General features: G+C 51.6%; 46 protein-coding genes and 1 pseudogene (2 of these 47 cut by a window edge). 38 read left to right on the forward strand and 9 right to left on the reverse strand.

Annotated features, from left to right (window positions below):
- On the forward strand, positions 1–1,525 hold the 3' portion of the coding sequence (yicI, locus tag ACR9FF_RS09120) for an alpha-xylosidase (RefSeq protein WP_435170501.1). It extends 791 nt beyond the left edge of the window; 1,525 of the gene's 2,316 nt are visible here — the last part of the coding sequence; its start codon lies off the left edge, out of view; it ends in the stop codon at positions 1,523–1,525.
- A 141-nt stretch (positions 1,526–1,666) separates the two neighbouring features.
- Here the strand turns inward: yicI and ACR9FF_RS09125 are convergent, their stop codons facing one another.
- Positions 1,667–4,378: a glycoside hydrolase family 3 C-terminal domain-containing protein gene (locus ACR9FF_RS09125; protein WP_435172074.1), complete on the reverse strand. Its 2,712-nt coding sequence runs from the start codon at positions 4,376–4,378 to the stop codon at positions 1,667–1,669.
- A 280-nt stretch (positions 4,379–4,658) separates the two neighbouring features.
- Here ACR9FF_RS09125 and ACR9FF_RS09130 point away from each other — a divergent pair, with 280 nt between their 5' ends.
- The 13 genes from ACR9FF_RS09130 to ACR9FF_RS09190 all read left to right on the forward strand — a co-directional run bounded on the left by ACR9FF_RS09130 (position 4,659) and on the right by ACR9FF_RS09190 (position 23,089).
- Complete coding sequence (locus tag ACR9FF_RS09130) at positions 4,659–6,446, forward strand: sensor histidine kinase (RefSeq protein WP_435170503.1); 1,788 nt, start codon at positions 4,659–4,661, stop codon at positions 6,444–6,446.
- Entirely contained in the window at positions 6,439–7,962 is a 1,524-nt protein-coding gene (locus ACR9FF_RS09135) for a response regulator transcription factor (RefSeq protein ID WP_435170506.1), read from the forward strand. Before ACR9FF_RS09130 ends, ACR9FF_RS09135 begins: the two co-directional genes overlap by 8 nt.
- A gap of 159 nt (positions 7,963–8,121) precedes the next feature.
- The gene (locus tag ACR9FF_RS09140) at positions 8,122–9,078 is read left to right on the forward strand and encodes an ABC transporter permease (RefSeq protein ID WP_201004529.1); all 957 of its coding nucleotides are present in this window, start codon (positions 8,122–8,124) and stop codon (positions 9,076–9,078) included.
- Between the two features lie 15 nt (positions 9,079–9,093).
- Complete coding sequence (locus ACR9FF_RS09145) at positions 9,094–10,002, forward strand: carbohydrate ABC transporter permease (protein WP_201004531.1); 909 nt, start codon at positions 9,094–9,096, stop codon at positions 10,000–10,002.
- 79 nt (positions 10,003–10,081) lie between these two features.
- The gene (locus tag ACR9FF_RS09150) at positions 10,082–11,809 is read left to right on the forward strand and encodes an ABC transporter substrate-binding protein (RefSeq protein ID WP_435170509.1); all 1,728 of its coding nucleotides are present in this window, start codon (positions 10,082–10,084) and stop codon (positions 11,807–11,809) included.
- A gap of 70 nt (positions 11,810–11,879) precedes the next feature.
- Positions 11,880–14,231, forward strand: coding sequence for a glycoside hydrolase family 95 protein (locus ACR9FF_RS09155; protein WP_435170511.1), 2,352 nt, complete (start codon positions 11,880–11,882; stop codon positions 14,229–14,231).
- Positions 14,232–14,325: 94 nt separating this feature from the next.
- Complete coding sequence (locus tag ACR9FF_RS09160) at positions 14,326–14,877, forward strand: hypothetical protein (protein WP_127498235.1); 552 nt, start codon at positions 14,326–14,328, stop codon at positions 14,875–14,877.
- A 122-nt stretch (positions 14,878–14,999) separates the two neighbouring features.
- Positions 15,000–16,811 (forward strand): cache domain-containing sensor histidine kinase, encoded by a 1,812-nt coding sequence (locus tag ACR9FF_RS09165; protein WP_435170513.1) that lies wholly within the window; start codon positions 15,000–15,002, stop codon positions 16,809–16,811.
- A complete protein-coding gene (locus ACR9FF_RS09170) occupies positions 16,789–17,556 on the forward strand; it encodes a response regulator transcription factor (RefSeq protein WP_435170515.1) in 768 nt (255 codons plus the stop codon). The genes ACR9FF_RS09165 and ACR9FF_RS09170 overlap by 23 nt, the downstream gene beginning before the upstream one ends.
- A gap of 94 nt (positions 17,557–17,650) precedes the next feature.
- Complete coding sequence (locus ACR9FF_RS09175; RefSeq protein WP_435170517.1) at positions 17,651–18,982, forward strand: ABC transporter substrate-binding protein; 1,332 nt, start codon at positions 17,651–17,653, stop codon at positions 18,980–18,982.
- A gap of 109 nt (positions 18,983–19,091) precedes the next feature.
- On the forward strand, positions 19,092–19,976 hold the full coding sequence (locus ACR9FF_RS09180) for a carbohydrate ABC transporter permease (RefSeq protein WP_435170519.1): 885 nt from the start codon (positions 19,092–19,094) through the stop codon (positions 19,974–19,976).
- Positions 19,977–19,992: 16 nt separating this feature from the next.
- A complete protein-coding gene (locus tag ACR9FF_RS09185) occupies positions 19,993–20,820 on the forward strand; it encodes a carbohydrate ABC transporter permease (RefSeq protein WP_015843545.1) in 828 nt (275 codons plus the stop codon).
- A 1-nt stretch (position 20,821) separates the two neighbouring features.
- A complete protein-coding gene (locus tag ACR9FF_RS09190; protein WP_435170522.1) occupies positions 20,822–23,089 on the forward strand; it encodes an FAD-dependent oxidoreductase in 2,268 nt (755 codons plus the stop codon).
- A 411-nt stretch (positions 23,090–23,500) separates the two neighbouring features.
- Here ACR9FF_RS09190 and ACR9FF_RS09195 read toward each other — a convergent pair whose 3' ends face one another.
- Positions 23,501–23,851, reverse strand: a complete 351-nt coding sequence (locus tag ACR9FF_RS09195) for a VOC family protein (protein ID WP_435170524.1) — start codon at positions 23,849–23,851, stop codon at positions 23,501–23,503.
- 263 nt (positions 23,852–24,114) lie between these two features.
- Here ACR9FF_RS09195 and iolD point away from each other — a divergent pair, with 263 nt between their 5' ends.
- From iolD to ACR9FF_RS09235, 8 genes are all read left to right on the forward strand, one after another.
- A complete protein-coding gene (gene iolD, locus ACR9FF_RS09200; protein WP_435170526.1) occupies positions 24,115–25,980 on the forward strand; it encodes a 3D-(3,5/4)-trihydroxycyclohexane-1,2-dione acylhydrolase (decyclizing) in 1,866 nt (621 codons plus the stop codon).
- Positions 25,981–26,002: 22 nt separating this feature from the next.
- Positions 26,003–26,920 (forward strand): myo-inosose-2 dehydratase, encoded by a 918-nt coding sequence (gene iolE, locus ACR9FF_RS09205; protein WP_435170528.1) that lies wholly within the window; start codon positions 26,003–26,005, stop codon positions 26,918–26,920.
- Positions 26,917–27,918 (forward strand): 5-dehydro-2-deoxygluconokinase, encoded by a 1,002-nt coding sequence (gene iolC, locus ACR9FF_RS09210; RefSeq protein ID WP_435170530.1) that lies wholly within the window; start codon positions 26,917–26,919, stop codon positions 27,916–27,918. The genes iolE and iolC overlap by 4 nt, the downstream gene beginning before the upstream one ends.
- Before the next feature lie 28 nt (positions 27,919–27,946).
- Complete coding sequence (locus ACR9FF_RS09215) at positions 27,947–29,392, forward strand: CoA-acylating methylmalonate-semialdehyde dehydrogenase (RefSeq protein WP_435170532.1); 1,446 nt, start codon at positions 27,947–27,949, stop codon at positions 29,390–29,392.
- 24 nt (positions 29,393–29,416) lie between these two features.
- On the forward strand, positions 29,417–30,457 hold the full coding sequence (gene iolG, locus ACR9FF_RS09220; RefSeq protein ID WP_127493621.1) for an inositol 2-dehydrogenase: 1,041 nt from the start codon (positions 29,417–29,419) through the stop codon (positions 30,455–30,457).
- A gap of 15 nt (positions 30,458–30,472) precedes the next feature.
- On the forward strand, positions 30,473–31,288 hold the full coding sequence (gene iolB / locus ACR9FF_RS09225) for a 5-deoxy-glucuronate isomerase (RefSeq protein WP_317979212.1): 816 nt from the start codon (positions 30,473–30,475) through the stop codon (positions 31,286–31,288).
- A 111-nt stretch (positions 31,289–31,399) separates the two neighbouring features.
- The gene (locus tag ACR9FF_RS09230) at positions 31,400–32,407 is read left to right on the forward strand and encodes a LacI family DNA-binding transcriptional regulator (RefSeq protein WP_435170534.1); all 1,008 of its coding nucleotides are present in this window, start codon (positions 31,400–31,402) and stop codon (positions 32,405–32,407) included.
- 148 nt (positions 32,408–32,555) lie between these two features.
- Entirely contained in the window at positions 32,556–32,684 is a 129-nt protein-coding gene (locus tag ACR9FF_RS09235) for a hypothetical protein (protein ID WP_268960325.1), read from the forward strand.
- Positions 32,685–32,854: 170 nt separating this feature from the next.
- Here the strand turns inward: ACR9FF_RS09235 and ACR9FF_RS09240 are convergent, their stop codons facing one another.
- Complete coding sequence (locus ACR9FF_RS09240) at positions 32,855–34,288, reverse strand: PLP-dependent aminotransferase family protein (RefSeq protein ID WP_435170536.1); 1,434 nt, start codon at positions 34,286–34,288, stop codon at positions 32,855–32,857.
- A 142-nt stretch (positions 34,289–34,430) separates the two neighbouring features.
- Between ACR9FF_RS09240 and ACR9FF_RS09245 the strand changes: the two genes are divergently transcribed.
- From ACR9FF_RS09245 to ACR9FF_RS09290, 10 genes are all read left to right on the forward strand, one after another.
- A complete protein-coding gene (locus tag ACR9FF_RS09245; protein WP_015843559.1) occupies positions 34,431–34,832 on the forward strand; it encodes an Rrf2 family transcriptional regulator in 402 nt (133 codons plus the stop codon).
- 192 nt (positions 34,833–35,024) lie between these two features.
- Positions 35,025–35,675, forward strand: a complete 651-nt coding sequence (locus tag ACR9FF_RS09250; protein ID WP_435170538.1) for an MBL fold metallo-hydrolase — start codon at positions 35,025–35,027, stop codon at positions 35,673–35,675.
- A 27-nt stretch (positions 35,676–35,702) separates the two neighbouring features.
- A complete protein-coding gene (locus tag ACR9FF_RS09255; RefSeq protein ID WP_435170540.1) occupies positions 35,703–36,815 on the forward strand; it encodes an AbrB family transcriptional regulator in 1,113 nt (370 codons plus the stop codon).
- Between the two features lie 31 nt (positions 36,816–36,846).
- Positions 36,847–37,698, forward strand: coding sequence for an NAD-dependent epimerase/dehydratase family protein (locus tag ACR9FF_RS09260; RefSeq protein WP_435170542.1), 852 nt, complete (start codon positions 36,847–36,849; stop codon positions 37,696–37,698).
- A gap of 145 nt (positions 37,699–37,843) precedes the next feature.
- Positions 37,844–42,190, forward strand: a complete 4,347-nt coding sequence (locus ACR9FF_RS09265) for an S-layer homology domain-containing protein (RefSeq protein WP_435170544.1) — start codon at positions 37,844–37,846, stop codon at positions 42,188–42,190.
- A 107-nt stretch (positions 42,191–42,297) separates the two neighbouring features.
- Entirely contained in the window at positions 42,298–42,753 is a 456-nt protein-coding gene (locus ACR9FF_RS09270) for an SRPBCC domain-containing protein (protein ID WP_435172076.1), read from the forward strand.
- A 70-nt stretch (positions 42,754–42,823) separates the two neighbouring features.
- Positions 42,824–43,342, forward strand: coding sequence for a hypothetical protein (locus tag ACR9FF_RS09275; RefSeq protein ID WP_435170546.1), 519 nt, complete (start codon positions 42,824–42,826; stop codon positions 43,340–43,342).
- Positions 43,343–43,529: 187 nt separating this feature from the next.
- Positions 43,530–43,916, forward strand: a complete 387-nt coding sequence (locus ACR9FF_RS09280; protein WP_127493641.1) for a GIY-YIG nuclease family protein — start codon at positions 43,530–43,532, stop codon at positions 43,914–43,916.
- A 212-nt stretch (positions 43,917–44,128) separates the two neighbouring features.
- A complete protein-coding gene (locus tag ACR9FF_RS09285; RefSeq protein WP_435170548.1) occupies positions 44,129–44,734 on the forward strand; it encodes a pentapeptide repeat-containing protein in 606 nt (201 codons plus the stop codon).
- An 85-nt stretch (positions 44,735–44,819) separates the two neighbouring features.
- Positions 44,820–45,677, forward strand: a complete 858-nt coding sequence (locus ACR9FF_RS09290) for a TolB family protein (RefSeq protein ID WP_435170550.1) — start codon at positions 44,820–44,822, stop codon at positions 45,675–45,677.
- A gap of 81 nt (positions 45,678–45,758) precedes the next feature.
- Here ACR9FF_RS09290 and ACR9FF_RS09295 read toward each other — a convergent pair whose 3' ends face one another.
- On the reverse strand, positions 45,759–46,646 hold the full coding sequence (locus ACR9FF_RS09295; RefSeq protein WP_435170552.1) for a LysR family transcriptional regulator: 888 nt from the start codon (positions 46,644–46,646) through the stop codon (positions 45,759–45,761).
- Between the two features lie 168 nt (positions 46,647–46,814).
- Here ACR9FF_RS09295 and ACR9FF_RS09300 point away from each other — a divergent pair, with 168 nt between their 5' ends.
- Genes ACR9FF_RS09300 through ACR9FF_RS09310 form a run of 3 tightly spaced genes read left to right on the forward strand, consistent with a single transcriptional unit; the run spans position 46,815 to position 50,730 of the window.
- Positions 46,815–47,954 (forward strand): ABC transporter substrate-binding protein, encoded by a 1,140-nt coding sequence (locus tag ACR9FF_RS09300; RefSeq protein ID WP_435170554.1) that lies wholly within the window; start codon positions 46,815–46,817, stop codon positions 47,952–47,954.
- Complete coding sequence (locus ACR9FF_RS09305) at positions 47,954–49,648, forward strand: ABC transporter permease (RefSeq protein WP_435170556.1); 1,695 nt, start codon at positions 47,954–47,956, stop codon at positions 49,646–49,648. Before ACR9FF_RS09300 ends, ACR9FF_RS09305 begins: the two co-directional genes overlap by 1 nt.
- Positions 49,645–50,730, forward strand: a complete 1,086-nt coding sequence (locus ACR9FF_RS09310) for an ABC transporter ATP-binding protein (RefSeq protein WP_435170558.1) — start codon at positions 49,645–49,647, stop codon at positions 50,728–50,730. The genes ACR9FF_RS09305 and ACR9FF_RS09310 overlap by 4 nt, the downstream gene beginning before the upstream one ends.
- A 69-nt stretch (positions 50,731–50,799) precedes the next feature.
- On the opposite strand, the gene ACR9FF_RS09315 is transcribed toward ACR9FF_RS09310, so the two are convergent.
- The 4 genes and pseudogenes from ACR9FF_RS09315 to ACR9FF_RS09330 form a co-directional block, all read right to left on the reverse strand.
- Positions 50,800–51,510, reverse strand: coding sequence for a cupin domain-containing protein (locus tag ACR9FF_RS09315; protein ID WP_244935549.1), 711 nt, complete (start codon positions 51,508–51,510; stop codon positions 50,800–50,802).
- 68 nt (positions 51,511–51,578) lie between these two features.
- Positions 51,579–52,817 (reverse strand): oxalate decarboxylase family bicupin, encoded by a 1,239-nt coding sequence (locus tag ACR9FF_RS09320; RefSeq protein ID WP_435170560.1) that lies wholly within the window; start codon positions 52,815–52,817, stop codon positions 51,579–51,581.
- A 112-nt stretch (positions 52,818–52,929) separates the two neighbouring features.
- Positions 52,930–53,814 (reverse strand): pirin family protein, encoded by an 885-nt coding sequence (locus ACR9FF_RS09325; RefSeq protein WP_435170562.1) that lies wholly within the window; start codon positions 53,812–53,814, stop codon positions 52,930–52,932.
- 307 nt (positions 53,815–54,121) lie between these two features.
- Positions 54,122–54,489 (reverse strand): annotated as a pseudogene (locus tag ACR9FF_RS09330) (winged helix-turn-helix transcriptional regulator).
- 129 nt (positions 54,490–54,618) lie between these two features.
- Here ACR9FF_RS09330 and ACR9FF_RS09335 point away from each other — a divergent pair.
- Positions 54,619–55,665, forward strand: coding sequence for an NADH:flavin oxidoreductase (locus ACR9FF_RS09335; protein WP_435170564.1), 1,047 nt, complete (start codon positions 54,619–54,621; stop codon positions 55,663–55,665).
- Positions 55,666–55,803: 138 nt separating this feature from the next.
- On the forward strand, positions 55,804–55,926 hold the full coding sequence (locus ACR9FF_RS09340; protein WP_435170566.1) for a hypothetical protein: 123 nt from the start codon (positions 55,804–55,806) through the stop codon (positions 55,924–55,926).
- Between the two features lie 121 nt (positions 55,927–56,047).
- Here the strand turns inward: ACR9FF_RS09340 and ACR9FF_RS09345 are convergent, their stop codons facing one another.
- A complete protein-coding gene (locus ACR9FF_RS09345; RefSeq protein ID WP_127493670.1) occupies positions 56,048–56,506 on the reverse strand; it encodes a cupin domain-containing protein in 459 nt (152 codons plus the stop codon).
- A gap of 264 nt (positions 56,507–56,770) precedes the next feature.
- Here ACR9FF_RS09345 and ACR9FF_RS09350 point away from each other — a divergent pair, with 264 nt between their 5' ends.
- Positions 56,771–57,671 carry the 5' portion of an FAD-dependent oxidoreductase gene (locus ACR9FF_RS09350; RefSeq protein WP_435170568.1) on the forward strand. 476 nt of this gene lie beyond the right edge of the window, so 901 of the gene's 1,377 nt are visible here — the first part of the coding sequence; the start codon lies at positions 56,771–56,773; its stop codon lies off the right edge, out of view.

The following is a 57,671-nucleotide window of genomic DNA, read 5'->3' on the forward strand; positions in this document are numbered from 1 at the left end:
ATGGTCGTTTGGCCTATGGCTGACAACGTCGTTTACTACGGACTATGATGAAGCAACGGTTAACAGCTTTATTGAAGGAATGGCTGAGCGCAATATTCCGCTTCATGTCTTCCATTTCGACTGCTTCTGGATGAAAGAATACGAATGGTGCAACTTCGAGTGGGATGCGGACATGTTCCCGGATCCGGAAGGCATGCTTCGCCGTCTGAAAGAACGCGGTCTTCGCATTTGCGTATGGATCAACTCCTACATCGGCCAGAAGTCGCCTCTCTTCCAGGAAGGCATGGAGAATGGCTATCTCGTTCGCAAACCGGACGGCAGCGTATGGCAATGGGATAAATGGCAAGCGGGCATGGGCCTTGTCGACTTCACGAACCCGGATGCGGTGAAATGGTACAAAGGTCATTTGAAACGTCTGATGGATATGGGCGTCGACTGCTTCAAAACGGACTTCGGCGAGCGTATCCCTACGGATGTCGTTTACTTCGACGGTTCCGATCCGCAAAAAATGCACAATTACTATACGCAGCTGTACAACAAAGCGGTATTCGAAGTGCTGGAAGAAAACCGCGGCAAAAACGAAGCGATGCTGTTCGCGCGTTCGGCTACGGCTGGCGGCCAGCAGTACCCGGTGCATTGGGGCGGCGACTGCTCGGCGAACTATGATTCCATGGCGGAATCGCTCCGCGGCGGCCTGTCGCTTGGCCTGTCCGGCTTTGGCTTCTGGAGCCACGATATCAGCGGCTTCGAACGGACGGCTCCACCGGATATCTACAAGCGTTGGGTAGCTTTCGGCATGCTCAGCTCGCATAGCCGTCTTCACGGCAACGAGTCGTACCGCGTGCCTTGGCTCTTTGACGAAGAATCCGTTGACGTGCTTCGTTACTTCACGGAGCTTAAGAGCAGCTTGATGCCTTATCTGTTCAACCATGCGGTTGAAGCAACGGACAAAGGCGTACCGATGATGCGCGCGATGGTTCTCGAGTTCCCTGAGGATCCAACGACTCATTATCTGGATCGCCAGTACATGTTGGGCGAAAGCCTGCTTGTCGCTCCAATCTTTAATACCGAGGGTACAGCGAAATATTACGTACCGGCGGGCAAATGGACCAGCTTGATCGACGGCACGACGGTTGAAGGCGGCAAATGGGTGGAAGAACAGCACGGCTACAGCTCGATTCCATTGCTTGTTCGTCCTAACACGCTTCTTGCCATCGGCAGCAATAACCAAAAGCCGGACTACGATTATGCGGATAACGTAACGCTGCACCTGTTCGAGCTGGAAGACGGCGCAACGGCGAAAGCGGTTATCCATGATCTGAACGGCCAGCCGCAAGCAACAGCTACGGCTACACGTACAGGCAGCACAATCGAAATCAGCTACGATGGCACAGGCAAGCCATGGCAGGCCGTATTGCGCGGTATTGCGCAGGCAGCGGCTGTTGAAGGCGCTGAATCGCAGCAAACATCCGAAGGCTTGAAGCTTGTTCCAGCCTCCGGTCAGAAGATCATTGTAAAACTGTAAGTTTGTAAAATGATAGGCGACCGGCCGCTTGCTCCCAAAGAGCAAGCGGCTGTTTGCCCATTCGTACGTAACAAAGATACGCACGGCAATAGAAAAAGCCCGGAAAGGGAGTTTTACTCCCATCTCCGGGCTAACAAACAGCTATTTGCCGAAGCGGAACCAGCTCAGCTTCGTTTCGCCTTCGCCTTGAACAACCAGATACACTTGATGCTTGCCGGCTGCTCGCTCAATCGATCCGCTGACAGTCTGCCAAGCGGAGCTTGCTTGCAGCGTCAGGCTGCCAACGAGCGGACCGTCCGGAGCATCCAGGCGGATTTCCAGGGCTGCGCCTTTCGCAGACAAGGCTCTTGCTTCGAAGAAGCAGATTTCTTCGCCGATCAGGACGTCATCGTAACGGAGCCAAGCAGCGGACGATGTTGTTGCTGCGCTGTCGCCGCCTTCGGTACTGTCGCTGATGATGATATTGGAATAATCGTCATAATTCACGGCACCGGTAACTTGGGACAAATCGCGTGGCGGAATCGTCTCGCCGGCAACGGTCAAGGCTCCTTCCAGGCGGATATCGCCGGAGGATGCTCCAACGAGGAACGCATAGCTGCCTTGCTCGACGCACATTTTGCTTCTGGTCACATCCCAGAAAGCGAGGGCGGAACGATCCAGCGCGAAGCTTACTTCCCTGGATTCGCCGGCAGAAAGCGCAATGCGTTCGAACGATTGGAGCTGTCTGAGCGGACGCTTCACGCGGGATTCCAAGGCTCTTGTGTACAGCTGAACTACTTCTTCCCCGTCTGCTTCGCTAGTATTCGTAATGCGGAAGCTAACGGTTATCGAATTTTCGGACTGCTCAAGCGCGAGAGCATCGTACTGGAATCGGCTGTAGGATAGACCGTGTCCGAATGGATATAATGGCTTTCCGGCAAAATACTGGTAAGTGCGTTCGCTTTTGATAATATCGTAATCCATAAATTCGCCAAGCTGGTCAGCCGACTCATACCAGGTCATGTTGACGCGTCCAGCCGGATTGTAATCGCCGAAGAGGACGTCTGCCAGCGCATGGCCAAGCTCTTGGCCGGCATGCGACAGATAGACGATCGCAGGAATATTCTCCTGTACCCAAGGCATGGCGAACGGATAGCTGCCGACAACAACAACTACGGTATTCGGATTAACGGCGTAGACTTCGCGAATGAGCTTTTCTTGATAAGCGGCAAGCGTCAGGTCAGGGCGGTCAATCGTCTCTTTTCCGTTAATGAGCGGATGGTTACCGACAACAACAACCGCAACTTCGTTGTTGCGCGCGGCAGCAATCGCTTCCTGCAGACCGTCGGTTTCTTTTTCCATGGCAAATGGCTCGGCCATAATCGCATCGCCATCTTGGACTTCCAAGGCTCCGGTCTCGGCATTAACGGTTACGGGACGATTGTTCCAGGTCGTGAAGGTCACGACGTTCTCGTCATGCTGCGGGCGAACGTGGAATACTTCCTTGGTGAACCATTCCCAAATATGCTCGGACGATGCGGTGATTTTCTCGTCGTCGGTCGTCAGGTAGAGCTTGTTGTTCTCCGCGATGAGCGTATGGCTGTCCCAGCCCCAGTCGGTTGTTTCGAACAGCTCGGCAGAATCGGCACCTTGGGAGCTTGCGGACAGCGAGTTTTTCTCGTCGCTTCCAAGCGTGACGTACTTGCCGTTCTTCAGCGATTTAAGCTTCACGCGGCTGCTGCCCGTTGCAAGGGTTACCGCTTGATGAGTACCGTTCATTTTCTTCCGGATGCCTTCGAACGGCGAAATGGAGTAAGGCATAAGACCGCTATACCAGTCGCGGTACACGATGCCGGCCAGTGGGCCGATAACGGCGGCTTTGCTCAGCTTATCCGCGGATAGCGGCAGGATACCGTCGTTTTTGAGCAGCACGATGCTCTTGCGTACGGCATCAAGGGCAAGCTCGGCATGCTCCGGCTTCATGATGACGGATTCGTCGATTGCCGCATACGGGTTGCGCTCCGCCGGATCAAATTCGCCAAGGCGGAAGCGGACTCGGAACGTATTGCGCAGCGCGATGTCGAGATCATTTTCGGTCAGCATTCCTTCGGCCAGCGCATCGCGGATCGCCTGCTTCGAAATCGGATGATCGTCGGTGATGCTGTCTACGCCGGCTTTGATCGTGAGAGCTACCGCTTCCTTGTACGTGTCGACGTAATGATGGTCGTTGACGGTGCCAAGCACGTCGCCGGCGTCGCTTACGACAAAACCGTTCATGCCCCAATCCCGCTTAACGATGTTGTTCACATCCGGATTGATGTTGGCGGGAACGCCGTTTACCGAATTGTACGCCGTCATCATCGACAGCGCTCCGCCTTCCTTGAACGGAATTTCGAACGCTTTCAGGTAGTATTCGTGTTTGTTGCGCGGGTCCAGGCTGACGGAGCATTCTCCGCGGTCCGCTTCATTGTTGTTGCCGATAAAATGCTTGAGCGATGCGACCGCTTTCACGTAAAACGGATGGTCGCCCTGAATGCCTTGCGTCAGCGCGGCGGACAGCTTGCCAGTTAGATGCGGGTCTTCGCCGTAAGCTTCTTCGGTGCGGCCCCAGCGCGGATCGCGCTCCATATCGACGGTTGGCGCCCATAACGTCAAGCCGTTATGCGTAGGATTCTGGGCATAGAAGCCACGTGCTTCGTCGCCGATGACGCTTCCGATCTTGCGGAGCAGGTCTTTGTCCCAGGTACAAGCGAGTCCAATCGGCTGAGGGAAAGTGGTTGCTTCGCCCAGCCAGGCCATGCCATGCGCCGCTTCGGTGCCGTGCTTGTAGGCTTTAACGCCAAGATGGCCAATCTCGTCCTGGTACTGGCACATCAGATTGATTTTTTCTTCCAGGGTGAATCGGTTAACCAAATCATTAACGCGCTGCTCGAGCGGCAGGTCGGGGTTTTGAAATGGATATTTTGCTTCCGGATGTTGGGTCACGACAAAGTCAGCTCCTTTAATTGTAAGGGGTTTCAAAAAATTCTAACATGACTGCGCAACCGTTCATACCCGACAAATTGGAGATAAAATCCCTGTACAATTAGCGGTTGAACCCCTAGAATGTAAACGCAATCAAATATTTTCGTAATGGTGACGGGGGGCTTGCAAGATGTTTCAGATGTTCTCGCACCTGCTCAACAACGTAAAGCTGAGAACAAAGCTCATCTTATCCTGTATCGTAGTCGCATTCATCCCAATTCTGATCGTTGGCGTGTTTCTGACAAACGAGCTGCGCAATATGGCGCTGGATAACGCGATGGAGCAGACGCATACAAACGTGCAGCGGGTCAAAGCAAGGACGACCGAGCTGATGAATGTCGCTTACGACAGCGCTTACCGTCTGGAGAACAGCCGGCTGGAGGCGGTGACGAACCGGAAATACGAATCGACCTACGAGGTCGTTAAAGCATACCGGGAATATACCGATTTCAATGAGATTAGGCAGCAGCATGACGAAGTAGCGAATATCCGGTTTTACATGGAGAATCCAACGATGCTCAACAACTGGGATTTCATCCAGCCGGACAATTCGATTAAGGAAACCTTCTGGTATACGAAAGCATTAAAACCCGGCAGCGGCGTGAATTGGTATTATCTCGAGGACGAGCGGGACAAGCGTAGTTATTTGAGTCTCGTGCGCGGAATAAGCTTTTCGAGCAACCATTCAAGCGGCGTCCTGGTCATTACGCTTAATATGCAGGCGCTGAACAGCATCCTGAATCAGGAATCGTTCGAGACGATGATTGTTGACGACAATAACCGGATTGTTGCCGCAAACCGGATGGGCCGGGCGGGGAAAACGCTGCAGGAAATCGACTACGAGCAAAGCATCGTGGAAGAGAAGAGCGGAATGTACTCCGCGAATATAGACGGTCAAGCCTCGCGTGTCCTGATAGAGCCTTTGATACCCGAAGCCAGCGGAAATACGCTTCGCATTATTTCGGTATTTTCGGTAGACACGATTGTAGCGGATGCCAACCGGATTAACTCGCTTGCCTTAACGGTTATTTCAATCAGCTTGATTATTGCCATTTTCCTGATTATAGGCGTATCCACGATTATAACGAAGCGGATGCTCCGCTTGAGCAAGCATATTACGAAGGTTGCGACCGGCAAGCTTGACATCGTGATGGAGATTGACGGCAGGGATGAGATTGGACAGCTGTCCAGGCAGTTCAATTCCATGGTGTCGAGCATTAATAGCCTCGTCGAGGAAGTCCAGGAATCCAACAAGATGAAAAGCCTGCTTGAAACCAAGCAGAACGAAATCAAACTGAAGATGATGGCCAGCCAGATTAATCCGCATTTCCTGTTTAACGCGCTGGAATCGATCCGGATGAAAGCCCATTTGAAAGGGGAAAAGGAGATCTCGCAGGTTGTCCGCCTGCTTGGCAAGCTAATGAGGCGCAGCATCGAGGTCAGCCAGCGGCTTACCCCTCTTGCCGATGAAATCGATATTGTCCGCTGTTATTTGGATATTCAGAAATTCAGGTATGAGGACCGTTTATCCTACGAGCTTCATGTGGATCCGATTGTGGAAAGAGTGTCGATTCCTCCGCTTATTATTCAGCCGCTTGTCGAGAATGCCGTGATTCACGGCTTCGAGAACAAGATGGAGGGCGGCATGGTAACGGTTCGCGCAGTAAGGGAAGGGGATTACGTCCGGGTTGAAGTCATCGATAACGGAGCGGGGATGTCCCGCGAGAAAATAGATAAGCTTACCCAGCATTTGAACGAAACAGAGGATGCAGAAAACAACCGGATTGGTCTGCGCAATGTCCATTTACGCCTGCAGCTGACGTACGGACCGGAGCACGGGCTTCAATACGAGAGTGAACCGGGTATAGGGACGAAGGTTTCCTTCACCTTGCCTTTTGGGGAGGATTTATATGTATAAAGTATTGCTTGTAGACGATGAACCGATGATTCGGGAAGGTCTCCGGACTTTGCTGGAATGGGAGAGTCTCGGTTATGAAGTGGTTGACACCGCAGCCAACGGCAAGGATGCCCTGCAGAAATGCGAACAGCATGAGCTGGATCTCATTATCGTGGACATTCGCATGCCGGAGATGAACGGGCTTGAGCTGATCCGAACGATCCGCGAAAACGGCGGCACGATGCATGTATTGATTCTAAGCGGCTACGCGGATTTCGAATATGCCAAGCAGGCAATAGTCCAGCGGATTGACGGGTATTTGCTGAAGCCCGTTGACGAGGACGAGCTGATGGACTACTTGCAATCCCTGAGGAAAGAGCTGGATCTCGAGTATGAGACGCGCCGGAAAAGCTTGGACGAACGCCAAGGCAATGCGGAGGATGACTTGAAGCGTCTACTTGTTGAAGGAACGGCGAGCCCAAGCCTGTCTCAGCTGTCCGCTTCGCCGGATTGGAAGGAGTTCGAATTGCTGCTCGTCAAGACGCATGAACGGAATGAGGAGGAAACGGCCGGATATGCCCAGATTAAACACAGGTTATCCGAGCGGCTGGAGCAGTCGGGTGCGGGTCTTGCTATCGCCATGGAGCCGTATTTGCTGATCCTGCTGAACAAAGGCCTGGACAATGAACGCTTCCGCCGGGAAACGCATGCGATAATCGCCGATGCCTGCGAAGGATTGGCTTCGGATTTTACCGTCGTGTCGGGAGGCAAGGCAGCGTGTTGCGCGGATCTTCCGGCTGTCTATAAGAAGGCGCTTGAACGGATGAAAAACAGGTTCTTCCTGGAGAGCGGACAGATCATGGCGGAGGATCCGCATTTGCCGACAGGCAGTGGGGATTGCAAGCCGGATTTGACCGGAACGGCGGAGAAGCTTTACCTGGCGCTCGAGATTGTAAACAGGGAGGCAATCCGTCAGCAGATCGAGGAATCCGCGGAAGCGATGAAAGCGATGGGCTTTGGCGAAGCCGAGATGAAGGCGGCATTTGTTGAGCTTGTGTCAGCCGTTCTCGATAAGCTCGCCTCCAAGCGGCCGGAGCTTCCGGTCCGCGATTACCGGCAGCGAATACCGGAGTTGTTCGGCGAATACCGGATGAGCTCGCTGACCAGACTTGTTACGGCGATCATCGATCAGATTGCCGACGCTCTCGACAACTCGTCCGCGGACAAGCAGATTAATCGCATGATCGACTTGATTCACCGGAATTACAAGGAGAACCTGAAAATGGAGACGCTCGCCGAATTATTTAACTATAACAGCGCTTATCTCGGCAAGCTGTTCAAGCAGGTAACCGGAGAAAACTTCAACACGTATCTGGATAAAGTACGGATGGAACAAGCGAAAATATTACTTGAGCAAGGACTTAAGGTGTACCAGGTTGCGGAGATGGTCGGCTATGCGAACGTCGATTATTTCCACAGCAAATTCCGCAAGTATGTAGGCTCTTCGCCGTCTGTTTTCCGAAAGAAAGAATCCTGACAGGAACGCGTGGTTTTCTCTCCCCGGAGAAAATCATGCGTTTTTTGTGGTGTTGAATCCGCTTACACTAATTTTTATATGATTTTATGCCAAATCCTTTGGGTACCGAGAGCTGCCATGTATCCGTTATCATGAATGCATAAGGCAGGAGGGATAACGATGAAAGCGGTCACAACTAGCGTTCAGCAGCAGACGCGAAAAAGAGAGAGAAACTTTTGGAAAACAGCTATGCGTAATAAATACTTATACATGATGTCGCTGCCTTTCATAATCTGGGTGTTTGTATTTAGTTATTATCCGCTCTGGGGCTGGACAATGGCCTTCCAGAAATTCAAGCCGGCCAAATCGTTCTGGGAGCAGGACTGGGTAGGCTTCGATCAATTCAAAATGCTGTTCCAGGATGATACGTTCTATCTTGTTATGAGAAATACGCTGGCGATGAGCTTTATGGGGATTATTGCAGGCTTTGCGGTACCGATCATCTTCGCGGTTCTGCTTAATGAAGTCCGCAGCATGGCCTTCAAACGGTTTGCCCAAACCGTATCGTATCTGCCTCACTTTGTATCCTGGGTTGTCGTTGCGGGTATCGTATCCAAGATGCTCTCGGCCGACCACGGTACGGTAAACGAAATTCTGATGTGGCTTGGCATTATCGATACGCCGATTCAGTTCCTGGCGAAGCCGCATTATTTCTGGGGCATTGTAACCATCTCCGATGTATGGAAAGAGATGGGCTGGAACACCATCATTTATCTGGCGGCTATTGCGGGCATCAGTCAAGAGATGTATGAGGCGGCGAAAGTAGACGGAGCGAACCGTATTCGCCAGATTTGGCACATTACGCTGCCGGGCATTCGTTCGACGATTGTTATCCTGCTCATTATGTCGATCGGTCACTTGATCCAGATCGGCTTCGAGAAACAGTTCCTGCTCGGGAACAATCTTGTTCGCGACTATTCTCAAGTCCTTGATTTGTATGCGCTTGAATACGGCTTGCAGATGAGCCGGTACTCGTTTGGTACGGCGGTTAATATTTTCAACTCGGTTGTTAGTATTATTCTTCTGTTTATGGCAAACGGGCTGTTTAAGAAAATTACGAAAGAAAGCATCATGTAAGGAGGAGGTTGAGCCATGACATCAAAAAAAATGCTGGGCGGCGCGCCTCTGTCAGACCGGCTTCTGAGCGTGTTCGTATACGTATTCGTTATCTTCGTAATGATCATCACTTTGTATCCGTTCCTGAACGTGCTTGCTCTTTCGTTTAACGATTCCGTAGACAGTGTAAGGGGCGGGATTACGATTTTCCCGCGTGACTTTACGACTGAAAACTATAAAGTAATCTTCTCCTTCGGCGGCTTGATTACCGGCTTCAAAATCTCCGTATTGCGTACGGTAGCCGGCACAGTCGTAGGTTTGATCAGCGCTTCGATGCTCGCGTTCACGCTGAGCCGGCCGGATTTCCAAGGACGCAAGTTCGTATCCGTCTTCCTGGCGCTGACTATGTATGTATCGGGCGGGTTGATTCCGGTTTACTTCCTGATCCGCGACTTGCACATGATGGGAACGTTCTGGGTTTACATTCTTCCCGGTCTCGTAAGCGCGTTTAACGTATTCGTCATCCGCTCCTTTATGGACGGCATTCCCTATGCGCTGCAAGAGTCGGCCAAGCTCGACGGCGCGAATGACTTTACGATCTACTGGCGCATTATTCTTCCGATGGCAAAGCCGGCGCTTGCGACAATCGCTCTGTTCCTTGCCGTTGGCCAATGGAATTCCTGGTTTGATACTTATCTCTACAACGGCTCCAAGGAATCGCTCACTACGCTGCAGTTCGAGCTGATGAAGGTACTGCAAAGTACGACTTCCGGCAATAACGTGGATATCCATAACACGAACATGACGCAAATGATGTCGTCGGTTTCCCCGGAATCCGTAAAAATGGCGATTACGATCGTAGTAACGGTACCCATCCTGGTTGTTTATCCTTTCTTGCAGAGATACTTCGTCAAAGGCATGACATTAGGCGCCGTAAAAGGCTGATCAGATGGTTAGAAGCGGTATTCTTGGGGAAACCCGTTAATACGATATGGTTCTCATAAATATATAGGAGGGTTATTACATGAATCAAATCAGCAAATGGTCAAGCCTTGCATTGTCTACTACGTTAGTTGCCGGTTTGCTGGCGGGCTGTGGCAGCAATAACAATGATGAAAAAAATAGCGGCAGCAGCGCGAATACTGGCGGCAATGCAACAAATACGGAGTCGGCTGCTCCGGAAGATACTTCACCGCTCACATTGACTTTTTACAGCGAAGATCCATCGCCTAACTGGGCGAACATGCAAGACGAAATCGGCAAAACCCTTACAGAGAAAACAGGAATTACCCTTGATGCGGAATTCGCGGTAGGCGATGCGGTTCAGAAGTCGTCCCTGATTGCGGCAAGCGGCGAGTACCCTGACCTCATTAGCGCAAAAGGCAGTATCAGCAAATTTGTTGATGCCGGCGCCGTTATCGATTTGACAGATCTGATTGATAAATACGCACCTCACCTTAAAAAGCTGTATGAAGGCCAAATGAGCCGTCTTCGTTACAGCAATGATGACCATGCGATTTACGTTATTCCAACCTATGCAGCCGTCGGTCAGCAATACTTCAACGCAGGTGGTGGCTTTGAGCTGCAGCACCGCGTTGTGAAAGAGCTGGGCTACCCGCAAATCCGTACGGTAGCGGATTATGAGAAAGCAATCAAAGATTACCTTGCCAAGCATCCAAAAGATGAAAATGGCAACCCGAATATCGGGCTGTCGCTGAATGCTGACGACTGGCATATGTTTATATCTGTAACGAATCCGGCATTCCTTACAACGGGCGGATCAGATGACGGCGAATTCTATATCGATATTGATACGCAAAAAGTTACGTATCACTACCGCCGTCCGGAGGAGAAGGAATACTTCAAATGGCTGAACCATATGAATGCGGAAGGTCTCCTGGATCCTGAAAGCTTCGTCCAAAAGTATGATCAATATAAAGCGAAAATCGCTTCCGGCCGCGTTCTTGGCTTGATTGACCAGGACTGGGATTATGGCGACGGCGAGAAGGCTTTGAAAGCAGCAGGTAAATTCGATCAAGGCTACGGCCATTATCCGGTTACGTTGTCTGAAGAGTACAAAGATACTTCGTTCTGGCCAACAGGCTATATGGCTGGCACCGGCGTAGCGATCTCCAAGGATAATCCGGATCCGGTTCGTACAATCAAATTCCTTGACTATCTGGCTTCCGATGAAGGTCAAGTTCTTATGAACTGGGGTATCGAAGGCAAGCAGTACAATGTAGTTGACGGCAAACGCGTAATTCCGGAAGAAGTAAACAAACGTAAAATCAATGATGCAACGAACTTTACGAAAGAAACCGGCATCGGTCTCTACAACCTGCTTAGCGGCCACTACGGTGACGGCGTGAAGGATCCAAGCGGCAACTATTACACAACGAACTTCCCTGAACAAATCGTTGCCGGCTTTAACGATGTAGAGAAGGAAACGCTGAAAGCTTACGGTGCAACGACTTGGAAAGATCTATTCCCTAAAGAAGAAGAGTTCAAAGTTAAGCCTTGGGGAGCAGCTTGGAACATCCCGGTTCCTGGCGACAGCGAAGCGGTTGTGATCGAGAAGAAACTGCAAGATATCACTTGGAAACGTATCCCTGAAGCAATCTTGGCTAAACCGGCTGACTTTGATAAAATTTGGGATACCTACCAACAAGAGCTTCTCAAAGCTGATGTTGAGAAAGCAGAAAAGATCCGCGAAGATTTGGTTAAAGCTCGCGTAGAGCTGTGGAGCGAATAATACGCAATTAATGATTAGGGAGCCCGAATGATTCGGGCTCTCTTTGGCTTAGGGAGACGGAGGATGCGCGATGGGGAAAGTACGGGATTGGAAGCTTTGGTATGAGCAGCCGGCATCGGTATGGGAAGAAGCCTTGCCAATCGGCAACGGCCGGATTGGCGGAATGGTATTCGCGGGAACGGAAACCGATCAAATATTGCTGAATGAGGATACTTTATGGGCCGGTTTTCCGCGGGACCCGATTAATTATGAAGCCCAGCGTTATCTGGCCAAGGCTCGGCAGCTTATATTTTCCGGGAAATACACGGAAGCCGAAAGGCTGATTGAATCCACCATGCAAGGTCGGGATGTCGAGCCTTACTTGCCGCTTGGCGGTCTTTCGATCGTGCGCAGAGAAGACCGGGAATCCGCCGTATCGCAATACAAACGGGAACTGCATCTGAATGAAGGGATTGCCGCAGCCAGCTACCGGGATGGCGCCCTTACGGTAAGCTCCCAATATTTCGTGAGCGTACCGGACCAAACGCTTGTCGTCCGTTATGAAGCTGCAGGCGGAACTTTAAACCGCGATATCGTTGTGGATTCCTTGCTGCGGTACCGGTTAGAGGAAACGGCGGAAGGACAGCTTCATTTGATTGGACAAGCACCAAGCCACGTGGCCGGCAATTATCATAAAGATCATCCTATGGATGTCCTCTATGAGGAGGGGCTTGGCCTGCCGTTCGAGATCCGGGTGAAGGTGGAGACCGATGGAACGGTGAAGAACGGAGAGAAGGGGCTTGAGGTCCGGAATGCGGCTTACCTTCATATTTATTTGACTGCCGAAACGGGCTTTGCCGGGTACGGCCGGTCGCCGGATCAAGAAGCTTGCTCGGCACGCTGCTCCAGTCGGTTGGAAAAGGCTGCGGCGCTCGGATTCGAAGCGCTGCGCAGCCGTCATGCCGAAGATCACCGGCTGTTGTTCGACCGTGTTTCCTTCTCTTTAGATGATGAAACGGACGGTTCCGACAAGCCAACCGACCGCAGGCTTGCGGACTATCAAACGGCCAAGCAGGACTCTCATTTGGAGGCGCTCTATTTCCATTTCGGACGTTACCTTCTGATGGGAAGCTCGAGGCCGGGTACCCAGCCCGCGAATCTTCAGGGAATCTGGAATCATCACGTATCGCCGCCTTGGCATAGCGATTACACGATTAACATCAATACGCAGATGAATTACTGGCCAGCGGAAGTATGCAACCTCAGCGAATGCCACGAGCCGCTCTTCACCATGCTTAAGGAAATGAGCGAAGCCGGTTCGCGTACAGCGAGAATTCATTACGGCAGTAGAGGCTGGACCGCCCATCATAATGTGGACATCTGGCGCATGACGACGCCAACCGGCGGAAGCGCCAGCTGGGCATTCTGGCCGCTTGGCGGTGCATGGCTTGTCCGTCAGGTATGGGAGAGCTACCTATATAACCTGGATAAGGATTTTCTGGGCGAGAAAGCATATCCGCTGCTCAAAGGAGCGGCTTTATTCTGCCTGGATTGGCTGATCGAAGGACCAAACGGCGATTTGGTTACGAATCCGTCTACCTCGCCGGAGAACAAGTTCCTGACGAGCGATGGGGAGCCATGCAGCGTTTCGTATGGTTCGACCATGGATATGGCCATCATACGAGATCTATTCCAGAACTGTCTGGAAGCTATTGACGTACTTGGCGTGGAAGAAACGGAGTTCCGTGATGAACTCCTTGCGTCTCTGGATCGTCTTCCTGCTTACAAGATTGGCCGTCATGGCCAGCTTCAGGAATGGTATGAGGATTTCGAAGAAAGCGAGCCGGGGCATCGCCATGTTTCGCATCTGTACGGGGTTTATCCGGGCAAAGAAATTAACGAAAAGACGCCGGAGCTGCTGGAAGCGGTTGTCGCAACGCTTGATCGCAGGCTGGCTAACGGAGGCGGGCACACCGGCTGGAGCTGCGCTTGGCTGCTGAATCTGTTTGCCCGCTTGAAGGATGAGAAGCAGGCCTACGGTGCCGTGCAGACCTTGCTTGCGCGATCCACTTACCCGAATCTGCTGGACGCTCATCCGCCATTCCAGATCGACGGGAACTTCGGCGGAAGCGCGGGTATTGCTGAGCTTCTGCTCCAAACTCATCTAGGTACGATCGACCTGCTGCCTGCGCTGCCCGCATCGTGGACAAATGGCCGGATCAGCGGCTTGAAGGCAAGAGGCGGATATGTGGTTGATGTGGAATGGGCGAATGGAACGCTGAAGCGGGCTGCCATTGAAGCAAGAATAAACGGCGTTTGCAAGGTTCGCTATGCCGGCTTTATCCGCGTGGAGGATGAGAAAGGGACGGCTGTTGCTCTTAGCGACGGCGGTTTTCAAGCGGAGCAAGGCTGTACGTATTACGTTTATTCGGACGCAGAATAGAAAAAAAGTTGTCCCGCGTGGTTGAATGCGGTAACCGTCTCCTCTCTCTAAAAATAGGATACTAGTAATCGTCATAGGAGAGAGGAGATTCATCATGTCAAACGGCAAGAAGGCAAGAATCAGTTTATCTCCGCCGGAATTTACGTATTTTAATGAGATCAAATATTCGGTTGGCAAAGACCCGCTTGTAAGGGTTGGCTCGCTGGAGGATCATGGGGACGGTCAATTCGAGGTTAAGCTGTTTGTAAAAGGGATTAAGAAAGCAAAAGCGCTGGCGACCCTAATCGCTTCGGACAAAGTTATCGGCGACATCGGCATTCGCGTAAAAGTCATCAGCGGCGGGAAAGCAATTAGCCCGATTGCGCGTATCTTGACGGCGAGAGAGATCGCGGGACTGTACCGGATTGCATTTCGCACAAACCGGATCTTCCAGTTTGTCGCCCTTCGATCGATATTCGGCAGCACCTACGTTTATCCGGTATTCCGGATTAAGGTCGTCCAGTTCTATAATGATGACCTTTCCGACTTCTACGGGAACTATAATAACGTAGCGGCCTTTGTGTTCCGCAATGTTCTCTTGAACGAAATCGACGGAGTCCACATCCAATTCTCAACGGCTAAAAAGAGAAGAAGCAGGAAGAAATAAGTTACTGTCCGAAGCGGCTGTGCGGGAAACCGTGTACAGCCGCTTTTGTTTTTTTTCTTGCGGACGGGCGTATCCGTCAAGTAAATTGAGAGGTATACATCCAAGTGAAGGACTGAGCGCCAATGTTCACCCGATTATTCCGCTTGTTAACGCCGGCTACGTTTAAAAACCGGATCTTGCTGTCCCTCCTGATCTTCCTTCTTGTTCCTATCGCGCTGCTATTCCTATACAATTTCCGGGAGACGGAAGAGCTGCTCCAGCGGAATGCATCCGACAAAAACATCGAACAGCTTGAAGGGCTTAAGACCGATCTTGTTGACCTGATGAGCCTTGTCATGAAGACGGGAATGCTGCTCGAGCAGGATTCCGTTCTTCGTCAGGTCATGCAAAAGCCGGAGCAATACGATGCCATCAACCGCAAAAAAATCGTTGAAAATAAGTTTGCGGGTATCGAAAACAGCTTTTTCCTTACCGGTGCTACGGTTTACTACACCTTGATCGACTTAAAAGGAAACGCTTACACCTCCTATACGCCGGAGAATTCCTTAAATTACGAGGAGATCAGCTCGGAGGCCTGGGTTCGGGAGCTGAAGCGGGAAGGCGGTCAGCGGTATATTTGGCGCACGAATGATCAATCCACCGAAATACGGGAGGTAAAGGGCAACCGGATGCTCAGCCTTTTTGAAGTGCTCAGGGACGACGGGCTAAAGCCTTTTGCTTACGGGCGGTTCAGTATTGATTACGAAGCATGGTTTGCGGAGAAAACGCAGGGCAGCAGCGGGGAAGGGGCTTATTTCCTGCTTGATGCCGGGGGGAATACCATCCTTCAATCCTCTACTGAAGAAAGCGTGCCGCCAGCCGTTGCCGCGTCCATCGCGTCAGCCGGCTTGAACGGGGAGAATGATGCTTCCTCCACCTCAATATTGAATAACCAGATGATGTATACGTATAGCCATGTTCAGGAGCTGAACGGTTATCTTGTTAAAAAGGTTCCTCTATCGCTGCTGTTTAACGAGGTGGACAAGCAGAAGAAGCGTTCCTTTGCCCTCTATATCGCCATTCTGATCTTGTTTATGTTGATGATTTACTTGATCTCCTCCACGGTTACCGGACCGCTGAAGCTGCTTCAGCGAAAGATGGAAACAACGGTCAAATCCAATCTGAAGGCCAAGCTGCCGGAGCAGGGAAGGGGCGAAATTCTGGCCTTAACCCGAAGCTTCAACTCGATGATCGCCGACATTAACGGTCTTTTGGAAAGATTAAAGCTGGAGGAGCGGCAGAAGCAGTTTGTCCGGTTCCAGGTGCTGCTGGGGCAGATGAATCCCCATTTTCTGCTGAACACGCTTAATACGATCAAAAGCATAGCCTTGGATAAGGACGAGGACGATATTTACGATATTTGCGTAGCGCTTGGAAAGATACTGGAAACGACGCTAAATACGGAGGCTGACCTTATTCTTCTCAAAGAAGAGATCATCCTTATTGAATCTTATATGGACATTCAGCGGAAGCGGTTTGGACATGGCATTGAGGTTCACTATGAGGTAGAGGGCGAGCTTGAATTCGCGCTGATTCCGAAGTTCAGTCTGCAGCCGCTTGTTGAAAATTCGCTGCTGCACGGATTTGGACAATCCCAGCGGGAAGGGCGCATCATTATAAGGGCAGCTAGCCGGGGCAAGCAGCTTATTCTGGAAGTGATCGATAACGGAGTGGGTATCGAGAAGGCGAAGAATAGGCAATCCCCGCGTAAACGGAAAAGCATCGGTATCCAGAACCTGCGGGAAAGTTTGGAGCTTTTGTTCAAAAATCAGCCTTCGGGACTTCAGCTGGAATCGTCGGAAGAAGGAACGCGGGTGACGATGTATTGCCCGCTGCTGTTATCCAAACCTTATGCGGAGGAGGGACTTACCCATGTGGCGGACATTAATCGTTGAGGATGAGCAGCATGCAAGAGCAAGCTTGCGCAAGTTATTCGCGAAGGCGGATATTCCGTTTGAGATTGTTGGTGAAGCGGCAGATGGCGAAGAAGGGCTGCTGATGATCCGGGAGCTTCAGCCCGATGTCGTGATATCCGATATTTTTATGCCGGTGATGGACGGCATACGGCTCTTGCAGCTTGCCAGGGAGGAAGGGTTCGAATGCCGGTTTGTTATGCTTACGGCCGTCAGCGAATTCGAATATGCCCGTCAGGCCGTAGAATATGGAGCTTCGGGGTACTTGATGAAGCTGTCTTTGGATTTGGCAGGCTTAAGGCAGGCGATGGAGAAGGTAGCCGCCGAGCTTGCGAGAATGGAGAAGCTGCGCAAGGCAGACAAGTGGTTTCCGGAGAAGACGGCGCAGGAGCCAACCGATCATCCGGAGATGAACCGCATTATTGCCTATATTGAAGAGCATTTCGCCGAGGATATCACCTTGAAGAGTCTCGCTGATTTGATCCGCATGGATGCAAGCTACGTCAGCGATTTGTTCAAGAAGAAGACGGGCTCCACCTTAACGCATTATATCCAGAACCGCCGCGTTGCGGCAGCGAAAATGCTGCTTGCAGAGACCGAACGGACTGTCAGCGATATAGGCCGAACCGTAGGCTTCGAGAATGACAACTACTTCATTAAAATTTTCAAACGCTGGTGCGGCGTCACTCCAAACGAATACCGCAAAGAACAAAAATTCGTTCTATGATTCCCCAAACGCTGTTCATCCCCCAATTGCCGGGCAGGTGATAAAGTTAAAGACGTAGCAAACAGGCAGGACATCTTCAGGAGGGGGAAGACGAATGAAAAGAAAAGGCTGGTTAAAGACAGTACTGATTACGACCTTGGCTGCCACGATTCTTGGGGCATGCGGAAGCAACGGCGGCAATAACGGAAATACAGGTGCAAGCCCCGGAACGGCAAGCGAATCTCCGGCAGGCAAACCCGGTGAAAAAGTAAAGCTTACCCTGTGGGGAGCCGTTCCCGCGGAAGCGGGCCCTAAGGCCGTCATTGACAACTGGAATAAGGAAAATCCGGATATTCAGGTCGAATATATCCGCTACGTCAACGATGATCCGGGCAACCTGAAGCTTGACACGGCGCTTATGACCGGACAGGATGCAGACCTCTACATCAACTACACGCTCACCCGCTTGCAGAAGCGCGTTGACGCCGGCGTAGCCTTGGATCTTAGCAGTAAAACCGACTATAACATCGATGACCAAATGGGTCCGGATGCCGCGCAATGGAAAATCGGAGACAAATATTACGGCATTCCAACAAAGAAAAATATGGCGTTTATCTGGCTGAACAAAGATATGCTGGACGCAGCCGGACTGCCAATCCCTGCTGTGGACTGGACTTGGGATGATCTGAGAGAGTACGCGAACAAATTGAAATCAGACAAGGTATACGGACTTCTTCAGCATGACGCCGCCTTTACCGCTACAATCGACGGAACGATTGCCGGACTTGGCGTAACGAAGCCGGACGGGACTTCCAACTTCGATAACGATTTGTGGAAAAAGCAGCTTCAAACGGTGCATGACATGATGTTCGTAGACAAATCGACGCCGGAATACGGCGAGCAGGTAACGAGCAAGATGCCGGTAGACACGATGTTTCTGAAAGGCGAGGCAGCGATGCTGTCGGCAGGCGAATTTATTTTCCGTAACGCGAATGACCTGACCAATTTCCCTCATGACTTCAAAATCGCGTTCGCAACGATCCCTAAAGTAACGGCGGACCAGAAGGATTACAAATATCCGGGCGGTCTAGGCGACGTGCTTTCTGTAAACGCGAAATCCAAGCATCAGGACGCTGCCTGGAAGTTTGCGAAATGGTATGCGGACGGAGGCATGCTGCCGATGGCAAGCGGCGGACGAATCCCGTCCTCGAAGAGCGTGGACAACAAACAAGCGATGGATCTGCTGCTTAAAGGCGTAGAAGACAAGTACGATACCGAATCAATGAACAAAGTCGTATTTGGCCAGTTCCCTTCGTTCCAGCTCAGCGTTCCGCAGCAGGCTTTGGATGCGCGGAAGGAAGAGTACGAGAAATTCTTCCTGAACGAGCAGGATCTTGATACCACACTCAAAAATATGGCCAAACGCCATCAGGAATATATCAAGTAACCGAATATAGCTTTTCAGCCCCCAAGAGAGAAGAAGGATTCCCCGCTTCCTTCTTCTCTCTTTTCTATATTCAGAAAGCTCTATACGATCAAGAAAGGCGGCGTTTTCTGTGAAAAGGAAAAGCTGGATTCAGAAGCAAGGCTGGATTGGTTACGCGTTTGTTTTACCGAATATGCTGGGCATTGTGGCCTTCTTTATTTTGCCAGCCTTGTATTCATTCTTCATGATGTTTACGGATTATCAATTCGCTAATCCCAACTGGAAGTTCACCGGCATGGACAATATCAACCGTTTGTTCGGCGATGATCAGTTCTATGCTTCGCTTAAGCATACCGCCATCTTCCTGTTCTCCGTTCCCGTCTCGCTGGGGCTGGCGTTCCTCGTTGCGCTGGTGCTCAACCGCAGCGTGTACTTGAAGGGACTGCTCAGGGGGATGTTCTTCCTGCCGTATATTTCAAGCGGCGTAGCGGTTGCGTTTGTCTGGATGCTGTTGTTCCAGCCGTCCCAAGGACCAATCAATGAAGTGCTTCGCTTAATCGGCATCGTATCGCCTCCGGGCTGGTTCGCGGATACAAGCTCGGCGATGTATGCGATCGACGTTATCCAAATCTGGTTTATGCTTGGCTACAACATGATTATATACTTGGCGGCCCTCCAGGAAATCTCGACCGAGCAGCTGGAAGCCGCGCGGATCGACGGAGCGGGCTCGGCAACCATTACCTGGCGGATCGTATGGCCGCTAGTCAGTCCAACGACATTTATGCTTCTTATTACCGGTCTGATTATGACCGTTAAGTCCTTCTCTCTTATCCAGGCTATTACGGGCGGCGGTCCAAGCGGCAGCACGACCATACTGTCGCTGTTCGTCTACAAAACAGCCTTCAGTTACTATGAGATGGGTTATGCGTCAACGATATCGTGGTTCCTGTTCGCTTTTATTCTTATCATTACGATCATCCAGTGGGTTGGCCAAAAACGCTGGGTCCATTACTAAGAGAGGAGCAAGCCTGATGATTGAAACCAATAAGAACCTACCGGTTAAGCTTTCCGTTACGATCTTGATGCTGATCGCAGGGTTGTTTATGATTGTCCCTTTCTTATGGATGATCAGCACATCCTTCCAGACTCCAAGCGAAGTATTCCGCCAATGGCTTCCTTCGAAGCTCGACTTAAGCAGTCATAAGCGGATATGGTCGGGAAGCTATAACTTTTTGCCTTATTATTTGAACTCTCTGAAAATATCGGTGATAGGCACGGCCGGCGCCGTCTTTATGTCGGCACTTGCCGCTTACGGCTTTGCCCGCACGGAATTTAAAGGGCGGAACACCCTTTTTATGGTATATTTATCCATGATGATGATCCCTCCTCAAGTTATCTTTGTTCCGAAATTTATCATGTTTAACTGGCTTCATATCTATAACACGCACTGGGCGCTGATCTTGCCTGCCATGTTCTCGATCTTTGGCGTATTTATGCTCCGGCAGTTTTTCCTGGGCATTCCGAAGGAGATTACGGAATCCGCCTTTCTAGACGGGGCGGGACATTTCCGGATATTCTTCCGGCTTGTTCTGCCGCTGGCTAAGCCGGCCTTGGCGACGTTTGCGATTATCGATTTTTCCTGGCAATGGAACGATTACGAGAATGCGCTTGTCTTCCTGCAAAGCCCCAAGCTGTATACGATTCCTCTAGGCCTCCAGAATTTCGTTCTGGAAAACAACGTTGACTACAACGGCATGATGGCAGCCTCTTCGGCGGCAATCGTTCCTATGATTCTAATTTTCCTGCTTGGCCAGAAGTACATTATACAAGGTATTTCCAGTTCGGCCGTGAAAGGCTAAATTGAAGGAGGCTTATGACATGAGACACGAGACGGTAAAATCCGATGTGACGGTTATTGGCGGAGGTCTGGCAGGCATCAGCGCGGCGATTGCCGCGGCAAGATTGGGGCAAAAGGTGGCGCTTGTCCATAACCGGCCGGTGCTTGGCGGCAATTCCAGCTCCGAAGTGCGGGTATGGGTATGCGGCGCTACCGGGCATGGCGTTAACCGGTATGCCCGGGAAACGGGCATCATGGGAGAACTTTTTATTCAGAACCAGTACCGCAATCCGGAAGGCAACCCTTACCTGTGGGATGTGACGCTGCTGGAAGCGGTAAGAGCGGAGCCTAATCTAACCTTGTATATGAATACGGATGTCAGGGAAGTGGAGGCAGATGGAGAACTCGATGACAGGACTATCCGCAGCGTAACGGGCTGGATGATGGGCTCGGAGCGGGAAATGACGTTCGAGAGCGACGTATTCCTTGACTGTACGGGAGACGGATTGGTTGGCTTCCTCGCGGGGGCGGCATACCGCATCGGCCGGGAGGCCCGTCAGGAGTACGGGGAGGATTGGGCACCGGAGGCTGCCGACGATATTACGCTGGGCAGTACCTTATTGTTCTACACGAAGGATACCGGCAAGCCGGTCAGGTTCGTTGCCCCATCGTTTGCGAAAGATATTACGACGACCTCGATTCCGCTCAAGCGCGTCATCCGCAGCGGCGATTCCGGCTGCCATTACTGGTGGATCGAATGGGGCGGCGAGCTGGATACCGTTCACGAGAACGAACGGATCCGGGATGAATTATGGTCCGTTATATACGGCATTTGGGATTATATTAAAAACTCCGGCAAATTCGAAGCCGAGAATATGACGCTGGAATGGGTTGGCTCCATTCCGGGCAAGCGGGAATACCGGCGCTTTCTGGGCGATACCATCCTGACGCAAAACGACGTGATCTCCCAGCGTCCGTTCGAGGACCGCATCGCCTTTGGCGGCTGGTCGATTGACCTGCATCCGCCGCAAGGCATGTACGCAACCGAAAGCGGCTCCAAGCATCTCCATGCCGACGGCATCTACCATATTCCGTTCGGCTCCTTGTACTCCCGGAATGTCGGCAATCTGCTGTTCGCGGGACGCAATGTCAGCGCTTCTCATGTTGCCTTCGGGACAACCCGCGTGATGGCAACCTGCGCGGTAATGGGGGAGGCAGCCGGCGTTGGCGCCGCGCTGTCGGCCAGCAAAGGCATAACGCCGCGCGAGCTGCGCGAGCGGCATTTAACCGAGCTACAGCAAACGATGCTGCGCATGGATGCTTCCATTATTGGTCTGCGCAATGAAGATCCGGCGGATTTGGCGAGAACGGGAACGGTGACGGCATCCAGTACGATGACGCAAATCCGGCTTGATCGTCCGGCTGAAGAGTATCGGCTTACTTCGGATGTCGGATTCGTGTTTCCTGCGGACGGCGGCTTTGACGGATTGCAAATTCTCGTGTCCGCATCCGACGCAACCAGCTTGAACGTGGAGCTCTGGGATACGGGGCGTCCGGAGAATTATGTTCCGGCAGGCTTTAAGCAAGCGTTGACCATCCCGGTTGCAGCGGGAGTGAACCAATGGGTGGAGGTGCCCGCAGACCGTGAGCTCTTTGGTGATGAGCCTTGCAATGCGTTTGTTATTGTCCGGGCAAACGAAGCGGCAAGCCTCCATACGTCAGCCGTTCCGGTTACCGGCGTGCTAGCGTTCGAGAGAGGCGTTAAGCCGATTGTAAGCTCCGATCTGGAGGACCATCAGCCGGATCAGCCGGTAATTGAGTGGTCCATGAAACGATTGGTCCGCAAACCGTTCTGCTTCGCGGTTGGGACAAAAGCTTTTGCCCCGGATAAAGTCATTGACGGTTATGTGCGTCCGTATGGCGGCCCGCATTTGTGGGTGTCCCAGCCGTTGGCAGACGGCCGGGAGGAATGGGTGGAGATTACGCTTGAAGAGCCGGCTGATGTAAGGGAAGTTCATATTACCTTTAACGATGACGTGAACGAGGATCTGATTAACCTTCATCACCATGAAACGCCATTCCTTGTTATTCCGGAGGTTGCCAAATCGTATGAGCTGCAGGCATGGGCAAGCGGCGAATGGATCACTGTCGCAAGCGACGGCATGAACCGCACCCGCAAAAAAATCCACACGCTGGGTAAACCGGTACGGACGGACCGGGTCCGGGTTGTGGTAAAGGAAACCAACGGAGGCGAACATGCCGAAGTGATCGAAATCCGCATTTATGAATAAGGTTATTTTTAACAGCAGTGCAGGGGCTAACCCTGTACTGCTGTTTTCATAGTTTGATCGATCTCTTGCTGTTTCTTCTGCAAACTACCTCAACACGGAATTACTTCAACAATAGATAACAGAGTTCTACGTTGGATTTAATACAGTAATATGAGGTGTTTCTAGTGGAGCTGACGTTCTACGTTGGATTATCTCCAATAGAATTAGCTCAATTTTGATCATTCAGCTCATTTTTGGCTTTTTTGATGGAGTGATTCCAACGTAGCACAAAATAGTTCCTCATTTTGCTGAGTTCACTGGAGGAAATCCAGCGTACAGTGACAAAATGGAGCGGCGGTACCAGGTATCCTAACCTTATATTATAAGAAACAACTCACGGCCTTAAAGGCGCAGCATTATCGTCCCCGCCTTTTATTCATGAGCAAGAATGTTAATAAGCTTCCCGAACGGATCGCGGACATAGAATCGCCGAACGCCCCAAGGCTCATTAACAGGACCATATTCTATAGGGAATCCAGCCCTCTTCATGCCATCCCATGCAGCATCAAGATCATCGACTTCAATCGATAGATCGGGCGTTGGGGTTTCCGAGCCGCCCTGCGAAGCGAAACTAATCTGAATGCTCATCTCCTCATGTAAACCATAGGTTCTAATCCAACCATGATCCATCAATAAATCAAGACCAAGCACATCCTGGTAAAAGCATTTTGCCGCTGCGGCATCCTTTGCATGGATATTGGCGACGATTCGTTTGACCTTCATTTCAGACCTCCCGGATATAAGCATCAATATAAAATACATTCGACATCTGTCCGTTCATTCTTCCTTAATCAGAACATAATCCACTGGTTTTGAAGCCGATCATCAAATTTTCTTTCAAAAAGGAATTGAAAAATACAGGGCGGTATGTATAATGGAGTTAAGCGCTTAACTAATTTTACTTAACTTTGTTTTATATTGTCGAATAAAGTCTTATAATTACTTATTTTATGTCTAATTAAGCGATTAACTAAACGGGAGGTACTATGACTACTATCCGATTAACGATGGCTCAGGCTTTGGTTCGGTTCCTCGATGCGCAGTATGTTTCAGTCGATGGCGAGGAGATCAAGTTCGTTCAAGGCGTCATGGGGATTTTTGGACACGGCAACGTAACGGGGATTGGCGAGGCGCTGGAGTATAGCCCCGGCAGTCTGACTTTGATCCAGGGTAAAAACGAGCAAGGCATGGTGCATGCGGCCGCGGCCTTTGCCAAGCAGAAGAACCGCCTGCAAATTTATGCCTGCACCTCTTCCATCGGACCTGGCGCGCTGAATATGGTAACCGCCGCCGGAACCGCTACCGTGAACCGCATACCCGTACTGCTCTTGCCCGGAGACAACTTTGCTTCCCGCCAGCCGGATCCGGTGCTTCAGCAGCTGGAAGTCGCTTCCGATTATACGGTATCCGCTACGGATGCTTTCAAGCCAGTCAGCAAATATTGGGACCGTATCGTACGGCCTGAGCAGCTCATGCCGGCAGCGCTCCAAGCGATGCGCGTGTTGACGGACCCGGCAGAGACGGGGGCCGTGACCTTGGCTATGCCGCAGGATGTTCAGGCAGAAGCTTATGATTACCCGGAAGCGTTTTTTAGTAAGCGCATTCATTATATCGACCGCCGTCCGCCTGCCGAGGGCGCCGTGAAACGCGCGGCAGAGCTGCTTAAGGGCAAGAAGAAGCCGCTTATTATTGCCGGCGGAGGTGTATTGTACGCATCGGCCGTGAGCGAGCTTCAAGACTTGGCGGAGACGTACGGCATTCCGGTAGCGGAGACGCAAGCCGGGAAAAGCGTACTCCCATGGAATCATCCGCTCAATGTTGGCGGCGTTGGAGTAACGGGAACGCTGGCCGCTAACCTGCTGGCGAAGCAAGCGGATGTCATCATCGGGGTGGGAACAAGGTATTCCGACTTTACCACATCGTCCAAATCGGCTTTTGCGGATGATGTTCAATTTATAAATATTAACGTGAGTCCGCTGGATTCCGCCAAATGGGGCGGTGCCGCCTTGACCGGCGATGCCAAGCTGGGACTTAAGCAGCTTGCAGAGGCTCTTGAAGCATCCGGTTACCAAACCGCTTACGCTGACCATGAAGTTGCGGATCTGAAGAAGACCTGGGATGCCGAGGTAGACCGGTTATACGCCTTGGAGCATGAGCAAGGACTTGCCCAGACCCATGCGCTTGGCGTCATTCAGAACGCGATTGATCCAAGCTCCGTTATTGTCTGCGCGGCAGGCAGCCTGCCGGGGGACCTGCACCGCTTGTGGAGACCGGCCGAACCGAAAACGTACCATATGGAATACGGTTTTTCGTGCATGGGCTATGAGGTGAGCGGAGCTTTCGGAGCGGCACTGGCAACTGCCGGCGAACGGGAGGTCTATGCAATTGTTGGGGACGGAAGCTACTTCATGCTTCATTCCGAATTGATTACAAGCCTGCAGGAAGGCGTCAAAATCACGATCTTGTTATTCGATAACCATGGTTTCCAGTGTATTCATAACCTGCAGCGCGGCCACGGAAGCGAAGGCTTCGGCAACGAATTCCGCTACCGCGACAAGGCTTCGGGACGTCTTACCGGCAGCTATATGCCAATTGACTTTGCAGCCCATGCCCGCAGCTTAGGGGCCAAAGCCTATAAGGCGAATTCCGCGGAGGAGCTTAAGGCAGCTCTCCTTCAAGCCAAGCAAGAGACGGTAACGACCTTGATCGAAATTCCCGTCGTGCCGGGTACCAATACAGCCGGTTACGAATCCTGGTGGAACGTTGGCGTACCGGAAGTATCGGTCAGCAATAAAGTGCTGGACGCGCATGTGGACATGAAACAGCGGATCCGCGCCGCAAGAACGATATAAGACGCTAAGGGAGCTGAGGCTGATGAAAACATTGCCGTTCAAGATTGGCGCCCATCCGATCAACTGGGTCGGAGAAGACGTGAAGGAGCATGGCGCCGACACCACTTACGAGCAGATTATGGACGATATGCAGCGGCTAGGCTTGACCGGAACCGAGATGGGACGCAAATATCCGACGGATATCGAGGTTCTGAAGCAAGAGCTGGCGAAAAGAAACCTGAAGCTTGTATCCCAATGGAAATCCGTGCTTTTCTCGGATCCGGCTTACCGGGAGGAAGAGCTTGCGGCTTACGAGCAGCATGTCAAATTCCTTAAGGAAATGGGCAGTACGGTGATCAGCACCTGCGAAGTAGGCGGTTCGCTGCATTTCGATCCGCGCCGCACTCCTCACGAGAAGGAAGTTATTCCGTTAGACGAGGCGGGCTGGAAGAGTCTTGCCGAAGGGCTGAACGCAGCCGGAGCAATAGCCAAGCAGCATGGCCTCAAGCTGTCCTACCATCATCATGGCGGTACGGCCGTAGAAAGCCCGGAAGAAATCGACCGCCTGATGGAGCTGACCGACCCGGACCTCGTGTACCTGCTATTTGATACGGGGCATGCCTACTATGGCGGAGCCAATCCGATTGAGGTGCTTCGCAAGCATTATAACCGGATCGCATATATTCATCTGAAGGATGTTAGGCAGCCAGTGCTGGATGAAGCGCGAGCGGAAAAAGCCGATTTTATCACTTGCATCCGCAAGGGCGTATTTACGGTTCCGGGAACCGGCGATCTTGATTTCCGTCCGGTTGTGGAGGAGCTGCTGGCCCGTGGTTACAACGGCTGGGCCATGCTTGAGGGGGAACAGGATCCTGTCAAAGCTCCGGCATTCGAATTCGCGTCCAAAGCCATCACTTATCTGGAGTCGCTACTTCCTACGAAAGCGGGGGAATCCCAATGAACGACATCACGTTTCCGGCTGACCGGTCTCTCGACTTTACGGCAATCGGCCGTCTCTGCATCGACCTGAACGCGAACGAAATTAACCGTCCGATGGAAGAGACGAGTACATTCACGAAATATGTGGGCGGATCTCCGGCCAATATTACGATCGGCATGTCGCGCTTCACTCTGAAGACTGCGTTTATCGGCAAAATCGCCAATGATCAGATGGGCCGTTTTATCCGTGATTATCTGGAGAAGAACGAAATTGATACAAGCAATGTCGTAAACGACTACACGGGCGCGGTTACCGGTCTTGCTTTTACCGAGATCAAGAGTCCAACCGACTGCAGCATCCTGATGTACCGCGACAACGTGGCCGATCTGCTGCTTACGCCAAGCGAAGTGAATGAAGAGCTGATCGCCAAATCCAAGCTGCTCCTTATATCCGGAACGGCGCTTGCCCAAAGTCCTTCGCGCGAAGCGGTGTTCCAAGCGCTTCAATATGCGAAGAAGCATGGTACGGTTATTGCCTTTGATCTGGATTACCGCCCTTATACATGGAAATCGCAAGAGGAAACAGCCGTTTATTATAATCTTGCCGCCGAGAAATGCGACATTATCCTTGGCACGCGGGAAGAGTTCGACATGATGGAATGCTTCGAGCAGGAGCATAGCGATCACAGCACGGCATCGAGATGGTTCAATCATTCGGCGCAAATCGTCATTATCAAGCATGGCAAAGAAGGCTCCATTGCGTACACGAAGGACGGGGCAAGCCACCGGGCCAAGTCGTTCCCGGCCAAGGTGATCAAGACCTTTGGCGCAGGCGACTCCTATGCGGCAGGTTTCCTGTACGGCGTTATGCAGGGCTGGACGCTCGAGAAAAGCATGGAATTCGGCAGCGCGTCCGCGTGTATCGTTATTTCCAGCCACAGCTGCTCGGATGCCATGCCAAGAGCAGAGCAGGTTCATGATTATATCGCCCGCTGCGAACGCGGTGAAATTGTAGTCTAATTCGCAAATACAAGGAAGAGGTGCTCCTATGACGCAACAATTAAAAAACTGGATTGGCGGCCAATGGGTGGAAGCTGCAGCAACGCAAAGCGAGCCCGTCTACAACCCCGCTACCGAAGAAGTTCTCGCCAACGTTCCATTATCTACGAAAGAAGACGTCGATCTGGCTGTACGCACGGCTTCCGAAGCATTCAAAACTTGGAGCCGCACGCCGGTGCCGAAGAGAGCGCGCATTCTTTTCAAATATCAGCAGCTTCTGGTCGACAGCTGGGATGAGCTTGCGAAGCTAGTAACGCTGGAGAACGGCAAAAGCTACAACGAAGCCTACGGCGAAGTACAGCGCGGAATCGAATGCGTGGAGTTTGCCGCCGGCGCTCCAAACCTGATGATGGGCAAGCAGCTCCCGGATATCGCAACCAACCTGGAATCCGGCATGTACCGTTATCCGATTGGCGTTGTTGGCGGCATTACGCCGTTCAACTTCCCGATGATGGTGCCTTGCTGGATGTTCCCGCTTGCGATTGCTTGCGGCAATACCTTTGTTCTGAAGCCATCGGAGCGTACGCCGCTTCTGGCTAATCGTCTGGCCGAGCTGCTGCAGGAAGCGGGACTTCCCGAAGGCGTGTTTAATATCGTTCACGGCGCTCACGATGTCGTTAACGGCATGCTGGAGCATCCAACGATTAAGGCGATTTCGTTCGTGGGCTCCCAGCCGGTAGCCGAGTATGTGTACAAAACGGCTTCGGCGCACGGGAAACGCGTACAGGCGCTTGCCGGCGCGAAGAACCACTCGATTGTTATGCCGGATGCGGATCTGAATCTGACGGTAAAAGAAATCGTAAACGCAGCCTTTGGCTCCGCGGGCGAGCGCTGCATGGCGTGCTCCGTCGTTGTGGCCGTCGGCGAGGTTGGCGACACGCTTGTCGGCAAGCTTAAGGAAGCGGCCGACAACATTACGATCGGCAACGGCATGGAAGACGGCGTTTTCCTTGGCCCTGTTATTCGCGGACCTCACAAGGAACGCACGCTCAAATATATCGACATCGGCGAGAAGGAAGGCGCTCTGCTGATCCGCGACGGCCGGAAGGATGCGGCATCAAGCGGTCAAGGCTATTTTGTTGGTCCAACCATCTTCGACAAGGTGCAATGCGAGATGAAAATTTGGGAAGACGAAATTTTCGCTCCGGTCCTGTCGATTGTGCGCGTAGACACGCTGGACGAAGCGATCGAGCTGGCTAACCGTTCCGAATTCGCGAATGGCGCTTGCCTGTTCACCCAAAGCGGGGCGTCGATGCGCCAATTCCGCGAAACGATCGATGCGGGCATGCTTGGCGTTAACCTGGGCGTTCCGGCTCCAATGGCCTTCTTCCCGTTCTCGGGCTGGAAAAAATCGTTCTACGGCGACCTGCACGCGAACGGCACCGACGGCGTCGAGTTCTTCACGCGCAAGAAAATGGTTACAACACGCTGGTAATCGATCATACGGGAGGTTTACTCGATGTCAAAAGTGAAAATCGGCATCATCGGCGCTGGCCGAATCGGAAAAATACATGCGGAAAATCTGCTTAAGCATCCGGAGGTTGAGATCGTTGGCGTCAGCGATCTCTTCGCCGGACCTGAGCTGGAAGCGTGGGCGGAGGCAAAAGGGATTGGCCTTCTGACCAAAGATTCCGACGCCATTATCGGGCATCCTGATATCGATGCCATCTTTATCTGCTCCTCCACCGATACGCATGTGCCGCTGATCAAGCAGGCAGCGCAAGCCGGCAAGCATATTTTCTGCGAGAAGCCGGTCAGCATGTCCGTCTTGGAAACGGCTGAAGCGATAAAAGCGGTGAAGGAAGCCGGAGTTAAGCTTCAAATCGGATTCAACCGCCGCTTCGATCATAACTTCAAACGGGTAAGAGAGCATGTGGAAGCGGGAACCATCGGGGATTTGCATATCGTGAAGATCACTTCCCGCGATCCGAACCCGCCGTCCAAGGAATACATTAAAGTTTCCGGCGGACTGTTTATGGACATGGCCATTCACGATTTCGATATCGCGCGCTTCGTATCCGGCAGCGAGGTTGTGGAAGTATTCGCGCAAGGCAGCGTTCTCGTTGATCCGGTATTCGAAGAATGCGGGGATATCGATACGGCGATCGTTACTCTGAAGTTCGCGAACGGCGCTCTTGGCGTTATCGACAACAGCCGCCAGGCGGTGTACGGCTACGATCAACGCGTTGAAGTGTTTGGCTCCAAGGGCAGCGTGGCGATTGCCAACGACCATCCGAATACGGCTGTTGTGAGCACGGCGGAAGGAATTATTTCCGACAAACCGCTGCATTTCTTCCTGGAGCGTTATATGGGCGCTTACGCGGATGAGTCGAAGCAGTTTATCGACAGTCTGGTTCACGGCACGGCACTGCCGGTAACCGGAGAAGACGGATTGCAGGCGGAACGGATCGCGCTTGCCGCGAAGCTGTCCTGCAAGCTGAACCGATCGATCAAGCTGGCAGAGCTGGACGAATTGCTGTTGCAGTCTGCCATACTATAACGGAGGTATACGAACATGTCCAAGCTTATCGTCACTCCAGAGAGCGCAGCGGGTCCGGATGGCTCCGTCCTGTCCATTACGCCTGAATCGGCCGGATGGACCTACGTCGGTTTCGAGGTTCTGAAATTGCAGAAGGGCCAGGTCGTCGAGAGACAAACGGAAGACAAGGAAGTATGCCTGGTTCTGCTGAGCGGGCTGGCCAACGTAAAGGCGGCGGGCAAGGAATGGAGCGAAATCGGCCGACGGATGAGTGTTTTCGAGAAAATCCCGCCGTATTCGGTCTATGTCCCCAATGGCCAATCTTACGGAATTGAGGCTCTTACCGACTTGGAGCTTGCCGTCTGCTCCGCGCCCGGTCACGGAAACCATGAAGCGCGTTTGATCGCGCCCGAACAGGTAGGGACGGAAGTAAGGGGCTCCGGCAATATCGAACGTCTCGTCCAAAATATTTTACCGGAGCAGGAGCCGGCCGACAGTCTGCTAGTCGTAGAAGTGTTTACGCCAAGCGGCCACTGGTCCAGCTATCCGCCTCACAAGCATGACCGGGATAACCTTCCGGAGGAATCGTTCTTGGAGGAAACCTATTATTTCAAGGTAGATCCGGGACAAGGCTACGCGATTCAGCGGGTGTATACGGATGAAAGGGATCTGGATGAGACGCTGGTCGTGAAGAACGGCGAGGCCGTGCTTGTTCCGCGAGGCTATCATCCGGTTGCCGCACCTCCCGGCTATGAAGTCTATTACTTGAATGTCATGGCTGGACCGCGCCGGATATGGAAATTCCACAATGATCCCGATCATCAATGGATCTTGAACTCTACGGCCAAGTAAGCCCGGCAATTGGCGCTCTCCACGGTTGCAACTGCCGATAGAAACACTCATAATAAGAAATCATGGGGATAGGTCATCTATCCCCCATCTTACTTTTCAGAGGGATTCGGCATGAAAGCAACCATATACGATGTGGCCAAAGAAGCAGGGGTCTCGATTGCCACTGTCTCCAATGCCATTAACGGAAAAGGCAATGTCAGCAAAAAAAGACGGGAACAAATCTTTAAAATAATGGAGCAGATGAATTACCAGCCGAACGTAAACGCTTCCGCCCTGATGGGGAAGAAGACCTATACGCTGGGATTGCTTATACCGGATATATCCAACCCGTTCTTCTCCGAGATTGCGCGGGCTATCGAGGATCAGGCGCATCAATTGGGGTATAGCGTGATCATGTGCAGCACGGACAATAAAGACGAGAGAGTAGAACGTTATATTGCGCTGCTGGAACAAAAGAACGTCGACGGCATTCTTATTGGAACCGGGGTAGACAACCTGGACATCCTGACAAACCTGCAGGCCAGGAATATCCCGATCGTGATGATCTCGAGGGAAGCGACGGCTTTGGAGGTGGATACGGTTGTTGCCGACGACTATGTTGGCGGGCTCATGGCTGCGCAGCATTTGGCGGATATGGGACATACCCGGATTGCGATCTTGTCCGAGCAATTGAAGGTAAGCAGCGCCCGGGAAAGGATCCGCGGCTTCAAGCAAGGGCTGCACGACTGCCGGATTTCATTCGACGATCGCAATCTCGTTATCTGCGATTACATGGTAGAGGAAGGACGCCGCGGAGCCGGCGAGCTGCTGGGCCGCGAGGACCGTCCAACGGCGATATTCTGCTGTAACGACGTGCTGGCAATCGGGGCGATGCAGGAAGCGAGGAGTCTCGGGATCAAGGTGCCCGAGGAGCTGTCGATTGTTGGCTTTGACGATACGATCCTGGCGTCTGTCGTTGATCCGCCGCTTACGACGGTAGCACAGCCGATTGCCAGCATGGCGAAGCAGGCGTTTCAATTGATGATCTCCAATCTGGACGAAGCCGAGCCGGTCAAAAAAAGAATCGTGCTGCGGCCGGAAATCAATATCCGTCAATCGACGGCTAAAGCAAATACCTGATGAAATGCCTCCTGTAAGCCGGGAGGCATTTCATGTTTGTTCCGTGCCGGATTGGATGGCATAAGTTACGCAAAATTGGCTGGTTACAGAAGCATGCCCGGACTTTATGATGAGGTCACTAACATCATAACGCAAAGGGTGGTTACGCATGAAGGAACTCATCTCCTTTATATTTCTAACGGCGGCGTTTATCTCCGGTCCGTTTCTTATTGTATTATTCGGACGTATGGCTGTCCGCGGCGAAGAGCTTCTAGAAGCGGAGCAGAAGGCTCATTAAAAGAAAAAGACGTATGCATTGTGTCCGGAATGAGGACATGGCATACGTCTTTTTTACCACAATAGAATATCTAAGTTTTGATAACAGTTGAAAACTGAAATTCGATTTGGCGATAAAACCTACCTATAAACGCGGTCGCTCATCTTCGAGAGGCCTCGACAGAGGTTTTCTCAATTGGACATCGTCTCTCTCAAGGCTGCGGCAAATTTATCAATCCCTGTCACAATTTCGTCGATGGAAGAACGGGCATAGGATAATCGGACAAACCCCGGCTCTGTGCCAAATACGCTGCCCGGAATGAATAATACGCCATGCTTGATTCCGTTATTAAGCAGGTGGTAATCTTTGATTTTTCGATTGATTTTACACCAGAGATTTAACCCGCCTTGGGGCAAATGGAAGGAGACCTCGCTCCCAAGCTTCCGATGCAGCGCCTCCGCCATTATGTCCCGACGCAAACGAAGCGAATCCCTCAGTCGTTCCAGATGCGGAGCAAGCGAAGCGGACTCGAGCAAATGCGCGGCTATCCACTGCGGGAACAAGCTAAGGCCAAAATCCATCTGCTGCCGTGCATCCGACAGACGCTGGATAACGGTATGAGGCGCTGCCATCCAGCCTATCCGAAGGCCGGAAGCCGCTACCTTCGATAAGGAACCGATATATAAGACGCTCCCGTTCCGGTCCATGGCCTTGATAGGCGGAGGAGCGGCGTCATCGTAGGAGGTCAAGCTGAACGGATCATCCTCAACGATAGGTATTCCGAGCTGCTCGCAGCAACTCAAGACCTCTTCTCTCCGCTGGGCGCTCATGACCATTCCGGTTGGGTTCTGGAAATTCGGGTTGAGAAATACCATGCGGATCCGGTGCTGCTTGTAAAGAGCCCGTATTTCCTCCGGATCAACCCCATCTTCGTTAACCGTTAATCCGAACAAGCGGATTCCCGCCGATTGGAACATGGGCAGGGAGTAGCAATACGACGGATTTTCGATCGCGATGGCATCCCCCGGATTCAGCAGGCATTGCGTAATGAGATACAAGGATTGCTGAGAGCCCGAGGTAACCAGAATGGAATCATCGGTGGCCTGAATCCCGCGCAGCTCTTGGAGAAACCCGGTTATTGCCGAGCGGAGCGGGACATAGCCTTGAGGATCTCCGTATCCGAGCGGCTCATGAAACGGCTGGTTCCGCATAATCGACGCAATCTCTTCGTTAGGCGATAGCTCCGGAGCTAATTCTCCGTTTGCGAAGTTAATAAACGGCTCTCCGCTTTGAACCGCTTCCCGAATCCTGCGCATGAATGGAAAGTTAGGCAGGAACGAACCGCCTTCCACGTAGCGGCTCCAATTCGGCGCGGGATCCATGCCCCATAGATGCCCGCAGACGCGGGTGCCGCTTCCCGTCAGGCTTTCGATCATTCCGGAAGCGCGAAGATTCTCATAGGCTTGGACAATGGTGCTCCGGTTAACGCCCAATTGCTCGGCCAGCTTGCGTTCAGAAGGCAAGTGGCTGCCGGGAGGCAGCTCCCCTAACGAAATTCTTTGCTCCAGATAGTCCGCGATTTGTTGATACAACGGTTTTTTATCATTTCTGTCCGGTCTCCACATGCTGTTCACCTCTAAGCAATACAATACTATACGGAAGAGCCATACGTCTAAATCTGAAGCAGGGACGTTGATTTTGTCATGTCGATTAAAGTGTGCTAAAATTAGCACATATTATTGCGAAGGAGGAAACGGTCCGTCAGCTATGGCACAACTGAAACGGTTTGGATTTGGCGTACAGGCCTTAATCGTATTGGCTTCCCAGACAGAGCTGCTGACAAGCAGCGAAATTGCAGAGCGGATTCATTGCGAGCCAACCGCTTTGCGCAAGATTCTGTCGCAGCTCGTGGAGGGCGGTATCATTGAAGTGAAGCAAGGGCGTACCGGAGGCTACCAGCTGGCGAAACGTCCGGAGCTTGTTACGCTCCGCGAGGTATATAAGACCGTGCATGAAGAGGAGCCTCCATGGGACCGCATGCTGGACACAACCGGGAATCATCATTTCGGCAAAAAAGTAAACGAATCTTTCAAGCAAATCATGGCGGATATTTCCGACCAGGTTTATTTTGTGCTGGGCAACTATACGATATCCGATTTATTGGACTAGAAATAGTCGTTCATCCATTCAAGAGCAGCCTCGACAGAGGTTTTCTCAAATTCTAAGAATTTATAAGATTTATCTTATAAGCATGACTTAGAATTCTCCGGATTGAAACGCGCTACGCCAAGGAAGGCGATAGCCGTTTCACCTTGTTCCAAAATGTGCAAAAATACGCACATATTCAAAGGGGGATTTTTTATGAAAATCAAATGGTATGGCCAATCTTCATTCTTGCTGACGACAGACGAAGGCACGCGGATCTTAATCGATCCTTACGGACGTCTCCTTGGCTACAGGATGCCCAAAAATATCGAGTCCGACATCGTTGTCGTCACGCATGATCATAAGGACCATAACCAGATTCAGGTGGCTTCCGGCGAATATATGCTGGTTAATCAGCCAAGAGGATACGGGAAAAAGGAGGTGTCCATCTCAGGTATCCCGACTTTCCATGACAAAGTAGGCGGCAAGAAAAGAGGCCCTAATATCGTTTTTGTGATTAAGGCTGGGGACCTGACGGTATGTCATTGCGGTGACCTGGGACATCTGCTGACAGCGGAACAAATCGCTCAAATCGGAAAGGTGGATATTCTAATGGTTCCGGCTGGCGGAAAGATGACCTTAAACGGTACGGATGCCGCGGCGGTTATGAACCAGCTCGATCCTGCCATTACGATTCCGATGCATTACCGGACCAAGGCGCTTGGACTGCCCGGCAAGCTTTTGTTCGATAAAGTGGAGAAGTTCATCTCGGCAGCCGGCAAGCCTAGCCGGGAAGTGAAGGAGCTTGACGTGAAAAAAGAATCGCTGAAGGATTATGCAGGCATCGTTACTTTCCTGTATGATTAACGGGTAAGGGAAGGAAGGATTGTAACGATGGGCAGGCAAGCAATATCGGAATCAAACGGATTTAAATTTTTGATAACTCTCGTAACCGCCGTTGGCGGCGGGATCATTTTTTACCTACTGAATACCCCGATACCGTGGCTGCTAGGGCCAATGATTGCGGTGTTAATCGGATCAAACGCATGGAAAGGCAAATATAGATGGCCTCGCCAAATTCGCAATTCCGGCATGATGATTGTCGGGTATACCATCGGTCTGTCCATGACGGGAACGGCTCTGAAAGAGATGGGGGCGCAGCTGCCGACGATGTGCCTGATGACCGTTATTTTGCTGCTATTATGCGGGGGAATTGCCTTTGCGGTATCGAGGCTTTCGGATACGGACTTCATGACCGCTTTGCTTGGCAGCATACCCGGCGGTTTGTCGCAGGTACTGGCGCTTGCCGAGGAGACGAAAGGCGTAAATTTGACCGTTGTTACAGTGACGCAGGTCGTCCGGCTGATGATTATTGTCATTGGGATTCCGTTACTCGTGTTCAGTCCGATCTTCGGACAAGTGCATGACGCGGCGGCTGCAGCCGTGCCGATCGCGGCCAAACATGAAAACTGGGCAGCTCTATTCCCGAACATACTGATTTTTGCGCCGGTATGCGTCATTTGTGCGATTGCGGGCAACCGGATCAAATTTCCGACCGCTTTTCTGCTTGGACCCGCGATTTCTACAGCTATTCTCCAAGGAATCGGGCTGCACGGGCCGTTGCTTCCGTCTACGTTAATAAGCGCATCGCAGCTGATGATCGGCACGTATGTCGGGCTGCTGCTTAAGCCGGGCAAGCTCCAGCGGAAGGTAAGGACGTTTTCTTTTGCCATAGTAAGCGGATTGGTGTTAATGCTCTGCGCTTGGGCGCTTAGCGAGCTCATGACCTTGCTTCATCCGGTATCGCGGTCTACCGCTTTACTTAGTCTTGCGCCGGGCGGGATGGATCAGATGGGGATATTGGCCCATGAGATCAATGCGGATCTGTCGATGGTATCCGGTTATCAATTGTTCCGTACATTCTTTATTTACTTTGCGGTATCGCCGCTATTGCGATTGTTATTGCGGATCAAGCTGAAAAGCCCGCGCACGGAGCAGCCGCAATAAAATCCGTAATTGAAGGGAGAATGAACCCGTTATGAAAATTATGGTTGCCGGAGCTGCCGGCGTTGTCGGACGATTGCTGCTGCCTTTGCTGACCGAAGCGGGACACGAGGTAATGGGATTAAGCAGAAGCGCTTCCAAGCTCAAGCAAATCGAGCAAGCAGGAGCAGCAGCCGTTGTTGCCGATGTATTCGACCGGGACAGACTGTTTGAGCTGCTTAAGGATTACCGTCCGGATGTTGTGATTCATCAGCTGACCGCTCTAAGCCAATGGAATCTGGCGGATAATGCGAGAATCCGCATAGAGGGGACTCGTAACCTGGTTGATGCAGCCTTGGCTGCCGGGGTGCCGAGAATGATTGTGCAGAGTATTTCGTGGGCTTACGAGCCCGGCGAATCGGTCGCAACCGAAAAGGATCGTCTGGATGCGGAAGCGCCGCTGCCGCGAAAAATCTCGGTTGACGGTGTCATTGCGATGGAGCGGGCAGCAGCGGAAATGCCGCATTCCGTTATTTTGCGGTATGGTGCCTTGTATGGGCCGGGTACGTTTTATGACCATGAGAGCGGGATGTTTGCCGGGCAGGTGAAGCAGGGTAAGGTTCAGGCAACCGACGGCCGAACCTCGTTCCTTCATATCGAGGACGCAGCCCGCGCTGCCCTTCAGGCGCTGGATTGGCCGGCTGGTCCCGTAAACATCGTGGATGATGAACCGGCGGAGGGGAAGATCTGGCTGCCGTTATATGCCAAGACGCTTGCCGCGACGGAGCCGGTTACGCAGGATGGCATGAACCGCGGCGAGCGGGGAGCCTCGAACGAAAAGGCTAAACAGCAATACGGATGGACGCCTAAATACCCGTCTTGGCGGGATCAATTGTTAAGGACTTGAGACATTATGTATCAAGTCCTTAATTTTACAACACCAATATTCTAAAGTTCACCCCTCCTTCATCTGGAAATGAAAGCGTTATTATTTAGTTAGACCTGCCACCTAGACTTCCATCCAATAAGATTTGGGAGGTAAAGAGGCAATTATGAAGAAGATGAAGAAGGTGACGGCCGCCGTTTCCGCGTTGGCGCTTGCCATCAGTCTTAACACCGTCTATCCCGCAGTCACGCATGCTGCCATTCCGAGTTCCCCCGCTAACTCCACGATTTTTGGGCCTAATGTGTATGTCTTCGATCCATCTATGTCTAAATCCGATATTGAAAGCGTTACTAGCGCCGTATACGGCAATCAGGAAAGAAACGAATTCGGCGACGAACGGTATGCGCTGCTCTTCAAGCCGGGCACCTACAACGTCAATATGAATGTCGGCTTCAATACATCCGTAGCGGGTCTTGGTCAGAACCCGGATGATGTTACGATAACAGGCGCTTTAAATGTCGATGCCAAATGGGATAACGGCAATGCTACCCGAAACTTCTGGCGTTCCATCGAGAACGTGAAGATCGCTCCGGCAGATCCGAATGCAACCGTCAGATACGCCGTCTCACAGGCGGCCCCGATGCGCCGCGTGCATGTCGTAAGCAAGGATATGCATCTGTTTGATTTTACGGCATCCTGGGATGCGGGCTGGGCGAGCGGCGGATATCTGGCGGATTCCAAGATCGACGCCAATATTATTCCGGCTTCCCAGCAGCAATGGTTCTCCCGCAACAGCGAATGGAACAGCTGGTCGAACGGCGTATGGAACATGGTGTTCGTCGGGGATAAAAACGCGCCTTCCGGCGAATTCCCGGATTCTCCTTATACAGTCATCGATAAAACGCCGGTTGTGAAAGAAAAGCCTTATCTTTACGTCGATCACCAAGGACACTACCAAGTGTTTGTTCCTTCGCTCGAGACGAATACGCAAGGCGTCAGCTGGGTGAACGGCCAGACGCCGGGGCAGTCGATCTCCATCGATGATTTCTATATCGCGAAGCCAGACTCGGCTACTTCGGCAGCTATCAACGCCGCTTTGGAGGATGGGAAAAACCTGTTCTTCACCCCTGGCATTTATCATTTAAGCGACACGATTCACGTAACCAACCCGAATACCGTTGTATACGGCATCGGACTGCCGACATTGATCCCGGATAACGGGCAGGACGTCATTGTTATTGACGATGTAGACGGGGTTAACGTATCCGGGCTTGTTATCGAGGCAGGCGAGCAAACCTCCTCTACGCTACTGAAGGTAGGTGAACCGGGTAGCGCAACCGATCACTCGGCCAATCCGATCTTGCTCTCCGATGTGTTCTTCCGCACCGGCGGTCATGTGAATGGCAGCAATGACACGGCCCTCGAAATTAACAGCAATGATGTCATCGGCGATCACTTCTGGATCTGGCGCGCCGACCACGGAGCCGGAGCAGCGTGGACATCCAATGTCTCGAAGAACGGTCTTGTCGTTAATGGGGACGACGTTACCATCTACGGTCTATTTAACGAGCATCATAATGAATATCAAACGGTCTGGAACGGCAACGGCGGACGGTTATATTTCTATCAATCGGAAATCCCCTACGATGTTCCGGATCAACAATCCTGGATGAGCCATAACGGAACGGTTAACGGTTACGCCTCTTACAAAATCGGCGATCAAGTAACCAGCCATGAAGCTTGGGGGCTTGGCATTTATTCGTACTTCCGGGATGCGGCGGTTAAGCTGGAGAACGCGATTGAAGCACCGGCTAATCCGGGCATCAAATTGCATAATCTGACGACGATTTGGCTGAACGGAACCTCAGGCAGCGAGATTACGCATATTGTCAACGGCAACGGCGGAAGCGTAACCTCCAGCAGCAACATGCGACAAACGATGAAATTGTTCGTGGGGGGCGACGCGGAAGCGCCAACCGCTCCAACAGGCTTGACCGCAACGCCGGTATCCAGCAGTCAGATTAACCTCAGCTGGACGGCTTCGACCGATAACGTTGGCGTTGAGGGTTATGAGATATACCGGAACAACACGCTGATCGGATCTACGATCGCTACCGCATACAACAGTACGGGGTTAAAGGCGTTGACCGGCTATACGTATAAAATCGTGGCAAAAGACGGAAGCGGCAACCGATCGGCAGCCAGCAGCCCGGCAACGGCCGTAACGCCGGAAATATCCGGCGGCGCGCTTGACCGCACAGGCTGGACGGCGGAATCGTCGCCTTCCAGCGGTGATGCTCCGGCCAATATGTTCGATGGAGCAGGAACCCGTTGGAGTGCGGGAGTTCCGATGGCAAACGGCCAGTATATTATCGTGGATATGAAAACGGCAGCGGATATTACGAAGATTGTAACGGAATCGAGCGGGTCCGATTATGCCAAGAGCTATGAAGTATACGTATCCGCGGACGGCACGAATTGGGGAAGCAGCGCAGCCAGCGGCAATGGAGCAAGCGGTGCAACAACCATTAATGTCACGGCAGCGGGCGTCCGCTATATCAAATTGGTTCAGACCGGTACATCCAGCAGCTGGTGGTCCATCAATGAATTTAACGTATACGGCGTATATCAGAATACGCAGGTGGACACAACTGCGCCGGATACCGCAATTGTTTCTTCACCGGCAGCCGTATCGGGCGACAGTACCCCGTCGTTTACGTTCGGCAGCAATGAAGACGGATCAACCTTTGAGTGCAGCCTGGATAACAACGGTGAATATTATGCAGCTTGTACTTCTCCGGTTACTTTTTCGAAGCTTGCGGACGGCTCTCATACGCTGTATGTCCGCGCGGTAGATATTTTTGGCAATACGGACGAAACGCCTGTCCCGTACACGTGGGTGATTGATACGGTGAAGCCGGTGATTACGATAAACGGCGACCCGGTTGTTCAATTGGAGAAGGGAACGGCTTACACCGATCCCGGAGCAGCTGCTACGGATAATCATGACGGGGATTTAACCGGGCAGATTACGGTTACGGGAACGGTTGATCCAACAACGGCAGGAGACTATACGGTTCAATATAATGTATCCGATGCCGCAGGCAATGCCGCCGTTACCGTAACCCGTACGGTCCGCGTGCTGGAGCCGGTCGTGTCGGAAGGACCTTCCGCTACGATTACCGGCGCGCCTAATGCCCTTGCCAACAGCAGCTCGGCTTCTTTCAGCTTTATAAGCAACGAGGAGAATGCGACCTTTGAATACAGCTTGGATGATTCGGACTGGACAGCGTCGGCTTCACCTCTCGTATTATCGGAGCTTGCCGACGGACCACATACCTTGCAAGTTCATGCCGGGAATGGCCAAGTAACAGGCGAAGCCGCATCGTACACTTGGACGATAGATACAGTGAAGCCGGTTATTACGCTTAACGGCGATGCGGAAATTCAGATCACGAGAGGCACGGCTTATCAAGATCAAGGAGCAACGGCAACGGACAGCAGACAAGGAAACTTAAATAACGTTGTTACAACAGGCGATGTTGTAGATGTAAATACTGTTGGCGTCTATACAATTCACTATAACGCGACTGATGATGCCGGCAATGCGGCCGACGAAGTCAGCCGTACGGTGCGGGTAGTAGCTCCGCCTCCGGTGATCAGCGGTCCATCGCTATCCAGTGATGCCAATTTGAAAGCCATCAGCCTGTCCGCCAAAGGGCAAGCCATCAGGTTGTCCCCAGCTTTCAGCCCGGCTACTACCGACTATACGGCTGAGACGGAAGCTGATCAAGTAGAAGTAAGCGCGACTGTATCGGATTCCAAGGCAAGAATAGGGCTCAAAGTAAACGGCCAGGTTCCGGCATCGCAAAGCTCCGTTCATCTAACGCTTGGAGCTAACGTGCTGGAGTGGACGGTAGCAGCGGAGAACGGCAATACAAAAACGTATAAAGTGACCGTTACCCGCACAGCAGTTCCGGCTCCGGTCTTTAAGGATCTTCAGGGGCATTGGGCGGAGGAACTGATCAAGCAAGCTGCGGAGAAAAAGATAGTGAACGGCTATGCGGACGGTACGTTCCGTCCGGACAATACCGTTACGCGTGCCGAATTTGTCGTTATGCTCGTGAAGGCACTGCAGCTGCCGGTCTCAAGCAAGGAAGCGACGTTTACCGACGGAGCAAGCATTCAGGAATGGGCCGAAGATGCGATTGCAATCGCCGTCAATGCCGGTATAATTAACGGCTATGCCGACGGAACCTTCCGTCCGGACGCTGCCATTACCCGTGCGGAGATGGCGGTTATCATTGCGCGTATCCTCCAATTGCCGGCAGCTTCCGCCGGGACTACGGGATTCAGCGATGATGAGGCTATTCCGGCATGGTCGAAACAAGCGATAGAAGCGTTAAAGCAAGCAGGAATCCTTAACGGGCGCGGAGACAATCTGTTTGCGCCAAATGGAACGGCCACGCGCGCCGAGGCTGTTGTGCTGCTGCTCAGGCTTCTGGAGCAATAGGCAGCTAGAAAACCACGCCAACCTGCGTGGTTTTCTAGTATTAATTTCCATATTAAACATGGCATGCTTAATCGCGTAGATTAATAGGATGATGGGATGTGAAAAGAATGGCCGAAATTACGGCAGGTCGTAATCAGCTTACGTTTGATATTGTTATTCAGGCTGCGCCAGAGGATGTATGGGCTGCGGTTGCCACTTCAGAGGGGGCTCAGGCAACCTTATTTGGATGCACGATGCAATCCACCTTTGAGCCGGGAGCGCGAATTGAATTCCGCAGGCAAGGGGCGGACGGAGACAACACGCTGCATGTATACGGTTTTGTACGCAGCTATGAACCCAACCATGAATTTGCTTATGAACAGCATGCCGCGCCGGCTTACGACCCTCATCATGAGACAAATTATTGCGATATGCACTTCCGTATTATTCCTGAAGGAGAGGAGACCCGACAGATTCTTACCTGTGACTGGACGGCTGGCAATGCCGGCTATGAGCATGCCAAGGCGACTTATCCCGAGTCCGATTATATGGATGGAATTAAGCGTTTTGCGGAATCGCGGTAATCGCCTTTTTTGAGGCAAAAGATAAGCTGCTCACGCTGCTTAAAGATTTTATCGACCTGCCGAGCTGTCCTTGATTGATAAAACGATGGAGCAGCAGCTTATTATTAATCAGTTGTTTATTACGATGGAAACGGTCAACTTTATGAGCGTACAGCAAAACACGTTTGTTACCGAGATCAACCAAATTAACAATATAATTAACGTATTCGAAAATGATGGCCCACCGGATGTAGCAACGGCTACTTCGTTAACGGTGCCGACAGCCGGAGATTACACGGCAGATTGGAGCGTGTCCTTTCTGCCGCCTCCAACCCATTGCGCGTTCGGAATTTTTATTAACGGCACCTTGCATCCCGCAACCACCTCGGGGCTAGCTGTAACCGACGGTCAGCAAGTCAACGACGTAGGGGCAACGGCTATAATGCGTCTAGGTGCCAATGATGTGGTCGAGCTTCGGGCGCTTATCCCTGCGACCAGCACTCAGACCGCAATCAATATTAGCGCGGTCATCCAATACCCGCCCTTTGGAGGCGTAGCCGACCAGCCTATCGCCAGTGCATCGCTTAGAATCATCAAGCTGACCGCTTAACCGGATTTTTTGTTTGTTATTTTCGCAAGGCTAGACAGGATTGTCTAGCCTTGTTTGTTATGTCCGGGTTTGTTTATCGGTTACATGGTTCGCGCATCGGTTGACGCCAAACTGCAACGTATGCTAATCTTGACTACGTTACTTATTTAGTAAATTAGTAAATAAGTATGAAGGGGATGATGAGCAAATGGAGAAACAGCGCAAGCGCGAGCTAGGGACGGCTTACGCCCAAACCTTCCGGAGAATGGGTGTTTATCAGATTCGGAATACGGAGAACGGGAAAATTCTGGTGCTTGGCTCAATGGATTTGGATGGGGCAAAGAACCGGCTCGCCTTCATGCAGCAGACAAACATGAACACCGTATTCGAATTGCAGCAGGATTGGAACAAATACGGGGGAAGCTGCTTTGTTTTTGAAGAGTTGGATTCGATCAAGCCGCGCGAAGAGAATGTGACGGACCGTTCCGAGCTGAAAAAATATCAGGCGGAAGTGGATGCTCTACTCGAGCTTTGGATCGAGAAGCTTCAGCCCTATGAAGAAAAAGGCTATAACCGCCGGCCGCGCGCGAATTAAATCGTAACAACCTGTCATGCGATAATATACGGAACAACCCGCGACTTCCTTTGGAGGCTGCGGGTTGTTTTTGCATTCGGTGCGAATAAAACAAGCAAAAAGCTTCAGAAAGCGATGCCCGCGACGTAGTTAAGCTTGCTACTCTATCCTTGTTCACCTACAATCGAATTTAGGACATTATCGGAGCTTGACGTGGGAAGAGGGGAATAGCCATGCTGACTTATACCGATCGGCAGTTTGATGGCGTTGATTTCAGCGGGGAAGATTTCAGGGAAGCCGAGCTGACGCGCTGCGCTTTCATAAAATGCAAGTTTATCGGCGCTCGGTTGGAGGAAGCTATTACGACGGGCTGCAAGTTCGAGGAATGCGATTTCCATGGCGCCGCGCTTAATGCTTCCGTGCATACTGAGTCGGCGTTTACGAATTGCTTGTTGGAAGGAGCAAATCTGTTTGTCGCAAAGTTCACGGCCTGCAAAATGACCGGCTCCGACTTTACGCGTGCCGAGCTGAGCGGAATAACGATAGTTAAAGGCGACTGGTCCTATACGAACCTCAGGCATGTAAAGCTGGACAAGCAAAATCTGAGGGATATCCGCTTCGTGGAAGCCGATTTGATGGGAGCTTCGCTCGAGAAATCCGATCTTCGCAAATGCGATCTGACAAGGGCAAACCTGACGCAAACGAACTTAAGCGGCGCGGACTTGCGGGGGGCCGAACTGGAAGGCGTACCTTGGAAGACGGTTAATCTTAAGGGAGCCCGGATGGATGCCATACAAGCGATTGTGCTGCTCAGGTCGCTAGGCGCTAAGGTAGAATGATGAAAGCGCATTAAAAATCTGCTAGGATAGAGTGGTTAGCACTTATCCTGTCATCATTTCATCATACATAAGGGGAGAAGCGGAAATGGCGGAATCTTCGGGCATTACGAGCTTTCTGGAAACAGTGGATATAGAATCCGGCGAGCGGAGCGTCCTGGCGTCTTTCGATTATCTGATTGAGGCGCCGAACTGGACAAGCGACGGTAAGACGCTTATTTATAACAGCAAGGGCCGGATATACAGCTTTAATATTGAACAAGGGACTAGCACGGAGATCCCGTCCTCCTTCGCCGTGCATTGCAATAACGACCACGTATTGTCACCGGATAATACCCGTCTTGCGGTCAGCCATCATACGAGAGAAGACGGACAGTCCCGTATTTATACGTTCCCGCTGGAGGGAGGAGATCCCGTTCTTGTCACTCCGATGGGACCAAGCTATCTGCACGGCTGGTCGCCGGATGGCCGAACCCTCGCTTATTGCGCGGAGAGAAACGGACAGTACGACATTTATACGATACCGGCAATCGGCGGCGAAGAGACGCAGCTCACGAATACGCCGGGACTCGATGACGGTCCCGAATATTCGCCGGATGGCGGCTATATCTGGTTCAACTCCGTCAGAACGGGCCTTATGCAGATCTGGCGAATGAAGGCCGACGGCAGCGAGCAGACGCAAATGACGTTCGACGAGAGCAACAGCTGGTTCCCTCATGTGTCGCCGGACGGCAAGCAGGTTGCTTATATCACCTACCGTAAGGGGGATGTGGCACCGGGAGATCATCCGGCCAACAAGCATGTGGAGCTCCGTCTGATGGACAGCAATGGCGGAGAATACCGGACGCTTGTTAAGTTGTTTGGCGGACAAGGGACGATTAACGTCAATTCCTGGTCGCCGGACAGCCGGAAGCTTGCTTTTGTCAGCTATCGTTTGGAATCCTAATACGGAATTATAAAAGCCGCTCTGCGCCTGCCTTTTGAAAGGGGGCGATAGAGCGGCTTTTTCCTGTCTTCCGCAAGTCCTCTATAGGCAGGAATGCTTCATAAACTGGATGAAGGAGCGGACATGGAAAGCCATAATATCGGCCTTTCGGAAGGCCAGGCAAATATGGCGCTGCTGCACGTTTCCCGGCAGCTCGCGAAGCACCAGCTCCTTCGCCTGCACCTCTCTTGTCACGCTCCGCCAAGGCAGCATGCCAATGCCAATCCCGTGCTTAACGGATTCCTTGATCGTCTCGATCGCCCCAAGCTCCATGATAACCCTCCATTCCAGGCCGTTATCCCTCGCCCATAGCTCGGACAACTCTCTGGAAGTAGAGCCGTGTTCATGCAGAAGGAAGGATTCATTCTTTAAATCTTCAACAAGGATGGTTTCTTTGTGGGCAAGCGGATGATTATAAGGCAGCACCAGCTTCAAATCGTCATCCGCCAGCGGAATAATCTCGAGATCGTCGAAGGGGCGGACGATCAGCGATACAACCGCGACATCAATCTCGAATTCTCTCAGCAGATTGATAACGGTACCGGCCTGCTTTACCGTCATTTGCGGCATAACCTTGTCGTATTTAGCCTGAAAGGCAGCTAAATAGGGTGGGAGGAAATAGGTAGCGGGCGTATAGCTTGCCCCTATTTTCAGATGCCCCCGGCCCTGCTCCCGGTGCTCCTTCATCAACTGGCTGGACTCATCCAATAACGCGCATATCCGCTTGGCATAAGGCAGCAAGGTTTGTCCCGCATCCGTCAGGCGCAGCTGCCGGGGATGCTTATAGAACAGCTCAACGCCTAGCGACTCCTCCAGTTTTTTTAGATGAAAGCTTACCGTTGGCTGTTTAAGCTGCAGCTCGGCTGCAACCTCGGTTAAGGTAGACAGGCGTGCGGCATGGGCAAATACGCGAAGCTGCTGAATATTCATTATGGGCTCATCTCCTTAACTCTTCTTGTCATACTATAGATAATTTCGATGAAGCTATCAATATGAATAGATATTATTTAATATAACTTTATCATTCACTTAATCTTCCATTTACAATCCGTCGTTAATCTGAGAATGAAAGAAAAAGACATTGGAGGGGTAAGAGAAATGGCAAACGGATATAAAATGAAGGGTCTTATGCTTGTCAGCGTCTTGGCGGTAACAGCAGCACTTTCGGCGTGCGGAAATAACGGCAATAACGAGGCTAATACGGCAGCAACGGGCAACGGCGCAACAAATGCCTCCGCAACAACGGAAGCAAGCACGGAGCCATCAGCGGATGCAGCGGCTAGTCCGTCCGCGGCGGATGCAAGCAAGGATGAGCCTCTCGTTGTATATTTGAATGATTTCGACGATATCGTAAAACCAATGTTCGAAGAGAAGACAGGCTATAAGCTGGAGATCGTTTCCGGCAACGGCGCCGAGATCGCTTCCCGTATCGAAGCGGAAAAAGGCAACCCGCATTGGGACGTCGTATGGATGGACTCGATGCCAACCATCGACCAAATGGGTAAAAACGGACAGCTGCTCGACAACTGGACACCAAGCAATCTGGATGGATTGACGGATTTCGCGAAGACGGTCGTTCCTGCGAACAACACTTACTTCCCTACGGGCGCGCATGCCGCATCCGTTATCGTCTATAACACGAATGCATTTGACGCAAACAGCGCTCCCAAAACATGGGATGACCTGCTTGACGCGAAATATAAAGGCGTAGTAGGCATGGCCGATCCGGCTGTAGCGGCACCTGCCTATCCGTTCGTAGCGTGGTTCTTCCAATCCAAAGGCATGGATCAAGGCAAAAGCTACTTCGAAGGGCTTCTGAAGAACGGCGTTCATGTGTATCCGAAAAATCCTAACGTCGCTAAAGCGCTGACCGACGGCGAGATCAAAGCGGCAGCTCTTCAAGAGAGCAATGCATATACGCTGAAAAATTCCGGCGAACCGGTTGATATTGTCTGGCCGGCAGAAGGCGCGCCTGCATCGGTACGCGTGGCAGCGATTCAAAAAGAGTCCAAGCATCAGGAAGCGGCAAAAGCATTCATTGAATTCCTCCTTGATCCGGCAACCCAGCAGGCTCTTATCGATAAAGGCGACGAGAGTTATTTCGAGCCATCGGTAAAGGGCGTTAACGCAAAAGCCAACCGTGCGGCAGACGCAAAGCTGCTTGTAGCGGAGGCTGGCTGGGCGGGCGAGCATGAAGGCGAAATTAAACAATGGTTCGCGGATAACGCGGTGAAATAATGCTGCGACTTCAATCACAAGGAAACCGGACTGGCTGGCTCGTGCTGGCCGTCCTGTTTCTTCTTATTCTGCTGCCGCTTATTGCCGTCGTTATTCAGGTACTCCTGCCTGGAGTATTTTTTGGTCATTTCGAGCTTGGCGATTTATCGCTTTTGCTGGATGTATTCCGGCGGCCGCTTTGGTATGTTTCCCTGAAAAATTCGGTCATTCTTGGCATTGGAACCACGGTGCTAGCCACAATGATCGGTACGGCCATCGCGATGGCCAGATCGAACTGGGCCTTCCGCGGCGCCAAGCTGCTTGACTTTGCCGTATGGATTCTGATTATTACGCCATCCTTTATTTTGGCGCAGGGCTGGGTCATGTTTGCCTCTGCAGACGGACTTGCCGCCAAGTGGCTGGGCTGGCATAGCCTGCATTCGTTTATTTTTCAGCCAATCGGGCTTATTGCCGTCATGACGCTCAGCAAATTCCCGCTGGCTTACTTAACCGTCTATTCCGCGTTGGAGTGGAAGGTAGACCGGCTGAGCGAAGCCGCGCGATTGTCCGGCGGGTCCAGCTGGACGGTATGGCGTACGATCCAAGCGCCGCTCCTGCTTCCGGCCATCTGTTCCGGAGCCATGCTTGTCTTTATGGATACGGTAGGCGACTTTGGTCTCCCGGCGTCCATCGCGACCATTTTCCGTTTTCCAACCTTGCCTTATTCGATTTATTCCGCGTTATACACGTCGCCGATCCGGTTCGATATGGCCGGGGCGTTATCGTTCTATCTCGTGCTCCTCATTGCCCTGGCGATGAGCGTACAGCTGTATGCCATGCGCAAGTCGCGTTATGATTTCCTGTCTTCGAGAGCAACGCGCTCAGAACCGAAGAAACCGCGTAAGGGCGGGATTTATCTCGTTTTTGGCAATATCGTGTTTCTTGCCGTCGTAATCGGTATTCCGTTCGGCTCCAACCTGCTGATGTCTATTTCGGGCAGCTCGACCGCCGGCAAAGGGCGCGAGTTGACGTTCGAACATTATAAAGCTTTATTTGCCGGTAATAACCGCACGTTGCTGGAAGGACTTGTCCATTCGCTGGAGATTGCGGCCGTAGCAGCCGTTATCGGTCTTTTCGTTGGGTTCCTTGTCGCGTACGTTCTGACGTATTCGCAATTCAAGCTGCGCAAAACCATTGATGTCATCTCGCTGGTATCGCTCGCCGTACCCGGAATCGTGCTGGGGATCGGGTATATCTTCATCTGGAATCAGGCATGGCTCGAAAAGATTGGACTTCTGCTGTACGGAACGCCTTGGATTCTGATTCTGGCTAGCGTAGCCGGGGTGATTCCGGTTATTACGCGCGTAGTGGTCGGAGCGATGGCGAAGGTGCCGAGACAGCTGCTGTCGGCGGCGCAGTTGCAGGGAGCATCGTTCGGCCAGAGAGTAACCACGATTCTGATGCCTCTAATAAAAGGGGCTCTCCTATACGCGGGTCTGGCTGCTTTTGGAGCAAGCGTATTTGATCTGGCCATCTCGTCCATTCTGTATCCGCCTAACTTTATGACGCTTCCGGTTGTCATTAACAAGGGATTCGAGGATCTCAAGTTTGGATATGCGGCGGCGGCAACGCTGACCGGCGGGGGAATTGTCATCTCGATCATTGCCGTAATGGAATTGCTTATTAAACCTTCAAGAAAGCGGGTAAAATCATGACGAATACGATACTGGAAGTTGAACGGCTGGGCAAATCGTTTGGTTCCCATACCGCGCTGCGGGATATTAACTTCTCGGTGAGCCAAGGGGAGATTATCAGCGTGCTAGGACCGTCCGGGTGCGGCAAATCCACGCTGCTCCAGCTGATTGCCGGCCTCCAGCAGCCGGACGAAGGCGAGATCCGCCTGCGCGGCGCAACGGTTGCGTCGGTATCCCGGCTGGTTCCGCCTGAGAAACGCGGCATCAACATGGTATTCCAGGATTACGCGTTATGGCCGCATATGACGATCTATGACAATATCGCTTACGGCCTCCGCAGGCAAAAGGCAGCGCCAGCGGCCATCCGCGAACAAATCGCGGAGCTTGTAGCACTCCTGCATCTGGAGGGGCTGGAGGACAGACTTCCGCCGCAATTGTCCGGCGGACAACAACAGCGGGTAGCTATCGCGCGTGCGCTGGCAACCAAGCCGGATCTGCTGCTGCTTGACGAGCCGCTTTCCAATCTGGACATGCGGCTCCGCATCGAGATGCGCTCGGAGATGGCTTATTTGTTCCGTCAGCTCGGCACAACCGTATTCCATGTGACGCATGATCCCGATGAAGCCTTTGCCATGGCCGATCGGCTTATGATTATGCGGGCTGGCGCCGTTGACCAGATTGACCGGCCGCAAATTTGCTACGACCGTCCCGCAACCTTGTCCGCAGCCATGCTGCTTGGGGCGGGCAATCGCTTGAAGAGCAAGCTGGTCAGGGAGGGGGAGCATACAACCGTACGGATAGCGGGACAAGAAATAGTGGGCACATCACCAGGCTCTCCCGGGGTACAACGAACAGATCTGGTTGATCTGCTGTTCCGTCCGGATTCCGCCGAGTGGAGGTCCGTGCCAACGGCTTCGGCGAACCAGCTGCCCGTCCATGTTCTGCATAGCGTATTCGAAGGGAAACGCTGGCGCGTGCTTGCGAAGACATCCGACGGACAGCCGATCTCCTTCCTGCACGACGAATACCTGGATGCGGGAGAGGAAGGCAATTTGCATATCAGCGCTTCCGACGCGTTCGTGTATCCGCAGCAATCGGCATAAAGGCATCCAAAAAGAGACAACCGTCCATGCGGTTGTCTCTTCTGGTCTTATTAGCACCACAAGTGCGGGTTAGAAGAAATAAGGCGGGTTGGGCTGCTGGAGATAGCTGAAGGGTTGCGGATATTGCTGCTGTTGCTGCGGATAAAACTGGGGTCCAAAGGGACCGTGTGGGCCATAACCCTGCGGTTCATTGGGATAGGGAGCATAGGGCAGCTGGGCCTCCGGCTCGCGCTGCATTTGCTGCGGCTGGCAATTGGCCGGTGGACCGATGACTGTCGTATCCGTAATGGGTGCCAGCGTTTCTTTGACCATTTGCTCGTTCAGACAGTAAGTATGGGCGAGAACCCCGGGAGGCGTCAGGCGCAGCATATCGGAATATCCGATAAACTCCGGCACAGGTGCGTCAAAGATCGCAAGCAGATGGGTGTTATCGACCGTAGCGATTTCGTAATGCGGCCAGCCTTGCGGCACGTTCGCGACTTGACCGGGCTCTATCGGGAAGTTCAGCAGCTTTTTCGTAAACGGGTTAATAATGGATACAACGGCCGAACCGGAAATGCAATAGACCAGCTCGGTAGCGTTCTGATGAATATGCGGCTCAACTACATTCGAACGGCTGAGGTAAATATCCAGCAAAGAAACGTTGCCCAGCGTATTTAATTGTGCAATCGACAAGGTATTGATGAAGTTGCGATTGTCTTTCTTGAACGTTGTGTTTGTGTTCACGTCATACCAGAACTGCACGTTAGGGGAAGTGAAGTCCATATAGGATACCGCCACTAGCTCTCCGCCTTTCCAGACTCTAGACTAATGGGATATCCTATGCATTCGCCCGGAACGACGTTCGCCTATTTCAAATAGGATTTGCCCGGGTATTTCACGACCGGCCACTTCTCCTTGCGCAGCGCATTCAGAAGCTCGGGGCCAACATGCAGATTATCCCTTATCAAATCTCTAGGCGTAAGCGCCATCCATTGGTTAAGGGATACGTCCATAAACCGGTCGCTCTTGAACATCTCCAGAAACCATAAGGACTCATCGCCGGTATTCTGAATGTAATGCCCATAAGCAAACGGCACGTAACCGACATCTCCCGCCCGGTAATCAAACGTTCTTGCGGCACCGTTCCCGGCAAAAACGGTCATCCGTCCTTGTCCGGTTAAATAATATTGCCATTCGTCATTGTTTGGATGCCAATGCAGCTCCCGCATAGCTCCGGGTTTGATCTCGACAAGCGCTGCGGCTATCGTTTTGGCGGCATGAAAGTTGGTGGAGTCTGCAATCCGTACCGTACCGCCGGGCGTTACGATGGGCGTCTGGGCAAGGAGGCGGTATTTGAAGCTCTGAGGCACCGTGCCGTAAGGCGAGTGAACCTGCTGACTTTCGATCGAGCCGGGTACTTCATCCTGGAAAATGTAAAGCTGATCCTTCGGGATGGAATCAAAGGCCGATTCCGGCACCCCAAAGTTGGCGCATAATACCTCTTTTGGCGTGTGGGCGAACCAGTCGGAGATCGACAGCGTATTCAGGTCGGAAAATTTGCCGTCGTCAAAAACAAGCAAAAACTCGCAGCCATGCTCAAGCCCTTGTATGGAATGGGGCAGTCCTGCCGGAAAAAACCATAAGTCGCCTGCTTCAACGTCCGCGATGAAATTGCGTCCGTCCTGGTCGACGGATGTGATCCTCGCGCTTCCCCATATCATATAAGCCCACTCGGATTGTTGATGCCAATGCAGCTCGCGGACACCGCCGGGCGTCAAATACATGTTTACGCCGGCGAGAGTTGTGGCAATCGGCATCTCGCGCTGCGTGATCTCGCGGGACCAGCCGCCCTGATTGAGCTGCATATGTGTATCGGAGAACGAGAATTTCAGATTCGGCACCAGTCCGTTGTCGGTTATCGGAGGTCGAAGCATATCGGGATTTTCCAAATCCCGCATAATGTCCCGCGGACCTAAGTCAGGGCCTCCCGCGCAATCGATTGGCCGATAAGGCTGAGGAACGGCAAACGATTCGCTTTTCCCGCCATTCGCCTCAGGATTATTGGAAGCATTGGCATTGTTACTGCCTGCGTTGGAGTCGTTCATTCCTTTCCCTCCTAAAATAAGCTCTTCAAGCAAGCTTATGACGGAAGGGTTGGTTATTATGAGGCAGGCTGGCAGAAAAAAAGCCGGGCAATCCGCCCGGCTGTCATGCGTTTTAGAAATCGGCTGGTCCCATTTTGCCATCCTGGAAGTCGACAAACGCTTGAAATACTTCTTGTCGGCTGTTCATGACAAACGGTCCTTGCTGAAAGACCGGTTCATCGATCGGTTCACCGCTTAGAACGATCACAAGCGTATCGTCGGTCTGACCCTCAATCTGAATGGCTCCTGCGGTATTGGAGAAAAGGACAAAATCACCTTCGGCGGCTTTTCGCTCTCCGTTAATGATGGCATTGCCTTTTAGCACCATCGCCGCCGTATTGTAAGAAGCCGGGAGCTCAAAGCTTGCTACACCTCCCGCTTTAAAAGAAATGTCAAACAGATTAACCGGCGTAAAGGTTTGAGCAGGACCGGTTACGCCGTTGAAGCTTCCCGCAATGACGCGAACCGTACCGCCGCCGTCAGGAAGCTCCGAATACCCCATATCCCCTTTTAGCAGCTCCTGATATTTTGGCGCATGCATTTTGTGCGCGCGGGGAAGGTTAATCCACAGCTGAATGACGTGGAACAGTCCGCCGCGGCGGGAGAAGCTTTTCTCATGATATTCCTTGTGCAGCAGACCGGAGCCCGCCGTCATCCATTGCACATCGCCTGGACCGATAATTCCGTGATGGCCTTTGTTGTCATGATGCTCGACGTAACCGTCATAAGCGATGGTCACTGTCTCGAATCCGCGGTGCGGATGGGCGCCAACGCCTTTCACCTCATTGCTTGGCGGGAAAACAAACGGCGCATTGTAATCCATCAGAATGAAGGGACTAAAGCGCTCGCCGAAGTTCGTGCCGCCAGGGAAATAATTCGATACCCGGAAGCCGTCGCCGACCATATGGATCGGAGCCCCTTGATAGACGCCTTCTACTGCCCGGAATGTTGTTGTCATGATTGAAGCAACTCCTTCTATGTGAATTTTGTCGATGAATAATTATCTTAATTTAAAGATATTGTACTATAAAAAAGTAAGTGTGTAAAGGGGAGAGCTAAATGGAGAAAGCTACTTTGTTGATTGCCATGTTTAAGGCTTAGAACGGAGATCAAAAACTTCTTGATAGTGCAAAAAGAACTGCTTCATAAACGACGAAGGAGCTGCTACGCAGCTCCTTTTAGTATTGTACATATGTCCGCCGGATCGGCTACTTTTTCTCCGTTAACGGGTAGATTAACTCGATAAATTAAATTATAGGTTCAACTTACAATTCGGCTGAGTTACTTGTTGTGATTTGGTGCTTTGCGAGCTTCTTTCGCTCGATATGGGCCGCTCCCCACTGGTGTATGGTTTCCATCACAGGAGACAGGCTCATGCCGTATTCCGTAATGGAGTATTCCACTTTCGGCGGGACTTGCGGATAAATGACTCGTTTAACGATCTCTTCCTCCTCCAGTTCGCGCAGATGGAGCGTGAGCATTCTTTGAGTGATATCGGGTAGTAATCTTCTTAACTCATTGACCGCAAAGGTTCACCTTGAAGCAAAAGATAAATGATTAACGGCTTCCATTTGCCGACGATCGTATCCAGCGTCCTAACGAATTGACATTGGTTAGTAGGGTTCTTTTGCATACGTTGGCCTCCCATTACAGTACCTTTTTTTATACTATACCACATTATTGTTCCTACTTACTATAATAAAGTAAATATTATATGATAAGTCCATGAAATGAAATATATTAATTTTTATTGGAGGGAATCATGAATACAACTCAATCAGTTCAGAAATTGTTTAAACCTGTTGTCGTAGGAAATATGACACTACAAAGCCGCATTGTGATGGCTCCGATGACACGCGCTTTTTCTCCTGAGGGAATTCCAGGTTCGGATGTCGCTGCCTATTATCGGCGCAGGGCCGAGAATGGTGTAGGTCTTATTGTGACGGAGGGAACGGTTGTGAACCATCCGGATGCTCATCAGCAGCCTGGCGTCAATTTACCGCAATTTTATGGGGAAAAAGCACTGCTTGGGTGGTCAAAGGTAGTGGAAGAAGTTCATGCAGCGGGAGGTAAGATTATTCCGCAATTATTCCATGCGGGCAGCAACGTGACAGAGTTTACGGAAGCGGAGATTACAAAAATGATCGAAGCATTCGTGCAGGCGGCAACCGATGCTAAGCGGCTTGGTTTTGACGGTATTGAACTCCAAGGAGCACATGGATTCCTGCTCGATCAATTTTTCTGGAAAAAAACGAATCAGCGCACTGATCGTTATGGTGGTGATATCGTATCGCGAACACAGTTTGCTGTAGAGTTAATTGAGGCTTGCCGTCGGGCCGTCGGACCGGATTTTCCGATCGTGCTGAGACTGTCACAATGGAAATCATCCGATTTTACGGCCAAGCTGGCTGAGACGCCCGAGCAACTCGAACAATTTCTCACGCCGCTGGTTAGAGCCGGTGTGGACGTATTTCACTGCTCCACCCGCCGTTTCTGGGAGCCCGAATTCGATGGTTCTGATCTGAATCTGGCAGGTTGGGTCAAGAAGCTGACCGGGAAACCTACCATAACGGTTGGATCGGTCGGGCTGGATAGTGACGTCATAACTTTCTTAGGTGAAGGAAAAGGCTCAGGGGCAGAGATCTCCAGCATCGACAAACTGATTGAGAGACTGGCCCAGGAGGAATTCGATTTGGTATCCGTAGGGAGATCTTTGCTCGCTGATCCCGCTTGGGCAGTCAAGCTTCGTGATGGCCGATGGAACGAGTTAATACCGTTTACTGCAGAATCAGCTAATATTTTGTATTAATAGCAGCTTCATGAGTTTCACTAAACTCTTCTGGCCGTTAGTTAAATGAAAAAAGCTGCAGCCGATCTTCAGGAGATATGCTCCCCCTACGGTAGACAGGTAAAAAATAAAACCTGTACTGTAAGGGGGAGCTTTTTCATGGTTGGGGAAAAATATAATGCGCTCGAAAAACTCAATATCATTGAAGAAGTTTCTCGTGGAGAGATTGGTTTTCTAGCGGATGCTAAGAAGTCATTGATCATCATGAACAGAAGTCCATAGCTCTGTCACGGGTTCTAAGGCTTCTTTTTGTTTTTATTGGAGTGAATAGTTCGAGCGCTTCTACTTCTCGCTATTTTTATTCTAAAGCGGCATCTGAGCGAGAATTCGCCTGCTCGTGTGCTTAGCCCAATTTGATTCCAATTGTTGCATTGTCATCCGGTGTTCCAAGCCAGTAACCGTAAGCGATAGCGACTTGAACAAAATGTTGCAAAACTTCCGGTGAAGGAGGACCTGGTTGAATCGTATCAGCTGGACGGCCGATTTCAACGAAGAAATCTCCCATTTTCGCAGTCGAGGCGACCAGCAATTTGACGGTTTCATTCGTGGAATTTCTCCAAGCGTGCTTCACGTGGCCCGGAATATCGACCGTTTGTCCAGCATGAACGGTTTGCCAGCTGTCATTTGTAAAAGCTTCGAGTTGACCCTTGAGAACGACAAAGGTTTCGCGGTCATCGTGACTATGAACTGGAACGACCACACCTGGCGGAACTTCCGCTTCCATAAGGCTGTACTCCCGATTTTCCGCTAAGTCAGTCAAAAGTTTGATACGTGGTCCCATAACATCTAAAAATGTCGACATAGTTGTATTCCTCCATAATGTGTATTGTATTTCGTGCTATATTTCGTTCTGACCCGATATAAGCTTCCTTTCATGTTCGTTATTATAGCCGTAATGTTCTTTCGGTTCTGTAATCTATTTTACGAGAAACAATTTTTATGTAATCTTCCACATTCCTTGGTCTGCAGAAGCTGAAAATATGGTGCTTTATGATGCATTATGATGAATGCAGCAATTGAATAGAGGTAATATTACTCGATAGCGAATAGAAAGAGGAGGACTCATGTGGAGCATTTCGAGGCAATTATTATTGGTTTCGGAAAAGGCGGGAAAACGTTGGCCGCAGCTTTGGCTGACCGAGGCAAAAAAGTTGCAGTGATCGAACAGTCCAAGATGATGTACGGAGGCACCTGTATTAATATCGGCTGCATTCCAACAAAGGCGTTGGTGCATCATTCAAAGCTTTCACAGTTGAAGAGACTATCGAGTTTCGAGGATCAAGCCAGAGAATACCGTTCAGCCATTAACAAAAAAACGGAGTTGATCGCTGCCATGCGGCAAAAAAACTTCGAAAACCTCGATAAGAAAGAAACAGTAACACTCTATACGGGTAAAGCTTCTTTTGCATCTCAGCATGAAATCTCCGTACAAACGGAGACCGGCAATGTGATGCTGCACGGCGAGCAAATTTACATTAACACTGGAGCAACTACTGTCATACCCGAAATTGATGGGATCCAGGAAAGCAAACATGTTTACACTAGTACTTCATTAATGGAACAGACAGCCCTTCCCAAACGACTCGTTATTATTGGTGCCGGTTATATCGGATTGGAATTCGCTTCCATGTATGCCGGATTTGGCTCCGAGGTTATCGTTCTGGATTCGCATCGCAACTTGCTCGAAAGGGAAGATCGAGATATTGCGCAAGCCGTACAAAGCTCATTAGAGAAAAAAGGAGTGACATTTCATAACAACGCAACTATCGAATCCGTGAGAGATGTGGAACATGCCGCAATCGTTACATATGCAGAAGCCGATCAAAAGCGGCAAGAAACAACGGATGTTGTCTTGGTTGCAACGGGTAGGAAACCGAATATTGAAGGTTTGCAACTTTCTAACGCAGGAATTGCGATTACCGACAGAGGCGCAATCCAAGTGAACGAGCGTTTGCAAACAACTGTCC

This window comes from Paenibacillus glycanilyticus, from assembly GCF_051200795.1.
GTDB lineage: Bacteria > Bacillota > Bacilli > Paenibacillales > Paenibacillaceae > Pristimantibacillus > Pristimantibacillus glycanilyticus.

What these genes read in the sequence shown, in the direction of transcription:
- ACR9FF_RS09295 (WP_435170552.1), bottom strand. Translation starts at nt 46,646, where the DNA reads ATGAATATTCAGCAGCTTCGCGTATTTGCCCATGCCGCACGCCTGTCT.
- ACR9FF_RS09160 (WP_127498235.1), top strand. Translation starts at nt 14,326, where the DNA reads ATGTCAAACGGCAAGAAGGCAAGAATCAGTTTATCTCCGCCGGAATTT.
- ACR9FF_RS09345 (WP_127493670.1), bottom strand. Translation starts at nt 56,506, where the DNA reads ATGTCGACATTTTTAGATGTTATGGGACCACGTATCAAACTTTTGACT.
- ACR9FF_RS09165 (WP_435170513.1), top strand. Translation starts at nt 15,000, where the DNA reads ATGTTCACCCGATTATTCCGCTTGTTAACGCCGGCTACGTTTAAAAAC.
- ACR9FF_RS09340 (WP_435170566.1), top strand. Translation starts at nt 55,804, where the DNA reads ATGGTTGGGGAAAAATATAATGCGCTCGAAAAACTCAATATCATTGAA.
- ACR9FF_RS09270 (WP_435172076.1), top strand. Translation starts at nt 42,298, where the DNA reads ATGGCCGAAATTACGGCAGGTCGTAATCAGCTTACGTTTGATATTGTT.
- ACR9FF_RS09145 (WP_201004531.1), top strand. Translation starts at nt 9,094, where the DNA reads ATGACATCAAAAAAAATGCTGGGCGGCGCGCCTCTGTCAGACCGGCTT.
- ACR9FF_RS09135 (WP_435170506.1), top strand. Translation starts at nt 6,439, where the DNA reads ATGTATAAAGTATTGCTTGTAGACGATGAACCGATGATTCGGGAAGGT.
- ACR9FF_RS09185 (WP_015843545.1), top strand. Translation starts at nt 19,993, where the DNA reads ATGATTGAAACCAATAAGAACCTACCGGTTAAGCTTTCCGTTACGATC.
- ACR9FF_RS09290 (WP_435170550.1), top strand. Translation starts at nt 44,820, where the DNA reads ATGGCGGAATCTTCGGGCATTACGAGCTTTCTGGAAACAGTGGATATA.
- ACR9FF_RS09260 (WP_435170542.1), top strand. Translation starts at nt 36,847, where the DNA reads ATGAAAATTATGGTTGCCGGAGCTGCCGGCGTTGTCGGACGATTGCTG.
- ACR9FF_RS09240 (WP_435170536.1), bottom strand. Translation starts at nt 34,288, where the DNA reads ATGTGGAGACCGGACAGAAATGATAAAAAACCGTTGTATCAACAAATC.
- ACR9FF_RS09325 (WP_435170562.1), bottom strand. Translation starts at nt 53,814, where the DNA reads ATGACAACAACATTCCGGGCAGTAGAAGGCGTCTATCAAGGGGCTCCG.
- ACR9FF_RS09130 (WP_435170503.1), top strand. Translation starts at nt 4,659, where the DNA reads ATGTTTCAGATGTTCTCGCACCTGCTCAACAACGTAAAGCTGAGAACA.
- ACR9FF_RS09230 (WP_435170534.1), top strand. Translation starts at nt 31,400, where the DNA reads ATGAAAGCAACCATATACGATGTGGCCAAAGAAGCAGGGGTCTCGATT.
- ACR9FF_RS09255 (WP_435170540.1), top strand. Translation starts at nt 35,703, where the DNA reads ATGGGCAGGCAAGCAATATCGGAATCAAACGGATTTAAATTTTTGATA.
- iolE (WP_435170528.1), top strand. Translation starts at nt 26,003, where the DNA reads ATGAAAACATTGCCGTTCAAGATTGGCGCCCATCCGATCAACTGGGTC.
- ACR9FF_RS09170 (WP_435170515.1), top strand. Translation starts at nt 16,789, where the DNA reads ATGTGGCGGACATTAATCGTTGAGGATGAGCAGCATGCAAGAGCAAGC.
- ACR9FF_RS09195 (WP_435170524.1), bottom strand. Translation starts at nt 23,851, where the DNA reads ATGAAGGTCAAACGAATCGTCGCCAATATCCATGCAAAGGATGCCGCA.
- ACR9FF_RS09250 (WP_435170538.1), top strand. Translation starts at nt 35,025, where the DNA reads ATGAAAATCAAATGGTATGGCCAATCTTCATTCTTGCTGACGACAGAC.
- ACR9FF_RS09300 (WP_435170554.1), top strand. Translation starts at nt 46,815, where the DNA reads ATGGCAAACGGATATAAAATGAAGGGTCTTATGCTTGTCAGCGTCTTG.
- iolD (WP_435170526.1), top strand. Translation starts at nt 24,115, where the DNA reads ATGACTACTATCCGATTAACGATGGCTCAGGCTTTGGTTCGGTTCCTC.
- ACR9FF_RS09150 (WP_435170509.1), top strand. Translation starts at nt 10,082, where the DNA reads ATGAATCAAATCAGCAAATGGTCAAGCCTTGCATTGTCTACTACGTTA.
- ACR9FF_RS09305 (WP_435170556.1), top strand. Translation starts at nt 47,954, where the DNA reads ATGCTGCGACTTCAATCACAAGGAAACCGGACTGGCTGGCTCGTGCTG.
- ACR9FF_RS09245 (WP_015843559.1), top strand. Translation starts at nt 34,431, where the DNA reads ATGGCACAACTGAAACGGTTTGGATTTGGCGTACAGGCCTTAATCGTA.
- ACR9FF_RS09320 (WP_435170560.1), bottom strand. Translation starts at nt 52,817, where the DNA reads ATGAACGACTCCAACGCAGGCAGTAACAATGCCAATGCTTCCAATAAT.
- iolB (WP_317979212.1), top strand. Translation starts at nt 30,473, where the DNA reads ATGTCCAAGCTTATCGTCACTCCAGAGAGCGCAGCGGGTCCGGATGGC.
- ACR9FF_RS09175 (WP_435170517.1), top strand. Translation starts at nt 17,651, where the DNA reads ATGAAAAGAAAAGGCTGGTTAAAGACAGTACTGATTACGACCTTGGCT.
- ACR9FF_RS09310 (WP_435170558.1), top strand. Translation starts at nt 49,645, where the DNA reads ATGACGAATACGATACTGGAAGTTGAACGGCTGGGCAAATCGTTTGGT.
- iolG (WP_127493621.1), top strand. Translation starts at nt 29,417, where the DNA reads ATGTCAAAAGTGAAAATCGGCATCATCGGCGCTGGCCGAATCGGAAAA.
- ACR9FF_RS09215 (WP_435170532.1), top strand. Translation starts at nt 27,947, where the DNA reads ATGACGCAACAATTAAAAAACTGGATTGGCGGCCAATGGGTGGAAGCT.
- ACR9FF_RS09140 (WP_201004529.1), top strand. Translation starts at nt 8,122, where the DNA reads ATGAAAGCGGTCACAACTAGCGTTCAGCAGCAGACGCGAAAAAGAGAG.
- ACR9FF_RS09155 (WP_435170511.1), top strand. Translation starts at nt 11,880, where the DNA reads ATGGGGAAAGTACGGGATTGGAAGCTTTGGTATGAGCAGCCGGCATCG.
- ACR9FF_RS09285 (WP_435170548.1), top strand. Translation starts at nt 44,129, where the DNA reads ATGCTGACTTATACCGATCGGCAGTTTGATGGCGTTGATTTCAGCGGG.
- ACR9FF_RS09335 (WP_435170564.1), top strand. Translation starts at nt 54,619, where the DNA reads ATGAATACAACTCAATCAGTTCAGAAATTGTTTAAACCTGTTGTCGTA.
- ACR9FF_RS09265 (WP_435170544.1), top strand. Translation starts at nt 37,844, where the DNA reads ATGAAGAAGATGAAGAAGGTGACGGCCGCCGTTTCCGCGTTGGCGCTT.
- ACR9FF_RS09280 (WP_127493641.1), top strand. Translation starts at nt 43,530, where the DNA reads ATGGAGAAACAGCGCAAGCGCGAGCTAGGGACGGCTTACGCCCAAACC.
- ACR9FF_RS09235 (WP_268960325.1), top strand. Translation starts at nt 32,556, where the DNA reads ATGAAGGAACTCATCTCCTTTATATTTCTAACGGCGGCGTTTATCTCC.
- ACR9FF_RS09125 (WP_435172074.1), bottom strand. Translation starts at nt 4,378, where the DNA reads ATGTGCCAGTACCAGGACGAGATTGGCCATCTTGGCGTTAAAGCCTAC.
- iolC (WP_435170530.1), top strand. Translation starts at nt 26,917, where the DNA reads ATGAACGACATCACGTTTCCGGCTGACCGGTCTCTCGACTTTACGGCA.